Annotated in this window: 58 protein-coding genes and 1 other RNA gene (1 of these 59 only partly in view); 26 read left to right on the plus strand and 33 right to left on the minus strand. The window is 67.5% G+C overall.

Annotated features, from left to right (window positions below; all coding sequences use genetic code 11):
- The first annotated feature begins 114 nt into the window (after nucleotides 1–114).
- Nucleotides 115–762 (plus strand): hypothetical protein, encoded by a 648-nt coding sequence (locus AC06E9_RS03380; protein ID WP_121039430.1) that lies wholly within the window; start codon nucleotides 115–117, stop codon nucleotides 760–762.
- Nucleotides 763–780: 18 nt separating this feature from the next.
- Here AC06E9_RS03380 and AC06E9_RS03385 read toward each other — a convergent pair whose 3' ends face one another.
- Nucleotides 781–1545, minus strand: a complete 765-nt coding sequence (locus AC06E9_RS03385) for an alpha/beta fold hydrolase (RefSeq protein ID WP_478055475.1) — start codon at nucleotides 1543–1545, stop codon at nucleotides 781–783.
- A gap of 96 nt (nucleotides 1546–1641) precedes the next feature.
- Here AC06E9_RS03385 and AC06E9_RS03390 point away from each other — a divergent pair, with 96 nt between their 5' ends.
- Entirely contained in the window at nucleotides 1642–2418 is a 777-nt protein-coding gene (locus AC06E9_RS03390; protein WP_478055476.1) for an AraC family transcriptional regulator, read from the plus strand.
- 62 nt (nucleotides 2419–2480) lie between these two features.
- Here AC06E9_RS03390 and AC06E9_RS03395 read toward each other — a convergent pair whose 3' ends face one another.
- The 10 genes from AC06E9_RS03395 to AC06E9_RS03440 form a co-directional block, all read right to left on the minus strand.
- Entirely contained in the window at nucleotides 2481–2846 is a 366-nt protein-coding gene (locus AC06E9_RS03395) for a NirD/YgiW/YdeI family stress tolerance protein (RefSeq protein ID WP_259259272.1), read from the minus strand.
- Nucleotides 2847–2995: 149 nt separating this feature from the next.
- The gene (locus tag AC06E9_RS03400) at nucleotides 2996–4273 is read right to left on the minus strand and encodes a citrate synthase (RefSeq protein WP_121039442.1); all 1278 of its coding nucleotides are present in this window, start codon (nucleotides 4271–4273) and stop codon (nucleotides 2996–2998) included.
- 316 nt (nucleotides 4274–4589) lie between these two features.
- The gene (locus AC06E9_RS03405; RefSeq protein WP_019183873.1) at nucleotides 4590–4850 is read right to left on the minus strand and encodes a type B 50S ribosomal protein L31; all 261 of its coding nucleotides are present in this window, start codon (nucleotides 4848–4850) and stop codon (nucleotides 4590–4592) included.
- 112 nt (nucleotides 4851–4962) lie between these two features.
- Nucleotides 4963–5898, minus strand: coding sequence for a nucleoside hydrolase (locus AC06E9_RS03410; RefSeq protein ID WP_088432679.1), 936 nt, complete (start codon nucleotides 5896–5898; stop codon nucleotides 4963–4965).
- A 217-nt stretch (nucleotides 5899–6115) separates the two neighbouring features.
- Entirely contained in the window at nucleotides 6116–8227 is a 2112-nt protein-coding gene (gene recG / locus AC06E9_RS03415) for an ATP-dependent DNA helicase RecG (protein WP_478055477.1), read from the minus strand.
- 1 nt (nucleotide 8228) lies between these two features.
- Nucleotides 8229–8621: a RidA family protein gene (locus tag AC06E9_RS03420; protein ID WP_121039448.1), complete on the minus strand. Its 393-nt coding sequence runs from the start codon at nucleotides 8619–8621 to the stop codon at nucleotides 8229–8231.
- 321 nt (nucleotides 8622–8942) lie between these two features.
- Complete coding sequence (locus AC06E9_RS03425; protein ID WP_478055478.1) at nucleotides 8943–11102, minus strand: RelA/SpoT family protein; 2160 nt, start codon at nucleotides 11100–11102, stop codon at nucleotides 8943–8945.
- A 156-nt stretch (nucleotides 11103–11258) separates the two neighbouring features.
- Nucleotides 11259–11558: a DNA-directed RNA polymerase subunit omega gene (gene rpoZ, locus AC06E9_RS03430; protein WP_005410877.1), complete on the minus strand. Its 300-nt coding sequence runs from the start codon at nucleotides 11556–11558 to the stop codon at nucleotides 11259–11261.
- 112 nt (nucleotides 11559–11670) lie between these two features.
- Entirely contained in the window at nucleotides 11671–12336 is a 666-nt protein-coding gene (gene gmk / locus AC06E9_RS03435; protein ID WP_121039454.1) for a guanylate kinase, read from the minus strand.
- Nucleotides 12333–13193 (minus strand): YicC/YloC family endoribonuclease, encoded by an 861-nt coding sequence (locus AC06E9_RS03440; protein WP_121039457.1) that lies wholly within the window; start codon nucleotides 13191–13193, stop codon nucleotides 12333–12335. Before AC06E9_RS03440 ends, gmk begins: the two co-directional genes overlap by 4 nt.
- Nucleotides 13194–13313: 120 nt before the next feature.
- Between AC06E9_RS03440 and rph the strand changes: the two genes are divergently transcribed.
- From rph to pepQ, 7 genes are all read left to right on the plus strand, one after another.
- Entirely contained in the window at nucleotides 13314–14042 is a 729-nt protein-coding gene (rph, locus tag AC06E9_RS03445; RefSeq protein WP_088432674.1) for a ribonuclease PH, read from the plus strand.
- Nucleotides 14039–14428 carry a VOC family protein gene (locus AC06E9_RS03450; protein WP_478055479.1) on the plus strand — a complete coding sequence of 130 codons (390 nt, stop codon included), beginning with the start codon at nucleotides 14039–14041 and terminating at the stop codon, nucleotides 14426–14428. Before rph ends, AC06E9_RS03450 begins: the two co-directional genes overlap by 4 nt.
- A complete protein-coding gene (gene rdgB / locus AC06E9_RS03455; RefSeq protein WP_259259267.1) occupies nucleotides 14425–15018 on the plus strand; it encodes an RdgB/HAM1 family non-canonical purine NTP pyrophosphatase in 594 nt (197 codons plus the stop codon). The genes AC06E9_RS03450 and rdgB overlap by 4 nt, the downstream gene beginning before the upstream one ends.
- Nucleotides 15018–16235 (plus strand): radical SAM family heme chaperone HemW, encoded by a 1218-nt coding sequence (gene hemW, locus AC06E9_RS03460; RefSeq protein ID WP_478055480.1) that lies wholly within the window; start codon nucleotides 15018–15020, stop codon nucleotides 16233–16235. The genes rdgB and hemW overlap by 1 nt, the downstream gene beginning before the upstream one ends.
- 132 nt (nucleotides 16236–16367) lie before the next feature.
- Nucleotides 16368–18845 (plus strand): DUF1631 domain-containing protein, encoded by a 2478-nt coding sequence (locus AC06E9_RS03465; protein ID WP_478055481.1) that lies wholly within the window; start codon nucleotides 16368–16370, stop codon nucleotides 18843–18845.
- On the plus strand, nucleotides 18842–19192 hold the full coding sequence (locus tag AC06E9_RS03470) for a PilZ domain-containing protein (protein WP_121039469.1): 351 nt from the start codon (nucleotides 18842–18844) through the stop codon (nucleotides 19190–19192). The genes AC06E9_RS03465 and AC06E9_RS03470 overlap by 4 nt, the downstream gene beginning before the upstream one ends.
- Before the next feature lie 82 nt (nucleotides 19193–19274).
- Entirely contained in the window at nucleotides 19275–20603 is a 1329-nt protein-coding gene (gene pepQ, locus AC06E9_RS03475; protein ID WP_152152555.1) for a Xaa-Pro dipeptidase, read from the plus strand.
- Nucleotides 20604–20729: 126 nt separating this feature from the next.
- Here pepQ and AC06E9_RS03480 read toward each other — a convergent pair whose 3' ends face one another.
- Together AC06E9_RS03480 and AC06E9_RS03485 are read right to left on the minus strand one after the other, a co-directional pair.
- Nucleotides 20730–22055, minus strand: coding sequence for an aminopeptidase P N-terminal domain-containing protein (locus AC06E9_RS03480; RefSeq protein ID WP_121041208.1), 1326 nt, complete (start codon nucleotides 22053–22055; stop codon nucleotides 20730–20732).
- A gap of 7 nt (nucleotides 22056–22062) precedes the next feature.
- Nucleotides 22063–22611 carry a UPF0149 family protein gene (locus tag AC06E9_RS03485; protein WP_121039475.1) on the minus strand — a complete coding sequence of 183 codons (549 nt, stop codon included), beginning with the start codon at nucleotides 22609–22611 and terminating at the stop codon, nucleotides 22063–22065.
- A 165-nt stretch (nucleotides 22612–22776) separates the two neighbouring features.
- Here AC06E9_RS03485 and AC06E9_RS03490 point away from each other — a divergent pair, with 165 nt between their 5' ends.
- The 8 genes from AC06E9_RS03490 to AC06E9_RS03525 all read left to right on the plus strand — a co-directional run bounded on the left by AC06E9_RS03490 (nucleotide 22777) and on the right by AC06E9_RS03525 (nucleotide 26860).
- Nucleotides 22777–22998, plus strand: coding sequence for a TIGR02449 family protein (locus AC06E9_RS03490; RefSeq protein WP_121041210.1), 222 nt, complete (start codon nucleotides 22777–22779; stop codon nucleotides 22996–22998).
- Nucleotides 22995–23294 (plus strand): cell division protein ZapA, encoded by a 300-nt coding sequence (locus tag AC06E9_RS03495; protein WP_019183856.1) that lies wholly within the window; start codon nucleotides 22995–22997, stop codon nucleotides 23292–23294. The genes AC06E9_RS03490 and AC06E9_RS03495 overlap by 4 nt, the downstream gene beginning before the upstream one ends.
- Before the next feature lie 132 nt (nucleotides 23295–23426).
- Nucleotides 23427–23611: non-coding RNA, 6S RNA (ssrS, locus tag AC06E9_RS03500), on the plus strand.
- Nucleotides 23612–23690: 79 nt separating this feature from the next.
- Nucleotides 23691–24290, plus strand: coding sequence for a 5-formyltetrahydrofolate cyclo-ligase (locus tag AC06E9_RS03505; protein ID WP_282259102.1), 600 nt, complete (start codon nucleotides 23691–23693; stop codon nucleotides 24288–24290).
- Nucleotides 24291–24303: 13 nt separating this feature from the next.
- Nucleotides 24304–24780, plus strand: coding sequence for an EVE domain-containing protein (locus tag AC06E9_RS03510; protein ID WP_121039481.1), 477 nt, complete (start codon nucleotides 24304–24306; stop codon nucleotides 24778–24780).
- Nucleotides 24781–24806: 26 nt separating this feature from the next.
- A complete protein-coding gene (gene rpiA / locus AC06E9_RS03515) occupies nucleotides 24807–25454 on the plus strand; it encodes a ribose-5-phosphate isomerase RpiA (protein WP_121039484.1) in 648 nt (215 codons plus the stop codon).
- 45 nt (nucleotides 25455–25499) lie between these two features.
- Nucleotides 25500–25952, plus strand: coding sequence for a DUF192 domain-containing protein (locus AC06E9_RS03520; RefSeq protein WP_121039487.1), 453 nt, complete (start codon nucleotides 25500–25502; stop codon nucleotides 25950–25952).
- A 62-nt stretch (nucleotides 25953–26014) separates the two neighbouring features.
- Nucleotides 26015–26860 (plus strand): SirB1 family protein, encoded by an 846-nt coding sequence (locus AC06E9_RS03525; protein WP_121039490.1) that lies wholly within the window; start codon nucleotides 26015–26017, stop codon nucleotides 26858–26860.
- A 30-nt stretch (nucleotides 26861–26890) separates the two neighbouring features.
- Here the strand turns inward: AC06E9_RS03525 and AC06E9_RS03530 are convergent, their stop codons facing one another.
- On the minus strand, nucleotides 26891–27082 hold the full coding sequence (locus AC06E9_RS03530; protein WP_121039493.1) for a rubredoxin: 192 nt from the start codon (nucleotides 27080–27082) through the stop codon (nucleotides 26891–26893).
- 72 nt (nucleotides 27083–27154) lie between these two features.
- On the opposite strand from AC06E9_RS03530, the gene thiE reads away from it, so the two are divergent.
- Nucleotides 27155–27799, plus strand: coding sequence for a thiamine phosphate synthase (thiE, locus tag AC06E9_RS03535; RefSeq protein ID WP_478055482.1), 645 nt, complete (start codon nucleotides 27155–27157; stop codon nucleotides 27797–27799).
- The gene (gene hemL, locus AC06E9_RS03540) at nucleotides 27796–29085 is read left to right on the plus strand and encodes a glutamate-1-semialdehyde 2,1-aminomutase (protein WP_152152561.1); all 1290 of its coding nucleotides are present in this window, start codon (nucleotides 27796–27798) and stop codon (nucleotides 29083–29085) included. Before thiE ends, hemL begins: the two co-directional genes overlap by 4 nt.
- 61 nt (nucleotides 29086–29146) lie before the next feature.
- Here the strand turns inward: hemL and azu are convergent, their stop codons facing one another.
- Nucleotides 29147–29605 (minus strand): azurin, encoded by a 459-nt coding sequence (azu, locus tag AC06E9_RS03545; protein ID WP_152152563.1) that lies wholly within the window; start codon nucleotides 29603–29605, stop codon nucleotides 29147–29149.
- A gap of 113 nt (nucleotides 29606–29718) precedes the next feature.
- Here azu and AC06E9_RS03550 point away from each other — a divergent pair, with 113 nt between their 5' ends.
- A complete protein-coding gene (locus AC06E9_RS03550) occupies nucleotides 29719–30330 on the plus strand; it encodes an HAD-IA family hydrolase (RefSeq protein WP_478055483.1) in 612 nt (203 codons plus the stop codon).
- A gap of 9 nt (nucleotides 30331–30339) precedes the next feature.
- Here AC06E9_RS03550 and AC06E9_RS03555 read toward each other — a convergent pair whose 3' ends face one another.
- Complete coding sequence (locus AC06E9_RS03555) at nucleotides 30340–31569, minus strand: acetylornithine transaminase (RefSeq protein WP_121039509.1); 1230 nt, start codon at nucleotides 31567–31569, stop codon at nucleotides 30340–30342.
- Nucleotides 31570–31634: 65 nt separating this feature from the next.
- Between AC06E9_RS03555 and AC06E9_RS03560 the strand changes: the two genes are divergently transcribed.
- Nucleotides 31635–32507, plus strand: a complete 873-nt coding sequence (locus AC06E9_RS03560; protein WP_121039512.1) for an ion transporter — start codon at nucleotides 31635–31637, stop codon at nucleotides 32505–32507.
- Between the two features lie 42 nt (nucleotides 32508–32549).
- On the opposite strand, the gene AC06E9_RS03565 is transcribed toward AC06E9_RS03560, so the two are convergent.
- Nucleotides 32550–33515: a YiiG family protein gene (locus AC06E9_RS03565; RefSeq protein ID WP_152152569.1), complete on the minus strand. Its 966-nt coding sequence runs from the start codon at nucleotides 33513–33515 to the stop codon at nucleotides 32550–32552.
- Between the two features lie 79 nt (nucleotides 33516–33594).
- Nucleotides 33595–34413 carry an SDR family oxidoreductase gene (locus AC06E9_RS03570; RefSeq protein WP_478055484.1) on the minus strand — a complete coding sequence of 273 codons (819 nt, stop codon included), beginning with the start codon at nucleotides 34411–34413 and terminating at the stop codon, nucleotides 33595–33597.
- A 117-nt stretch (nucleotides 34414–34530) separates the two neighbouring features.
- On the opposite strand from AC06E9_RS03570, the gene AC06E9_RS03575 reads away from it, so the two are divergent.
- The gene (locus AC06E9_RS03575) at nucleotides 34531–35202 is read left to right on the plus strand and encodes a hypothetical protein (RefSeq protein WP_478055485.1); all 672 of its coding nucleotides are present in this window, start codon (nucleotides 34531–34533) and stop codon (nucleotides 35200–35202) included.
- Between the two features lie 69 nt (nucleotides 35203–35271).
- Here AC06E9_RS03575 and AC06E9_RS03580 read toward each other — a convergent pair whose 3' ends face one another.
- Nucleotides 35272–35934, minus strand: a complete 663-nt coding sequence (locus AC06E9_RS03580) for a phosphotransferase (protein ID WP_121039524.1) — start codon at nucleotides 35932–35934, stop codon at nucleotides 35272–35274.
- Between the two features lie 102 nt (nucleotides 35935–36036).
- Between AC06E9_RS03580 and AC06E9_RS03585 the strand changes: the two genes are divergently transcribed.
- Nucleotides 36037–38040: a bifunctional DedA family/phosphatase PAP2 family protein gene (locus tag AC06E9_RS03585; RefSeq protein ID WP_478055486.1), complete on the plus strand. Its 2004-nt coding sequence runs from the start codon at nucleotides 36037–36039 to the stop codon at nucleotides 38038–38040.
- A gap of 54 nt (nucleotides 38041–38094) precedes the next feature.
- Here AC06E9_RS03585 and AC06E9_RS03590 read toward each other — a convergent pair whose 3' ends face one another.
- From AC06E9_RS03590 to AC06E9_RS03600, 3 genes are all read right to left on the minus strand, one after another.
- A complete protein-coding gene (locus AC06E9_RS03590) occupies nucleotides 38095–38673 on the minus strand; it encodes an LON peptidase substrate-binding domain-containing protein (RefSeq protein ID WP_152152575.1) in 579 nt (192 codons plus the stop codon).
- A gap of 12 nt (nucleotides 38674–38685) precedes the next feature.
- Nucleotides 38686–40050, minus strand: a complete 1365-nt coding sequence (gene mpl / locus AC06E9_RS03595; protein WP_282263450.1) for a UDP-N-acetylmuramate:L-alanyl-gamma-D-glutamyl-meso-diaminopimelate ligase — start codon at nucleotides 40048–40050, stop codon at nucleotides 38686–38688.
- A gap of 334 nt (nucleotides 40051–40384) precedes the next feature.
- Nucleotides 40385–40948, minus strand: coding sequence for an adenylate kinase (locus AC06E9_RS03600; protein WP_019183836.1), 564 nt, complete (start codon nucleotides 40946–40948; stop codon nucleotides 40385–40387).
- Between the two features lie 141 nt (nucleotides 40949–41089).
- Here AC06E9_RS03600 and AC06E9_RS03605 point away from each other — a divergent pair, with 141 nt between their 5' ends.
- Nucleotides 41090–42346, plus strand: coding sequence for a 6-phosphofructokinase (locus AC06E9_RS03605; RefSeq protein WP_121039536.1), 1257 nt, complete (start codon nucleotides 41090–41092; stop codon nucleotides 42344–42346).
- Nucleotides 42347–42487: 141 nt separating this feature from the next.
- On the opposite strand, the gene AC06E9_RS03610 is transcribed toward AC06E9_RS03605, so the two are convergent.
- Both AC06E9_RS03610 and AC06E9_RS03615 read right to left on the minus strand, forming a co-directional pair.
- Entirely contained in the window at nucleotides 42488–42991 is a 504-nt protein-coding gene (locus AC06E9_RS03610; protein ID WP_478055487.1) for a hypothetical protein, read from the minus strand.
- Between the two features lies 1 nt (nucleotide 42992).
- Nucleotides 42993–43253, minus strand: coding sequence for a hypothetical protein (locus AC06E9_RS03615; protein ID WP_478055488.1), 261 nt, complete (start codon nucleotides 43251–43253; stop codon nucleotides 42993–42995).
- Nucleotides 43254–43329: 76 nt separating this feature from the next.
- On the opposite strand from AC06E9_RS03615, the gene AC06E9_RS03620 reads away from it, so the two are divergent.
- Nucleotides 43330–45357 carry a sodium-translocating pyrophosphatase gene (locus AC06E9_RS03620; RefSeq protein WP_121039542.1) on the plus strand — a complete coding sequence of 676 codons (2028 nt, stop codon included), beginning with the start codon at nucleotides 43330–43332 and terminating at the stop codon, nucleotides 45355–45357.
- Nucleotides 45358–45417: 60 nt separating this feature from the next.
- Here the strand turns inward: AC06E9_RS03620 and AC06E9_RS03625 are convergent, their stop codons facing one another.
- The 5 genes from AC06E9_RS03625 to AC06E9_RS03645 all read right to left on the minus strand — a co-directional run bounded on the left by AC06E9_RS03625 (nucleotide 45418) and on the right by AC06E9_RS03645 (nucleotide 48454).
- Nucleotides 45418–46146, minus strand: a complete 729-nt coding sequence (locus AC06E9_RS03625) for an energy transducer TonB (protein WP_478055489.1) — start codon at nucleotides 46144–46146, stop codon at nucleotides 45418–45420.
- Nucleotides 46143–46568: a TonB system transport protein ExbD gene (gene exbD / locus AC06E9_RS03630; protein WP_121039548.1), complete on the minus strand. Its 426-nt coding sequence runs from the start codon at nucleotides 46566–46568 to the stop codon at nucleotides 46143–46145. The genes AC06E9_RS03625 and exbD overlap by 4 nt, the downstream gene beginning before the upstream one ends.
- Before the next feature lie 9 nt (nucleotides 46569–46577).
- Nucleotides 46578–47309 carry a tonB-system energizer ExbB gene (exbB, locus tag AC06E9_RS03635; protein ID WP_461770237.1) on the minus strand — a complete coding sequence of 244 codons (732 nt, stop codon included), beginning with the start codon at nucleotides 47307–47309 and terminating at the stop codon, nucleotides 46578–46580.
- Between the two features lie 115 nt (nucleotides 47310–47424).
- Nucleotides 47425–47817 carry a YbaN family protein gene (locus tag AC06E9_RS03640; RefSeq protein ID WP_152152609.1) on the minus strand — a complete coding sequence of 131 codons (393 nt, stop codon included), beginning with the start codon at nucleotides 47815–47817 and terminating at the stop codon, nucleotides 47425–47427.
- A 49-nt stretch (nucleotides 47818–47866) separates the two neighbouring features.
- Complete coding sequence (locus tag AC06E9_RS03645) at nucleotides 47867–48454, minus strand: biliverdin-producing heme oxygenase (protein ID WP_478055490.1); 588 nt, start codon at nucleotides 48452–48454, stop codon at nucleotides 47867–47869.
- A 165-nt stretch (nucleotides 48455–48619) separates the two neighbouring features.
- Here AC06E9_RS03645 and AC06E9_RS03650 point away from each other — a divergent pair, with 165 nt between their 5' ends.
- Nucleotides 48620–48877 carry a DUF2789 domain-containing protein gene (locus tag AC06E9_RS03650; RefSeq protein ID WP_121039557.1) on the plus strand — a complete coding sequence of 86 codons (258 nt, stop codon included), beginning with the start codon at nucleotides 48620–48622 and terminating at the stop codon, nucleotides 48875–48877.
- Nucleotides 48878–48970: 93 nt separating this feature from the next.
- Here AC06E9_RS03650 and AC06E9_RS03655 read toward each other — a convergent pair whose 3' ends face one another.
- The 4 genes from AC06E9_RS03655 to AC06E9_RS03670 form a co-directional block, all read right to left on the minus strand.
- A complete protein-coding gene (locus tag AC06E9_RS03655) occupies nucleotides 48971–51886 on the minus strand; it encodes a TonB-dependent receptor (protein ID WP_461770238.1) in 2916 nt (971 codons plus the stop codon).
- Nucleotides 51887–52059: 173 nt separating this feature from the next.
- On the minus strand, nucleotides 52060–53010 hold the full coding sequence (locus AC06E9_RS03660; RefSeq protein ID WP_478055491.1) for a FecR family protein: 951 nt from the start codon (nucleotides 53008–53010) through the stop codon (nucleotides 52060–52062).
- A 134-nt stretch (nucleotides 53011–53144) separates the two neighbouring features.
- Nucleotides 53145–53645, minus strand: coding sequence for an RNA polymerase sigma factor (locus tag AC06E9_RS03665; RefSeq protein ID WP_121039566.1), 501 nt, complete (start codon nucleotides 53643–53645; stop codon nucleotides 53145–53147).
- A 106-nt stretch (nucleotides 53646–53751) separates the two neighbouring features.
- Nucleotides 53752–54028, minus strand: the 3' portion of a protein-coding gene (locus AC06E9_RS03670; RefSeq protein ID WP_121039569.1) for a hypothetical protein. It continues 200 nt past the right edge of the window; the window shows 277 of its 477 coding nt (coding positions 201–477); the start codon falls outside the window, past its right edge — the gene reads right to left on this strand; the stop codon is at nucleotides 53752–53754.

Here is a 54028-nt window from a genome sequence, read left to right on the forward strand (position 1 = left end):
GGCCGCGATGCCCTGGCCGGCGAATGTCCCCCGGCGTCGGCCTGTGGCGCGACTCTACCCGCCTGTCACATCGCCGGTGTACATTGCCGTGCAGGTCGCCAAGGAGTACCGGTCATGCATCGAGCCCGCCAGCATGCAGCCACGCAGACCCGTGAGCGCCGCCACCAGCTGGCGCACGAAGCCGCCCGGCTGATGGCCGAGGGCGGCATCCGCGACTATCACCAAGCCAAGCTCAAGGCGGCCACCCGGCTCGGCATCCATGACGATGCCTCCCTGCCCCGCAACACCGAGATCGAAGACGCCCTGCGCGAGTACCAGCGCCTGTTCGCCGGTGCCGACCATGGCGCGCAGTTGCGCCAGCGCCGCGAGGCCGCCCTGCGTGCGATGGACTTTCTGCAGGGTTTCTCACCCCGCCTGTGTGGCCCCGTACTGGACGGCACCGCCGACGCCAACAGCCCCGTGCAGCTGCAGGTGCACAGCGACGATGCCGATGCCGTGCAGCGCTACCTCGATGAGCACGGCATTCCGGCCGAATCACGGACGCGCCGGTTGCGGCTGGACCGCGAGCGCAGCCTGGACGCCCCGGTCTGGGTGTTCAGCGCCGAAGACCTGACCTTCGACATCGCGGTACTGCCGTATGACGGCCTGCGCCAGCCGCCGCTGTCGGCGATCGATGAGAAGCCGATGCGGCGTGCGTCGGCCGCGCAGGTCCGGGAGCTGCTGGCCGACAGCGAGATCGAGGGCTATCTGGGCAGCCGCTGAGAGTACGCGCGGCCTGCTTCAGGCCTCGGCGAACGGAACCAGAAAGCGCTCGATCGCCGCGACCAGGGCCAGCGGCGTTTCGTTCATCGGGTAGTGACCCGCATTTTCCAGCACCTCCACGGTCGCCTGCCGATAGCGGCGCAGGTAGGTCCTGTCCATCAATGCCGCGTTGAACACAGGATCGTGCTCGCCGACCAGCACCTTCACCGGATGCCGGTCCGCAATCTCCGCGCTGAAATCGGTGTCCGCCCAGGCCGGGAAGTACGCCGCGAATGCCTCCGGCGAGGCGTGCGCCATCGAGTACTGCGCCTTCCAGTCCAGCCACGCGGCGGGCAACCGCCCACCGGTGCTGCGATCGATGATGCCCCGGCGGATGCTCACGCTGCCTGCGGCCGCTTCAAGCAACTGCCGGGTCGGGGAATCGTAGGCAATGCCACCGCACGGCACGGGCGCGACGGCGACCAGCGCGCGCACGCGATCCGGGGCGAGCACCGCGATCCGCTCGATGGCCATGCCGCCCATCGAATGCCCGACCAGGCTGAAGGACTCGATGCCGAGCGTGTCGGCCAAGGTCAGTGCGTCATTGGCGATCTCGTCGATCGTGTAGTCACCGGTCGCCCCGCGCATGCCACCGTAGCCGCGGCAATCCATGAAGATGTAGCTGAAGGCCTCGCCGCACAGCCACGGCTCGATCGGTTCGAAGGCATGGGCGTCGCCAAACCAGCCGTGCAGGACCAGGACAGGATGGGCGCCAGTGCCGACGCGATGAAAGGTAGTGGTCATGGCGGCACCATGGAAACGTGAGGTTGGGCCGCGATGTTAGGGCGGCGGCGCGTGGCCCGCCGTCGATGCCAGGCCGATGACGATAGAATCCGGGCCATGCGCAATACCCTGCTCGATCCCTTTGAAGATCTGCCGCGCGCCGTGGTGGTCACCGCCAACGACTACGCCGCCGGATCCGTCTTCCCCGATCACGCGCATCGGCGCGGTCAGTTCGCATTTGCCTCGCGCGGCACCATCAGCCTCACCACACCCGAAGGACACTGGCTGGTGCCACCACAGCGTGCCTGCTGGGTGCCGGCAGGCGTCGCGCACGCCATGGCGATGCGTGGCCCGGTCACGATGCTCAATGTCTTCGTGGCGGCCGAAGAAGTGGCGGCGGTCCAGTTGCCGGCCCGCTGCGGCGTGCATGCCGTATCGGCGCTGCTGCGGCACCTGATGGACGATGCGGTCGATCTGCCGGCACTGTACGACCTGGAGGGGCGTGCCGGCCGGCTGATGCAGTTGCTGGTCGCGGAGATCGCTGCGATGCCACGGCTGTCACTGCATGCACCGCTGCCCCGCGACCCGCGCCTGGCGCGCGCCTGCCAGCGGCTCTTCGATGCGCCCTCGATCGCCGCCTCGCTCGATGAGGTCGCCGCCGAGGCGGGCGTGAGCCGACGCACGTTCACCCGCCAGTTCCGCGCGGACACCGGGGTGGGGTTTGCCGAATGGCGCCAGCAGGTCTGCCTGCTCGCCGCGATCGAACGCCTGGGTGCCGGGCAGCCGGTCACCCGGATCGCACTGGATCTGGGATACGCCAGCCCAAGTGCGTTCTCGTCCGCGTTCCGTCGCGTGCTGGGGGAACCGCCCAGCCGCTATGTTGAAACACGCTGAGGGCCGCCGGACGATGAACGCAGAACGCCCCGCACTGCGGGGCGTTCGACGGTGCAGGCAGATCAGCGCGTGCCGATGATCCGCACGTGCTCCACATCGATATCGGTGGGTTTGAAGCGATGGGTATCGACTTCTCCCTGCAACTCCACCACGGTCGTCGCGCTGACGGGCTGCCGGTCAGGCAGATCCTTGTCATCGATCTCGACGTCGATCTCGCCGGTGGCATCCTTGAAGCGATAGCGTTCGTGGCCGATCTTGGCGATCAGCGTGCCCTGCAGCACGACGGGCTGGTCATCGCGCTGGTCGCGTGCTTCGGCGACGGTGGTGACCGCGCTGGTCGCGCCAGGGCCGGTGTACTGGGCATGTGCGCCGGCGCTGACCAGGCTCAGCGGTGCGGCGATGAGGACAACGGCGATCAGACGATTCATGAGGGACTCCATGGGCGTGAGGGTGACCGCCAAGGTTGTACCTCGATCGAAGTGAGGCCCATGCAAGAAGTACGAAAAGTGGTGCCCGGCGGCGCCCAAAAAAAACGCCCCGCAGTGCGGGGCGTTCTCATCACAACCTGCCGGGGCGATCAGCCCTGGTAGTCGCGCACGTCGCTGCCGGTGTAGACCTGGCGCGGACGGCCGATCTTCATTTCCGGATCGACCTGCTGTTCCAGCCAATGCGCCACCCAGCCGGAGGTACGGCCGAGAGCGAACATGACGGTGAACATTTCGGTCGGGATCTGCAGCGCCTTGTAGATGATGCCGCTGTAGAAATCGACGTTCGGGTACAGCTTGCGGGCGACGAAGTAGTCATCCTGCAGCGCGGCCTGTTCCAGCTTGACGGCCACGTCCAACAGCGGATCCTGCACACCCAGCTGCTTGAGCACCTTGCCGGTCATCTCACCGATGACCTTGGCGCGCGGGTCGAAGTTCTTGTACACGCGGTGGCCGAAGCCCATCAGGCGGAAGCCGGAGGTCTTGTCCTTGGCCTTGAGCACGGCGGACTCGACGTTGTCGGCCGAACCGATCTCTTCCAGCATCTTCAGCACGGCTTCGTTGGCACCGCCGTGGGCCGGACCCCACAGCGCGGTGACGCCCGCGGCGACAGATGCGTACGGGTTGGCGCCGGTCGAACCGACCAGACGCACGGTCGAGGTCGAGGCGTTCTGCTCATGGTCGGCGTGCAGGATGAACAGCAGATCCAGTGCCTTGACCACGTCCTGGTTCAGCTCGTACTGGCCATCGGCGGACTCGAAGGTCTGCTTCAGGAAGCGGCTGACGTAATCCAGCGAGGTGTCCGGCTTGTTGGCCGGCAGGCCCTTGCCGTGGCGGTAGATCAGGGCCGACAGGGTCGGCACCTTGGCGATCAGGCGCACCGCGGCGTGGCGACGCTGTTCGGCGTCGGACAGGTCCAGCGAGGCGTGGTAGATGCCCGACAGCTGCGCGATGGCGGCGGTCAGGATGGCCATCGGATGGGCATCCTTGGCGAAGCTGCCGATCAGCGTGTTGATCGACGGATCCACATCGGCTTCGGCCGCCAGCTCGTCGGTGAAGGCCTTCAGCTGCTCGGCGCTCGGACGCTCGCCGTTGATCAGCAGGTAGGCCACTTCGACGTAGCTCGACTTTTCCGAGAGCTGCTCGATGGGATAGCCGCGATACAGCAGCACGCCCTTGTCACCGTCGATATAGGTGATGGCGGACTTGCAGCTGGCGGTGGCGGTGAAGCCGGAGTCGTACGTGAAGAGACCGGTTTCCTTGGTCAGCTTCGAAATATCGACGCAATCGTTGCCGAGCGTGGGTTTGATGACTGGCAGAACAACCGACGTGTCGCCGGCGTTGAGCGTGACCTGATCAAGATCGGACACTGTGTGCGCTCCTCGAGGGAAGGCGCCCGCCCAAGCGCATGGGTCAGGCACGTGAAGGAAGTCCACGATCGTTATCGTGGATCCCGCCATTATCGCACAGCAACATTTTTGACGCCCTAGGACGGAAGTCGTAGACGCAGCTTCCAGGCCGCACCGGAGGCGCTGTGCCAGCGCGCGCAAGGGCTCGCGCCAACGCACGGACACAGCGTTCCGTCGGCGGGGCATGCAGGCCTCACCTGGCGTTCAGCAAACCGGGGACAACAAAAAACAACGGCCGCCGAGGCGACCGTTGTTTTCAAGCAGCTGCGTCGACAGATCAGGCCGCGGTCGGCGCCGGCTTGCCGAAACGCTTCTGGAACTTGTCGATACGGCCGCTGGTGTCGATCACCTTGTGCTTGCCCGTGTAGAACGGATGCGAAGCCGAGGAGATTTCAACCTTGACGAGCGGATACTCGTTGCCGTCTTCCCACTTGATCGTGTCCTTGGTGGACATGGTCGAACGGGTCAGGATCTTGAAATCAGAGGTAACGTCGTGGAAAACCACGTCGCGGTAAGCAGGATGAATATCGGCCTTCATGGGCGCGCACCGTAATAAGGGCTGGTGGTCAAGAGCGGCATTATAGTCCCGGCCGCCGCAAAGGGCAAGCCGGGTCCATCAACCGTGCGAAAGGTCCGCCGCAGCGGCGTCATCAGACGCCGAGTGCCGCCCTCACCTGGGCCTCGAAGCGACCCTGGTCGTAGGCCATCAGCAGCTGAGTGTTGTCAGGCTGCCCGGTCTGGCGGTTCCAGTCGACAATGGTAGCACCCCGGCTGTGCACGCCGGCCAGTTCCACGTTCAGCGGACGCGATTCGACCCGCAGCGCGCCTTCCGGCTGCAGCGCCCAGGCCATCGCCAGGGCATCGGCGGCGTACCAGCGCTCGCCACGGCTGTCTTCGGACCACAGGCGGGTCTGGCGCGAGATAAGCTCGTAGAAACGGGCCTTGTCGCTGTCCGCCGCCAGCCACTGCTCGACGTCGGCATGCAGCAGGCCGTGGGCGACGGTGGCCTCCCAATCGGCCACTTCGATGTGCGGGAAGCCGGTGAACACGATGTGCGCCGCCTCCGGATCGAAGGCGATGTTGAACTCGGCGGCCGGGGTGATGTTGCCGTGGCAGGTCACCGCTCCGCCCATGACCAGGAAGCGCTTCACGCGCTGCGGCAGGGTCGGGTCGAGCTTCAGGGCCAGCGCCAGGTTGGTCAGCGGGCCGAGTGCGACCAGGAACAGCTCACCGGCGTATTCGTGCGACAGGCGCAGGATCGCCAGCGCAGCGTGTTCGGCCTCGGCCTGGCGCTTGGCGGCCGGCAGGTTCACATCTCCAAAGCCATCGGCGCCGTGCACATGGGCGGCATCGACAGAGGGGTGCAGCAGCGGGTCGGCGGTACCGGCGTAGACCGGCACATCGTCGCGGCCAGCCACTTCGCACAGTTTCAGGGCATTGCGGACCGTGTGGTCCAGGCCTACGTTGCCGGCGGCGATGGTCAGGCCAACGATATCGTGGCGCTCATCGGCGAAGGCCATCAACAGGGCCAGGGCATCATCGACACCGGGGTCGGTGTCGATCAACAGCGGAATCTTCTTGCTCATCGTTGCCGTCTTGATAATCGGCAAGGGACTTTCGCACCCTGTCATGACAAATACAAGGCGGTGCCCTCCCACGCCTCACGTTGGCCCCAAAGCCGGCTGGCCTTGAATGTGGGTGGCTCCTGCTTCGATTACTCGACCGCAATCGGATGGGCCACTTCGCGGCTCTGATCGTGGAAGGACGCGCGCCGGCCTTCGCCCCCTGCCGACCGCCCGCGCGTTATGCCGACGCGTACCGCACGGCTGCGCCGATCCAGCGCCGCACCACCTGATCGGCCACGTCAGGCGCCTCCGCCAGCAGCCGCTCGGCAAGCGCGTGCACACCTGGCAGCAGATCCGCATCGCGGGCCAGATCGGCCATCCGGAACCCGGCCAGGCCGGTCTGCCGCGTGCCCAGCAATTCGCCCGGGCCACGCAGCTCCAGATCCTTCTCGGCGATCAGGAAGCCATCGTTGGTCTGCCGCATCGTTTCCAGCCGCTCGCGCGCCATGTTCGACAACGGCGCCTGGTACAGCAGCACGCAACGCGATACGGCCGAGCCGCGCCCCACCCGGCCGCGCAGCTGGTGCAGCTGGGCAAGGCCGAGGCGCTCGGCATTCTCGATGATCATCAACGAGGCATTGGGCACGTCCACGCCGACCTCGATCACCGTGGTGGCCACCAGCAGATCGATCTCACCGGCCTTGAAGGCAACCATCGTGGCGAGTTTCTCACTCGCCTTCAGCCGCCCGTGCACCAACCCCACGCGCACGCCCGGCAGCAGCGCCTGCAGCGATTCGAACGTGGCCTGCGCGGGCGTGGCATCGAGCTCTTCGCTTTCCTCGATCAGCGTGCAGACCCAGTACACCTGCTGGCCTTCGCGGCACGCGACGGCGATACGCTCGATCAACTCCGGCCGGCGATCATTGTTGAGCGCAACGGTCTGCACCGGCGTGCGCCCGGGCGGCAGTTCGTCGATCGCCGAGACATCCAGATCAGCGTACTCGGACATCGCCAGGGTGCGCGGAATCGGCGTCGCCGTCATCACCAGCTGGTGCGGCACACTGCGCCCACCCGCCCCCTTGTCGCGCAGCGCCAGCCGCTGGTGCACGCCGAAACGGTGCTGCTCATCGACGATCGCCAGGGCCAGGTCCTTGAACACCACACTGTCCTGCATCAGCGCGTGCGTACCGACCACCACCTGCGCCTGGCCCGAGGCGACCTCGGCCAACACCTTGGTGCGCGCCTTGCCGGTGACCTTGCCAGCCAGCCACGCCGTGCGCACGCCCAGCGGCTCCAGCCAGGCGCGCAGATTGTTCATATGCTGCTCGGCGAGCAGCTCGGTGGGCGCGGCCAATGCGACCTGCTTGCCCCGCTCCACCGCCAGCATCGCCGCCAACGCGGCCACCACGGTCTTGCCCGAGCCGACATCGCCCTGCACCAGCCGCAGCATCGGATGCGCCTTGGCCAGGTCCTTGCGGATCTGCTCGAACACGCGCTGCTGCGCACCGGTCAATTGGAACGGCAGGCTGTCGCGCAGCTGCGCCACCAAGGCACCCTGCCCGCGCAGCGAGGGCGCGTGATGCGCCTGCAACGCCATGCGCTGACGGCGCAGACTCAGGTGGTGCGCCAGCAGTTCTTCGATGGCCAACCGGCGCTGCGCCGGATGCCGGCCCGCGGCCAGTGCCACCAGATCGGCGTCCGGCGGTGGCCGGTGCACGGTCAGCAGCGCACTGCGCAGCGAGGGCAACGCCAACCCGGACAACCACCCGGCCGGCAGCAGTTCCAGCGTGGATTCTTCCGGCAGCCTGTCCAGCGCCAGGCCGATGAATTTACGCATCGTGGCGGGGCCAACCCCCTCGACCGCCGGATAGACCGGATCGAGGCTGTCGCCCAGCTCGTCATCTTCATTGCCGCCCATCACCCGGTAACCGGGGTGGACGATCTCCAGCCCGTGATGGCCAGGCTTGGCGGTGCCGTAGCAGCGGATGCGCGTGCCCACGGCAAACTGCGCGACCTGCTGGGCGCGGAAGTGGAAGAAACGCAGCACCAGCGTGCCGTACGAATCATCCTCGATCGCGACCTTGAGCACCGGCCGATAGCGGAACCCGCGCTCCACCGCGCTCACCCGCCCCTCCACCTGCGCCGCCACCCCCGGCTGCAACTGGGCAATGGTGGTCAGCCGGGTACGGTCTTCATAGCGCAGTGGCAGATGCAGCCACAGATCCTGCAGCGACGACAGGCCACGGGCGGCCAGCTTGATCGCCACCGCCGGCCCGATACCGGAGAGCATCGACAACGATGCCTCCCCGGCTGCGGCCAGCGCCGGTGCAGGAGCCCGTGACCGCGCCACGTCAGGCCTGGTCGAGCACCATCACCGCATCGACTTCGAAGTTGGCCGCCTTCGGCAGACCCGCCACTTCGATGGTCGAACGTGCCGGGAACGGCGCCTTGAAGTAATCCTGCATGACCGCATTGACCTTGGCGAACTCGCCCAGATCGGTCAGGTACAGGCCCAGACGGACGATCTGATCCAGCGAACCACCGGCCTCTTCGGCCACGGCCTTCAGGTTGTCGAACGCACGACGCGCCTGCGCCTCGATATCGCCCACACCCACGATGTCACCGGTGGCCGGATCCAGCGGAATCTGGCCCGAGAAGTACACGGTATTGCCCGCACGCACAGCCTGCGAATACGGACCGATGGCCGCCGGGGCCTTGGCACTGGTAATGATCTGACGGGACATGGAAGCTCCACGATTCAAAAGGGGGAACGCAATTGTAGCGCCCCCAAGGGTAGCGCCACGCCATGCGTGGACGCCCCCCCAACCGCGCAGCACCAATGACCCATCCGTTCGCGGTAGCCACGCCACCTGTCTCCGCACCCCCGCACGCCCTGGCAGGGAGGTGACGGGTGGGCCGGGGCAGGACCGTGTGTTGCCATGGATGGCAACACACGAGCTTACAGGGACGTACTTGCAGCGGGTCCTGCCCCGGCCTGCCCGTCACATCCCCCACGCAGGAAGAAGGCGCACGTGAACCGCCGTTGACGGGTAGCAGCTCGCGCGTTACTGGCGCCTGACCGACTGCACCACCGACAACCGCCGCAGACGCCGCATCACTTCCGCCAGATGGTTGCGATCGCGCACCTGGATATTGAACGCCAGCACCGCCGCATTGAAATCGCGGTCCAGATAATCCACCCGCTCGATGTTCGAATGGCTCTGCGCGATCGCCGCCGCCAACTGCGCCAGCACGCCGGTCCCGTTCTCCACCTCGACGATCAACGAGGTGTCGTAATCCCCGGATACCTTCGTATCCCACCCGATCGGCACCCAGCGCTCCGGCGACTTGCGCAGCTCGGCCAGGTTCGGGCAGTCCAGACGGTGCACCACGATGCCCTTGCCGGCCGTGTGGTAGCCCATGATGTCGTCGCCCGGAATCGGCTGACAACAGTTCGCGAAGCTCACTACCCCGCGCTCGCTGCCATTGATCAGGATCTTTTCCTGCGAATGCTTCGAATGCGCCCCACCGCGCAGCTCCGCATACGCCATCAGCGCCTGCGCGGCCTGGTTCGGCATCCAGTTGCCCAGCGCCACTTCGGCCAGCAGGGCCTCCAGGCGCGGATACCGGTGCTCGGCCAGGAACGCATCCAGGCGCCCCTTCGGCAACCGCTCCAGCGAGCTGTCCATCGCCTCCAGCGCGCGGTCCAGCATCCGATGACCCAGCTGCACCGCGTCCTCGTGCTCCAGCTGCTTGAGCTGGTGACGGATCGCCGTGCGCGCCTTGGAACTGACCACGAACTCCAGCCACTGCGGCTTGGGCGTGGCCGAACGCGCGGTGATCACTTCCACCGTCTGCCCACTGACCAGCTTGGTGCGCAGCGGGACCAGTTTCTTGTCGACCCGCGAGGCCACCGCCATGTTGCCCACATCGGTATGCACCGCATAGGCGAAATCCAGCGCCGTGGAATTGCGCGGCAGCGCCAGGATCTTGCCCTTGGGCGTGAACAGATAGACCTCGTCCGGAAACAGATCCACCTTGACGTTGTCCAGGAATTCCAGCGACGAGCCGGCGGCACGCTGGGAATCGATCAACTCCACGATCCACGCATGCGCACGGCTCTGTGCGCTGTTGGGCGAGTCGCCCCCGAACTTGTAGGTCCAGTGCGCGGCCACGCCGCGCTCGGCGATCAGGTCCATCTCCTCGGTACGGATCTGCACCTCGATCGGCGAGCCATACGGCCCGAACAGCACCGTGTGCAGCGACTGGTAGCCGTTGGCCTTGGGGATCGCGATGAAATCGCGGAAGCGCCCATCCAGCGGCTTGAAGGTGGCATGCACCGCGCCGAGCGCGTGGTAGGCGCTGGGCACGTTGCGCACGACCAGGCGGAAGCCGAACACATCCATGACCTGGTCGAAGGATTTGTTCTCGTCGTGCATCTTGTTGTAGATGCTCCACGGGGTCTTGATGCGGCTGACCAGGCGATGCTCCAGCCCTTCCTTGGCCAGGCGCTGGCTCAACTGCACTTCCACCTGCGCCATCGCCTCGCGGCGCACCACCGGCTGGCTGCGGATGTGTTTTTCCAGGATCGCGTGGCGCCACGGGTACAGCGCCTTGAAGCCCAGGTTCTGCAGCTCGCTCTTGACCAGGCTCATGCCCAGCCGCTGCGCGATCGGGGCGTAGATTTCCAGCGTTTCGCGGGCGATGCGGCCACGTGCCTCGCGGCTCTGCGCACCCAGCGTACGCATGTTGTGCAGGCGGTCGGCCAGCTTGATCATGATCACGCGCAGATCGCGCGACATCGCCAGCAGCATCTTGCGGAAACTCTCCGCCGCCGCTTCCTGGCGATCACGGAACTTCAGCTTGTCCAGCTTGGTCACGCCATCGACCAGCTCGGCCACGGCTTCGCCGAACTCGGCGGCCAGCTCCTCGCGGGTCAGCGGCGTGTCTTCGATGGTGTCGTGCAGGATCGCAGCGATCAGCGCCTCCACGTCCAGGCCGAGCTCGGCCAGCACCTGGGCCACGGCGACCGGATGGGTAATGTAGGGCTCGCCCGACTTGCGGGTCTGGCCGGCATGCGCGGCGGCGCCTACTTCCCAGGCGCGGCGCAGCAGCGGCAGTTGGTCGGGCGGCAGATAGTGCGCTGCGCGCTCAAGCTGGAGGACATAGTCGGGTACGGCCGCGCCGGCGGGCGTGGCGACCTTGGCAGTGGGGCCTGGGTTCATGCTCAAAGACTATGCCAGCGGCGTGATATCGGCAAATCCTGAACAGGGAGTTTCACCTGCAACAACACGCCCTCACCACAGCGACTGGCGGCACAAACGAAACAGCCCGCCAAAAGGCGGGCTGTTCGCAGCAACAACAACGGACGCGCGAGGCGATCAGTCGTCGTTCTTGGACATGTCTTCGTCGGCGACGACTTCGGCAGCGGCCCATTCCAGTGCTTCACGCTCGGCACGCTCGCGCTCGGCCTTCTCGACTTCGTCGATCAGGGCGTTGTCGATCTTGCGGGCGGCAATTTCGCGCAGCGCCAGCACGGTCGGCTTGTCTTCGGTTTCGCTGTTGTCCAGGGTGGCCTGGACGCCATTGGCCAGCTGACGGGCGCGCTTGGACGCCATCATGACCAGTTCGAAACGGTTGTTCACGACTTCCAGACAATCTTCTACGGTGATGCGGGCCATGCGGGCTCCCGGCAGCCGGTGAGGGCTGCTCAATCGAATGAGGGAAAGGGGACGGATTGTACCGGCCAGGGCTGGACAAAATCAAGCCAACCGGCTAGCACCCCGTTGAGAATCAGTCGGTTGTGGCCGGATCCTGGGTCAGCAGTGCCTGGATGAGGCCCGCGTGGCGGACCTTCTGGGCTTCCCGGCGCAGGCGGCTGGCCGTGAAAATGGCACACAGCTCGTCCACCGCGGTCTCGAAGACCTCGTTGACGATCACGTAGTCGAAGTCGTTGAAGTGCAGCATTTCTTCACGCGCGGCGGCCAGGCGCTGGGCGATCACCGCCTCGCTGTCCTGCCCGCGCTTGCGCATCCGGTCCTGCAGCGCCTGCTTGGACGGCGGCAGGATGAACACGGTGACCGTGCCCGGCACCAGCTGGCGGACCTGCTGGGCGCCCTGCCAATCGATCTCCAGCAGCACGTCCTGGCCGGCCGACAGCTGTGGCTCGACCGACTGCCGTGCGGTGCCCTTCCAGTCGCCATGCACCCAGGCATGCTCGAAGAAGTCACCGGCGGCGATCATCCGCTCGAATTCCTCGGCGCTGACGAAGTGGTAGTGCTCGCCATTGATCTCACCCGGGCGCGTGGCGCGCGAGGTGAACGAGATCGACAGGGCGATCTGCGGGTCGCGGGCCAGGGTGGCGTTGACGATGCTGCTCTTGCCGGCCCCGGAGGGCGCGGCCACGATGTACAGGGTGCCGCGCGCAGGCGCGCCGACGGCCGGGATCTGGCTGCTCATTCGATGTTCTGCACCTGTTCGCGGATCTGGTCGATCAGCACCTTCAGCTCGACGGCGGCATTGGAGGTGCGGCTGTCCACCGATTTGGAGCCCAGCGTATTGGCCTCGCGGTTGAACTCCTGCAGCAGGAAGTCCAGGCGGCGGCCGACCGGCTCACGCTGCTTGAAGACGCGGCGGATCTCGGCGATATGGCTGCCCAGGCGGTCCAGTTCCTCATCCACGTCCAGCTTCTGCAGCCACATGACCAGTTCCTGCTCGGCCCGGCCGGGATCGACCGGGTGCGGCAGGTCGGCCAGGCGGGCGGCCAGCTTGGTGCGCTGGCCCTCGCGGATCAGCGGGATCAGGGTGGTGACCTCGGCGGCGATGCGCTCGATGCTGTCCACGCGCTCCTGGATCGCGGTGGCCAGCTTGTCGCCTTCACGCTCACGCGCGGCCACGAAGCCGTCCAGGGCCGTATCCAGCAGTGCCAGGGCCTCGGCATGCAGCGCGGCGGCATCCACGGCCTCGCCCTGCATCACGCCCGGCATCTGCAGCAGTTCGGTGAAGCTCACCTGCAGGCTCGGGAAGCCCGAGGACAACCGGGTCGCCAGCTCGCCGAGCTGGCCCAGCAGCGCATCGTTGACCACCAGTGCACCGGTGACCTCCGGCGCGCGCAGGCGCATGACCAGATCGATCTTGCCGCGGCTGCAGCGGGAAGCGACGCGCTCGCGCAGGTGCGGCTCCAACGCACGCAGTTCTTCGGGCAGGCGGACGCCGACCTCCAGGAACCGGTGGTTGACCGAGCGCAGCTCACAGGCCAGCGTGCCCCAGCGGGTGGCGCGCTCGCCGTTGGCATAGGCGGTCATGCTTCGAATCATGCGGGTTTCCGGTGCTCTCAAAGTGCAAATGGTACCCTAGCGGTCTCCTTAGAGCCTCCTCGCCCGCCGGTCCCCGGCCCGGGCGTGGCCCCGCATCCCTCGTCTTACCGGAACTTGAGCATGACTGATTCCCGTCCCAGTGGCCGCCAGGCCGACCAGCTGCGCGAAGTGCGCATCGAGCGCGCCTTCACCCGCCACGCCGAGGGCTCGGTCCTGGTCAGCTTCGGCGAGACCCGCGTGCTGTGCACGGCCAGCGTGGAAAACCGCGTACCGGGTTTCCTGCGCGGCAAGGGCGAAGGCTGGGTGACGGCCGAGTACGGCATGCTGCCGCGTTCGACCCACACCCGTAACGACCGCGAAGCCGCCCGCGGCAAGCAGGGTGGCCGCACGCTGGAGATCCAGCGCCTGATCGGCCGCACCCTGCGCGCCTGCATCGACCGCGGCGCGCTCGGCGAGCGCACCATCACGCTCGATTGCGATGTGCTGCAGGCCGACGGCGGCACCCGCACCGCGGCGATCACCGGCGCCTACGTGGCCCTGGTGGATGCGGTGAACTTCCTGATCAAGCGCGGCGACATCAAGCGCAACCCGATCTTCGGCGCGGTCGCGGCGGTGTCGGTTGGCGTGTACCGCGGCACCCCGGTGCTGGATCTGGATTACGCCGAAGACAGCGATTGCGATACCGACATGAACGTCGTGATGAACGACGGCGGCGGCTTCATCGAACTGCAGGGCACCGCCGAAGGCCATGCCTTCCGCCGCGATGAACTGGATGCGCTGCTGGTCCTGGCCGAAAAGGGCATCAAGGATCTGTTCGCTGCGCAGCAGGCAGCCCTGGCCCAGGCATGAACCGTCGCATCGCCCTGACCACCCTGGTGGTGGCCGACTACGACGAGGCGATCGCCTGGTACACCGGCGCGCTGGGCTTCAGCCTGCTCCAGGACATCGACCAGGGCGACAAGCGCTGGGTGGTGGTCGGGCCGGGCGATGGCAGCGCGGCGGCCTTGTTGTTGGCGCGTGCCAGCAACGACGAGCAGCGCGCGCGGATCGGCAACCAGACCGGTGGCCGGGTCGGCTTCTTCCTGAACACCGATGATTTCTGGCGTGACCACGCGGCGATGACCGCGCGTGGCGTGGTCTTCCTCGAAACCCCACGCGAGGAGGTCTACGCAACCGTCGCGGTGTTCCGCGATCTGTACGGCAACACGTGGGATCTGCTGGAGCCCAAGCAATGAAACTGGTCCTGGCCAGCGGCAACGCCGGCAAACTGAAGGAACTGCAGGCCATGCTCGGCGGCCTGCCGCTGGAGATCGTGGCGCAGGGCGAACTGGGCGTCAGCGACGTCCCGGAAACCGGCCTGACCTTCGTCGAGAACGCCCTGATCAAAGCGCGCCATGCCTGCCAGAGCACCGGTCTGCCCGCGCTGGCCGACGACTCGGGCCTGATCGTGGATGCCCTCGACGGCGCCCCCGGCCTGTACAGCGCGCGCTATGCCGGCAGCCCGACCAACGATGCCGCCAACAACGCCAAGCTGCTCGAGGCGATGCGCGACGTACCGGCCGATCGCCGCAGCGCCCGCTTCTATGCGGTGATCGTGCTGCTGCGCCATGCCGATGATCCGCAGCCGCTGATCTGCGAAGGCAGCTGGGAGGGCGTGATCCTCGATGAGCTGCGTGGCAGCCACGGCTTCGGCTACAACCCGCTGTTCCTCGACCCGGTGCTGGCGCAGACCGCCGCTGAAATGGCACCGGACCTGAAGAACGCGATGAGCCACCGCGCCAAAGCCCTGCAGCTGCTCAAGCAGAAGCTGCCCGCCCTGCTCTGATGGCACACGACCACTGCTCCCACCAGCCCGGCGAAGCCTGCACGGGCGATCACGACCACGCCCCGCGGCTGGTGACGCCGCCGCTGGCGCTGTATGTGCATCTGCCGTGGTGCGTGCGCAAATGCCCGTACTGCGATTTCAACTCGCATGCGGCCAAGGGCGAGCTGCCGTTCGAGGCTTACATCGACGCGTTGATCCGCGATCTCGATCAGGACCTGCCGTTGGTCTGGGGCCGGGTGGTGAGCAGTGTGTTCTTCGGTGGTGGCACGCCGAGCCTGTTCCCGCCCGAGGCGATCGACCGCTTCCTGCAGGCGGCGTCGGCCCGGCTGCGCTTCGCACCGAACCTGGAGGTGACCCTGGAGACCAACCCGGGCACCGCCGAGCACGGCCGTTTCGACCGATACCGCGCCGCCGGCGTGAACCGGATCAGCTTCGGCATCCAGACCTTCAACGACGAGGCGCTCAAGCGCCTGGGCCGCATCCACGACAGTGGCGAGGCCGAGCGGGCGGTGAAGCTGGCGCAGGACGCCGGCTACGACAACTTCAACATCGATCTGATGTACGCGCTGCCGCAGCAGACGCTGGCCCAGGCCGAGCATGATCTGGAGCGTGCCTTCGCGCTGCAGCCCACGCATATGTCGCATTACCAGCTCACGCTGGAGCCGAACACCGTGTTCTTCGCGCGGCCGCCGCAGGGCATCCCCGACGAAGATTCGGCGTGGGACATCCAGGAACACTGCCAGCAGATGCTGGCCGAGGCCGGCTATGCGCAGTACGAGGTCAGCGCCTACGCAAAACCGGGCCGGCAGAGCCAGCACAACCTCAATTACTGGCGCTTTGGCGACTACCTGGGGATCGGCGCCGGTGCACACGGCAAGATCAGCAGCGGCGCTGAAGAACACGTGCTGCGCCGCTGGAAGCACAAGCATCCGCAGACCTTCATGGACACTGCCGGGACCGCAGCCTCGATCGGCGGCGACGATGTGATCAGCGCCGAGCGGCTGCCGTTCGAGTACATGCTCAACCTGCTGCGGCTGCACGAAGGCTTTGCGCTGAAGGATTTCGAATCGCGTACCGGGCTGGACCGGGCCCGGATCGACGCGCCGCTGCGCATTGCCGTGGCCAAGGGCTGGATGACCGTGACCGGCGATGAGGTCATCCCTACCGAACTGGGCCGGCGCTTCACCAACGACGTGGTCGAGCTGTTCCTGCCCTGAGCAGGCGGCGCCTGCCCGGACGGTAATGCCGGCCGCTGGCCGGCGCCGGGAACCCCGAACCGTGTCGCTTCTGGCAGGGACCGGGCGAAACCGTTAGATTCCGTGTTCTCAGGGGAGCTGGAAGAACATCGGATGTCTGCGCCCGCACCTTCGTCGTCCCAGCCCGACATGACCCGCTTTGCGGACGTGGCCGCGCCGCCGCGCGTGCGCCGCCTGCTGGCCGCGCTGCACGGGCTGGCAGTGCAGACCCTCACCGCGCCGCTCAAGCTGACCATCGTGGAGCTCGAGCGCGAGCTGTTCCGCGATGCCGAGCGCGCGCGCAACAGCCAGATCCAGGCGGACATCTTCGCGCAGGCGCGCCAGCTGCATGAAGTCAACGCGCAGTTCGGCCCCCGCTTCCTGGAGGCGGTGGCGGTGAGCCTGGCCAGCCTGCGCGGCCCCCGCCACACCCAGCGCATCGTCCCGACCGAGGTATCCGTTTCGGCTACCGCACTGACCCTGGTCAACGACACCGACGTGGACCGCGACATCGTGCTGGTGGACATCATCCGCCGCGAAGCCCAGCGCTCGGCCACCGCCCTGCAGTTGCTCGGCCAGCGCTTCGGGGTGCTCGCCGCCGGACCGGCCTTCGATGTCGATGACCTGCCGTTCGGGCCGCAGGCGCTGTGCCGGATCGTGCGCGAACTGGGTGAAGACTTCGCGCTGGGCCTGGAAACACAGCTGGCGCTGTACCGCGTGTTCGACCGTCAATTGCTGGAGCGGCTGGGTGAACTGCTCGAACGCGCCAACATCCTGCTTGCGCACGAAGGCGTGCTTCCAGGGCTGGTGTACACCCCCTATCTCGCCCGCTCGGCAACCACGCGCCGGATCATCACCGGTCCCGAGCGTGGCCTGCCCGGCGCACGCGGCGGCGCGGCGGCGCGGCCCCTGACCGGCTGGAACGGCAGCGCGCCGAGTACCGGCTGGGCAGCGATGACCGAGCAAGCCATGGCACTGGCCACGGCGTCCGCCGCGCCGGACGGCACCGCACCCATCGGTGACGCGGCGGCGGCACCGCCAACGGCATCGCCGTCCGTGTCAGCGCCGAGCGCCCCCACCAGCCCCGCTGCGGCCGACCTCGGTGCACCGGCAATGTCAGCGCTGCACCAGCTGTTGGGCGCTGCCCGGCAGGCACATGCGGCCGGCGCGGTACCTGGCGGCGCAGCGCTGGCCGCGCAAGCCGTCGGCGCCTCGGCCCAGCCCGTTGCCACCCCCACGGAAAACGCCTTCCTGGCGCCCGAGGCGCCTCCCGCGCTGGCGGTACCGGCCGACGCCGTGCACGCCACGCTGGCCAGGCTGCAGAGCCAAGCGGTCGCCCCCGGCGGCGCCCGCCGCAGCATGGCCGATCTGCACAACGCGCTGCTCGCCCAGGTCCGTGCCGAACATGGCGCGCAGGCGTCATTGACGGTCAAGGACAGCGACACTTTCGATCTGCTCGACATGCTCTACGGGCAGATCCAGCGCGAGGTGCGGCCCGAGGCCGCGGCCGCCGACCTGCTGACCCGCCTGCAGGTGCCGGTCGCCCGCGCGGCCCTGTCCGACCCGGCCTTTTTCGTGCGCGACCAGCACCCGGCGCGCGAGCTGCTCAATGCGGTGGCCGAGGCCGGCGCCAACTGGCTGGGCGAGGAAGACGTGGACCCGCAGCTGGTGCAGAAGCTCGGCCACGCCGTCGACCAGGTGGTCAACGAGTACGACGGCGATGTGGCGGTCTTCGACACCGCCAACGAGGAGATCCAGCAGCACTTCCGCACGCTGGCCCACAAGGCCGAACTGGCCGAGCGGCGGCATGTCGAAGCCGCCCGCGGCAAGGAGCGGCTGGAGGCGGCCAAGCAGCAGGCCAGCACCAGCATCGAGCAGTTGTGCGCACAGGCCGCGCCCCCGCGCTTCGTGCAGGCGCTGCTGAAACAGGCGTGGTCGGACGTGCTCACGCTCACCCTGCTGCGCAACGGCGAGACCTCGCCGCAGTGGCAGCAGCGCCAGCAGGAAACTGCCCGGATCGCCGAGGTGACCTGCCTGGCGCCGGGCATGGCCGAGCGTGATGATGTGCTGGGGCAGCAGGTCGAGTCCGCTCTGCTGCAGGTCGGCTACCACCAGGACGAGGCGGCCGCGATCGCGCGGCGCCTGTCCACGCCCGGCGGCGAGGATGACAGCAGTTCACGCACCGAGCTCACCGCCCGCCTGCGCGCCCGCACGCGGCTGGGCGAGCAGGCCGATGCCAGTGATCCGCGCAAGGTCGCCCCGCTCGCGCGCAGCACCGCCGAGGACGACTGCTATCGCCAGCTGCGCACCCTGCCCTTCGGGACCTGGTTCGAGTTCACCACCAACCAGCAGGGCGACGTGCGCCGGCAGCGGTTGTCCTGGTACAGCCTGATCACCGACAACGCGCTGTTCGTCAATCAACGTGGGCAGAAGGTGGGTGAGTACTCGCTGGATGCCCTGTCGCGGTTGATGGCCCATGGCCAGGTGCGGATCGTCACCGAAGACAAGGGCAGGCTGATTGACCGTGCGTGGCAGGCCACCCTGCGCACCCTGCGCTCGCTGGCCGGCACGCCTGCGGAGAGCACCGAATGACCACACCCGATACCCGCCGCGCGCCGCGCCGCCAGGTGACCGAGCTGGTGCCCGTGACCGACCTGATGGCCGAGACCGTGATCGGCCGGCTCGGCAATGTCTCCGAAACCGGCATGCTGATGCTGGCCTCGGTGCCGATGCAGGACGATGCGCTGTACCAGCTGCAGTTCACCATTCCCGGCCCGCAGGGTCAGCCGCTGCTGATCGACGTCGGCGTGCACCTGCTCTGGAGCGAGCAGACCCATGCACCGGGCCAGGCCTGGGTGGGCTTCCGCTTCCTGACCTTGCCCCGCGAATCACGCGAGCAGCTGCGGCAGTGGATCGCCGAGGAAACTTCGGCAGTCTGAGCGCCGGTTCCGGCACAGCGCCCGCTGGCGGATTGCGGCAGAATCTAGGGCTGCATTCCGCACTGCCAGCGAGCTTCATGCCATGAACCAGCCAGACCTCGGCGCCCTGTATTCCCACCATGCCAGCGTGATGCGCCAGCGCGCCGATGAAGCGCTGGCCCGTGGCGGCTTCGATCATCTGGTGATTCCCAGTGGCACCCTGCATTACCAGGCCTTTGATGATCGCGATTACCCGTATGCGGTGAACCCGAACTTCAAGGCCTGGCTGCCGCTGACCAAGCTGCCCAACAGCTGGCTGGTGTACACCCCCGGCAAGCGCCCGACCCTGATCTTCCATCAGCCCTTCGATTACTGGCACGTGGTGCCGGGTGCGCCGAATGGCTGGTGGGTGGAGCATGTCGATATCCAGATCATCCGCACGCCCGACGAGGCGCTGGCGCTGCTGCCCAAGGATGCGGCGCGTTGCGCGATCCTCGGTGAACCGCGCAGTGCACTGGGCGCCTTCGTGCCGAACAATCCCGCACCGGTCATCGATTACCTGGACTGGCAGCGCGGCTACAAAACGCCGTATGAAATCGCCCTGATGCGCGAAGCGCAGCGGCTGGGCGTGCGCGGCCACCGTGCCGCCGAAGCCGCCTTCCGCGCTGGCGCCAGCGAATTCGAGATCCACATGGCGTACTGCCGTGCGGTCGGCCAGGACGCCAATGAGTTGCCCTACGGCAACATCATCGGCCTCAACGAACATGCGGCCGTGCTGCACTACACCGATCTGGGCCGCAGCGCGCCGACCCCACTGCGCAGCTTCCTGATCGACGCCGGTGCCAGTGCCCACGGCTATGCCAGCGACATCACGCGCACCTATGCGGCCAGCGGCCATGACGAATTCCAGGCGCTGATCGATGCCGTGGATGCGGCCCAGCAGCAGATGGGCGCCGCTGTGCGTGCCGGCGTGGACTACAAGCAGCTGCACATCGACGCACACCTGTCGCTCATGGGCATCCTCAAGGACTTCGGCGTGCTCAACGTCTCGCCGGAAGCGGCGTTGGCCACCGGCGTGAGCGCGGCCTTCTTCCCGCACGGCCTGGGCCATCTGATCGGGCTGCAGGTGCATGACGTGGCCGGCTTTGCCGCCAGCGACCGCGGTGGCCGCATCGAGCGCCCGCAGGGTCACCCGTACCTGCGCATGACCCGCGTGCTGGAGCCGGGCATGGTGGTCACGATCGAACCGGGCGTGTACTTCATCGACATGCTGCTGGACGAAGTGAAGCAGGCCGGCAATGGCGCCAGCATCAACTGGGAGCGCGTGGATTTCTTCCGCCCGTATGGCGGTGTGCGGATCGAGGACGAGGTGCTGTGCACCGAGGGCGATGCGGACAACCTGACCCGCCCGGTGTTTGCGGCCGCCAGCTGAGCGGCGATGCGGGTGCCGACCCACGGTCGGTACCTGCACTGCATCGTGTGCCCGCCGCCGGCCGCTGATCGCCGCCCCGGTATCCGCGTAGAGCCACCCCATGGAGTGGCGCTACCCTGGCGCGGATCAGCGCCTGGCCATTTCTTCTTCGATCTCATCGGCACTGCGCGCCAACGCCGCGGTCAGCACCTGATGGCCGTCCTCGGTGATCAGCACGTCGTCTTCGGTGCGAATCCCGATGCCGCGCCAGCGCGCTTCCACGCTGCGGTCGTCCGGTGAGACATACAGGCCGGGCTCGATGGTGAACACCATGCCCGGCTCCAGCATCCGCGAGTCCCCTGCCAAGCGGTAGTCGCCTACGTCATGCACGTCCAGGCCCAGCCAGTGCCCGGTCTTGTGCCGGTAGAAGCGCTGGTAATGCGCTTCGGCGATGTTCTCTTCCAGCGTGCCCTTGAGCAGGCCGAGCCGCAGCAGGCCCTCGGTCAAGGTCTCCACCGCGGCCAGATGGCCAGCCTCGTACGCATTGCCCGGGCGGGCCTGGGCCAGTGCCGCAGCCTGCGCCGCACCGACCAGATCATGCAGCGCGCGCTGCTCGGCGGTGAAGCGGCCATTGACCGGGAAGGTCCGGGTGATATCACTGGCGTAGCCGCGGTACTCGGCGCCGGCATCGATCAGGACCAGATCGCCATCGTGCGCGCGCGCGTTGTTGTCGCGGTAATGCAGGATGCAGCCGTTGGTACCGGCACCGACGATGCTGCTGTAGGCCGCACAGGCATCATTGGCACGGAACACACGCTCCAGATCGGCCTGCAGTTCGTACTCATGGATGCCCGGCCGCGCCACGTGCATGGCCGCACGGTGCGCCTGCACGCTGATGTCGGCAGCGCGCTGCATCACGGCGATTTCCGCGGTCGATTTGAACAGCCGCTGTTCGTGCAGCAGGTGGCCCAGCTCCAGGAATTCATGCGGCGGCTGCGCGCCATGCCGCACCTGCGAGCGCACCCGGTTGACCCAGCCGATCAGCTTGAGATCGAACTCGGCATCGCGGCCGAAGTGGTAGTACACCCGCGAGCGCCCTTCCAGCAGGCCGGGCAGGATGTCGTCCAGATCGTCGATCGGGTACGCATCGTCCATGCCGTACTGCGAAACCGCGCCTTCCTGGCCGGCGCGCGCGCCATCCCAGGCTTCGCGGTCGGCGTCGCGCTCGCGGCAGAACAGGATCACCTCGCCATGGCGACGGCCCGGGATCAGCACCAGCACGGCCTCCGGTTCCGGGAAGCCGCTCAGGTACCAGAAATCCGAGTCCTGGCGGAATGGATAATGCGTATCCAGGCTGCGCACCCGCTCGGATGCGGCCGGCAGCACCAGGATCGCGTCATCGCCGGCCATCTCCATCAACTGCTGGCGGCGGCGGGTGTATTCGGCGGCGGAGATGCCGGTCAGCTGCCGGATATCCATCTCAGTTCAAGCGCTGCCGGTGGCGCGCGGCCATCACACAGTCGCCGTGCAGCAGCAGCACCGCCACGCGGATGAACTCCTCGATCTCGGCCAGCGCGTCTTCATCGTCGTCGTTGCCGCTTTCGAAGTCTTCGCTGGAGGCCTGGGCCAGCTTGGCCAGATCGGTCAGGGCTTCATCGCCCTCTTCGGACAAGGCCGGCCGGTTCTGGCCCGAGCCCAGCCCGAAGCCGCCCAGGAACGCACGCGCCCAGGTGAACAGCGCATCGGCCTGCGCGGCGGTATCGCTGGCATCGCTCAGCAGCAGCTCGAAGGCGAAATCGCGGTCTTCCATCTGCGCTACGCTGGCATCGAGCAGGCGCGCCAGGGCGTCACCTTCGGCCGGGGTCGGCAGGTTGTCATCGGCCAGCACGCGGGCCGGCCATTCACGCACCGGCGCACCGCCGGCGGACAGCCAGCCGCAGAGGCCGCCGTGCAGTTCAGCGGCGCTGGCGCCCAGGCCCAGGGCCTGGCTGGCCTGGTTTACGTCGTCGACACTCGGGAGTTCGGTCATCTTGGGGCTACGGTTTGTGAGCGCCACAGTGTAGCAATCCACCTGTGTCCACCGGGTTGCCATGGCCCGCCCCGGGCCCCGCCCCGGCACCGGCGGGCCGACTGCCAGCAGGCCCCGTCATTATTCGCTTGACCGCCCCGTCCGCCCTTGCCTATGGTGCCGGACATGGAACCCGCCGACGCCATCGCCCAGTTGCAGGCCTTCGCCGCCCGCGTCGAGGCGTTGCTTGAGCGCAACGAACGCCTGGCCGACGAGAACCGCAGCCTGCGCCATCAGCAGGAGCAGCTGGTGGCCGAGCGCTCCCAGCTGCTGGCCAAGAACGAACAGGCCCGCTCCCGGGTCGAAGCGATGATCACCCGCCTCAAGTCCCTGGAGCAGCACACATGAGCCAGACCGAACCGGTCAGTGTCCGCATCCTGGATCGTGAATACACGGTGGGGGTGGGGGCCGAGGAACGCGAGAGCCTGACCGCCGCTGCCCGGCTGCTGGATGCCAAGATGCGCGAGATCCGCGGCAGCAACCGGATGGCCGCGGTCGACCGCGTCGCGGTGCTGGCCGCGCTGAACCTGGCCCACGAGCTGCAGCAGCTGCGTGATGAGCACGCCCGGCAGGCCATTGCTCTGCAGCAGACCCTGAGCGATCTCAATCGCCGCCTGGATCGGGCTTTCGACAGCGCGGGTTGATCCACGCGACCGGTTCCACGCGGTGATTGATTGCACACGTGCATCGCGCGGTCTTCATCGATCTGAATTGATGTGCAATTCGACCGACGAACGGACTGGTCGAATCGCACAAGAGGGCTATAATCCTCGTCGCGTTCTCTGCTGTGAACGACGGCGTGTGCAAACATTCGCCTTGTCCCTTAATTACGACCACGGGTGCGCGACGGCGCCGGGAGTGCAAGTCCGCCTTGTAGCGGGAAGCCCGATGGAACCCCAGCGTACCCACTTGAACCCCGGGTTCAAGGTCGTTTCGCATGCATCGTCACGGCGGAGAATGCAATATTCCAGCAAGAGCGGCGTTCCCTTGGGACGTCGCTCTTGTTTTATCCGCTTCCCCCGCACGCTCCGGACCCAGGCATGACCGACCCGCGCTCCGCACTGCGCCAGCAGCTGCGCCAACGCCGCCGTGATCTCCCCGCCGCCGTGCGCCTGGCCGCCGCCGAACAGTTGGCCGATGGCCTGCTCGCCCTTCCTTTCGCGCCCCCGCAGGGCCATGTCGCCGGCTATTGGGCGATGGATGGCGAGATCGCGCTGCACCGCTGGCAGATGCAGTTGCCCGCCGGCCTGACCTACTGCCTGCCGGTCCTGCACGAGAAGACGCTGCGCTTCGCGCCCTGGCGCCCCGGGCAGGCACTGACCACCAACCGCTTCGGCATCCCCGAACCCGATCTCGCGCTGGACGACACGCTCGCACCGGAGCAGATGGCGCTGGTCGTGGCGCCGCTGGTGGGTTTCGACGCACTGGGTCGCCGGCTGGGCATGGGAGGCGGCTGGTATGATCGCAGCTTCGCATTCCGCCACCAGCGCCCGGCGCCGCCGTGGCTGGTCGGGGTCGGCTTCTCGGTCCAGCAGGTCGATGACCTGCCGGTGCAATCCTGGGACGTCGCGGTGGATGCGATCTGCACCGACGTCTCCACCCTTGTCTGCGTACCGACCAACGGTCGGCACCTACCGTAATCAAAGACTCCGCATGACCGCACGCAAGCGCTACTGGCTGATGAAGTCCGAACCGGACGCCTTTTCCATCGACGATCTGCAGCGCGTGGGCCGTGAGCCCTGGAACGGCGTGCGCAACTACCAGGCGCGCAACTTCATGCGCGATGGGATGAAGGTCGGCGACGGGGTGATGTTCTACCACTCCAACACCAAGGTGCCGGGCATCGTCGGGCTGGCCACGGTGGCCAGCGAGGCCTACCCGGACGACACCCAGTTCGATCCCAAATCCGATTACCACGACCCCAAGGCGACCCGCGAAGAACCGCGCTGGATGCTGGTGGACGTGGCCTTCGAGCGCAAACTGCGCGACACCATTTCGCTGGATGAGATCAAGCTGCACGCCGATGCGCTGGGCGAAGGATTCCCGCTGACCGCACGCGGCAACCGTCTCTCGATCCTCCCGGTGACCGCTGCGCAGTGGAAGCTGCTGCTGTCGCTGGAAAAGCACTGACCCCTTTCCTCCAAGAGTTGCCCGCCATGTCCGAAGCCAAGCGCCTGGCCGCTGAAAAAGCCATTGAATACGTCGAAGACGGCATGATCGTGGGGGTCGGCACCGGCTCCACCGTGGCCTACTTCATCGATGCCCTGGCCAAGATCCAGCACCGCATCAAGGGCGCCGTGTCCAGCTCGGACCAGAGCACCGCGCGCCTGAAGCAGCACGGCATCGAGGTGCTCGAGCTCAACCACACCGGCAACCTGTCGCTATATGTGGATGGGGCCGACGAATGCGACGGCAACAAGAACCTGATCAAGGGCGGCGGTGCCGCGCTGACCCGCGAGAAGATCATCGCCGAGGCCAGCGAGCGCTTCGTGTGCATCATCGACCCGAGCAAACAGGTCAAGGTGCTGGGCAAGTTCCCGCTGCCGGTGGAAGTGATCCCGATGGCCCGCAGCCTGGTCGCCCGCCGCATCATGGACATGACCGGCGGCCAGCCGGCCTGGCGTGAGGGCGTGGTCACCGACAACGGCAACGTGATCCTGGACATCCACCACCTGGAGATCACCGATCCGGTCAAGCTGGAGCGCGAGCTCAACCAGCTGCCGGGCGTGGTCAGCGTCGGCCTGTTCGCGCGCCGCCCGGCCGATGTGGTGATCATCGGCGGTGAGCCGCCGATCGTGATGTGATCCCGTGGCCGGCGCCCGCGCCGGCTGCCCCAACGAGGTACGCCCATGTCCCTGTTGCGCCTGCTGCCCCTGCTCCTGCTGTTCACCCTGGCCGGCTGTGCCAGCACCAACGCCCGTCACTGGGTGGAACTGGACGGCAACCGTTACCACGTTGAACTGGCCACCAACGACGATACCCGCGCCCGCGGGCTGATGTTCCGCGACCAGATGCCCGAGGACCACGGCATGCTGTTCATCCACGAACGCGAAGAACTGCAGGCGTACTGGATGAAGAACACCAAGATCGCGCTGGACATCCTGTACTTCGATGCGCAGCGCCGCCTGGTCAGCCAGCAGCGCGATGTGCCGCCGTGTTCGGCCGGCGATCGTTGCCCGCCCTACCCCAGCAGCGAGCCGGCCCGCTACGTGCTGGAACTCAACGCCGGGCAGGCCGAAAAGATGGCGCTCAAGGACGGCACCGAACTCACCTTCGGCCCCGGCATCGCCGACGGCAAATAAAAGTGCCCTGATAAACGCGCCGCGCCCTTGAATCGCGGCGCGTTTGTCGCCAGTCTTGTCCCATGCAGGGGCAGATCACATTGCCGACGTGGGACTCACTGGCCGAGCTGGATGACGAGGCGCTGCCGCTGTTGCCGACCGCGTTGCTGATCGCCCGGGACGAATACCCGGATCTGGACCCCGCCGTCTACGACGCGGTCCTGCAGAGTCACGCCGACCACCTGCGCACCGAGATCGCCACGATCGACATGTGGCCGCTGAAGATCGCTGCGGTCAACCGCCACCTGTTCGACGAGCTGGGCTACAGCGGCGACCACGGCGAGTACTACGACCCGCGCAACAGCTATCTGAACCAGGTCTTCGAACGCCGCCTGGGCAATCCGATCTCGCTGGCGCTGGTGCAGATGGAAGTCTCGCGCCGGCTCGGCATCCCGCTGGACGGGGTGTCCTTCCCCGGGCACTTCCTGGTGCGTCTGCCGCTCAACGACGGCGTACTGGTGATGGACCCGTTCAACGGCGGCCGCCCGCTGGGTGTGGAAGAACTGCGCGAACGCGCACGCTCACACCTGGGCGGTGAAGTCCCCGACGACGACGTGCTCGCGCAGATCCTGGACCCGGCCCCGGCACGCGCGATCCTGATGAGGATGCTGCGCAACCTGCATGGCGTGTACGTGGAACGCGGCGAATGGGACCGCGCCGCGCGCAGTGCCGACCGCCTGCTGAAGCTGGCACCCGAACAGGACGACGCGCTGCGCGATCGCGGCATGGCCTACCTGCAACTGGATTACGAGGCCGGCGCGCGCAACGACCTGGGGCTGTATCTCAAGCGCAATGCCAAGGCCAGCGATGCCCAGTTCGTCCGCGAGAAGCTGGTCGGCCTCGGTGGCGTGGTGCCGCGCCTGCACTGACGGTGCCGCGACGCGGCGCCTGGCGGTGCCTCAGTCGACTTCGACCATTTCGAAATCATCCTTGGTCACGCCGCAGTCCGGGCACGTCCAGGTATCAGGGATGTCTTCCCAGCGCGTGCCCGGGGCGATGCCCTCGTCCGGCAGCCCGTCTTCTTCCCGGTACAGGAAGCCGCAGACAACGCACATCCAGGTGCGGAAGGTGGTGGCGGTTGCGTCGGTCATCGGATAATCACGGCGGGACAAGAGCTGACAGCGCTCATTGTCCCACTCCCGTTGCGCTACCGGTAGCCATTGATGAATCACGCTTCAGCCCCCACGCCGCCCCGCGGCGTCTACCTCATCACCCCCGACGAGCCCGATACCGCGCGGCTGCTGGCGCGCACCGCGCCGCTGCTGGCGGCCGGCGCCACCTGGCTGCAGTACCGCAACAAGAGCGCCGATGTGGCCCTGCGCCACGCCCAGGCCGCTGCGCTGCAGGGCCTGTGCCAGCTGTACGCAGTGCCGTTGCTCATCAATGACGACGTGGCCCTGGCCCAGGCGGTCGGCGCGGCCGGTGTGCACCTGGGCGAGGACGATGGCGATATCGCCGCCGCCCGTGCCCTGCTCGGCCCGGACGCCCTCATCGGCGCCTCCTGCTATGACACCCTGACGCTGGCCGAGCGCGCGGTCGCCGCTGGCGCCAGCTACGTCGCCTTCGGGGCCTTCTTCCCCAGCACCAGCAAGGCCACCACCCGCCGCGCCCCACCGGACCTGCTGCGGCAAAGCGCCGCACTCGGGGTGCCCCGGGTGGCGATCGGCGGGCTGAGCCCGGACAATGTGGCACCGCTCATCGCTGCCGGCGCCGATCTGGTTGCCGTCATCAGCAGCGTGTACGCCGCGCCCGACCCGGTCGCCACGCTGCACGCCTACCTCGCTTGCTTCCAGGATACGACCGCATGAACCACGACCAGTCCCACGCCCTGTTCACCCGCGCCCAGAAGCTGCTGCCGGGCGGCGTCAACTCGCCGGTGCGCGCGTTCAAATCGGTCGGTGGCGAGCCGTTCTTCGTCAAGCGCGCCGATGGCCCCTACCTGTACGACGTGGACGACAACCGCTACATCGATTATGTCGGCTCCTGGGGCCCGATGATTGTTGGCCACAACCACACCGCCGTGCGCCAGGCGGTCAAGCAGGCGATCGGCAACGGTCTGTCCTTCGGCGCGCCGTGCGAAGCCGAAGTCACCATGGCCGAAACCCTGACCCGGCTGGTGCCGTCCTGCGAGATGGTGCGCATGGTCAACTCGGGCACCGAGGCCACGCTGTCGGCGATCCGGCTGGCACGCGGTGCCACCGGCCGCAGCCGCATCGTCAAGTTCGAAGGCTGCTACCACGGCCACGGCGACTCGTTCCTGGTCAAGGCCGGCAGCGGCATGCTGACCTTGGGCGTGCCGACCTCGCCGGGTGTCCCGGCCGGGCTGAGCGAACTCACCCTGACCCTGCCCTACAACGATGTCGAAGCGGCCACCGCGCTGTTCGCCGAACAGGGCGAGCACATCGCCGGGCTGATCATCGAGCCGGTGGTGGGCAACGCCAACTGCATCCCGCCGCGCGAGGGCTACCTGCAGCACCTGCGCGCACTGTGCACGCAGTACGGCACGGTGCTGATCTTCGATGAAGTGATGACCGGCTTCCGCGTGGCGCTCGGTGGCGCGCAGGCGCATTACGGCGTTACCCCGGACCTGACCACCTTCGGCAAGATCATCGGCGGCGGCATGCCCGTGGGTGCCTACGGTGGTCGTCGGGAGCTGATGTCGCAGATTTCCCCGGCCGGCCCGATCTACCAGGCGGGCACACTGAGCGGCAATCCGGTGGCGATGGCAGCCGGCCTGGCGATGCTGGAACTGGTGCAGGAACCGGGCTTCCATGATCGCCTGAGTGCTTCGGCCGCGCGCCTGTGCGCGGGGCTGGAAGCGGCAGCGGCGGACGCAGGCGTGGCAGTGACCACCACCCAGGTCGGCGCGATGTTCGGCCTGTTCTTCACTGACCAGAAGGTGGAAACCTACGCCCAGGCGACCGCGTGCGACATCACCGCGTTCAACACCTTCTTCCACGCGATGCTGGAGCGCGGCGTGTTCCTCGCCCCCTCGGCGTATGAAGCCGGCTTCCTGTCCAGCGCACACGACGACAGCATCATCGAGGCAACGCTCGAGGCCGCGCGCGAAGCGTTCAAGGTCGTCAAAGGCTGATCAAATAACGGGGACGGGGGTAGTTAATAATTACCCCCGTCCCCGTTAAATATTGATTGCTTCAACCGAACACGAAACGGCCTTTCATCATGGCGAAGTGGCCCGGGAACGAGCAGAAGAAGGTGTAGTCGCCGCCCTTGGTCAGCTTGGCGGTGGAGAAGGTGACGCTGGTGCTTTGTCCACCGCCGATCACCGGGGTATGCGCCAGCACGCGCGCATCGCCCTTGGGCAGGTAGCTGTCGGCCAACGTGGTGCGCATGCCAGCCATTGCCACCGGCTGGTAATCCGCGGCGCGGGTCAGTACCCAGTTGTGGCCCATCGCGGTCGCCGCGAGCTTGCCGGTGTGGCGCAGGGTCAGCTTGACCTGGGTGCAGTCCGCGGCAACCTTGAGTTCCTTCTGGCTGAAGCTCATCTGGTCGGTACTGTCGATGGCGATCGCGCAGACACGCGCATGGGCGGCCGGGGCCAGCATCAGGCCGGCAAGCAACACGGGGGCAAGCAGTTTCAAGGCGATCTCCATCAGGCAGTCCCCGCGATTCTAGTGACCGCCCGTGCAGGCGACGTGCGACGCGATGTCGCAGCGCAGGCCCCGGCTGGGTTACGGTCAGCCCTGGACCTGGACGAGACTTCCCCATGCCGCGTGTGATCGAGTGCCTGCTGCTGGATTTCGATGGCGTGCTGGTGCGCTATGCGCGGCACCTGCGTGTGCGCCATCTGGCCGCCAGCATCGGCTGCAGCGCGGCGCAGGTGCAGACGGCACTGTTCGACAGTGGGCTGGAACGCGCCTACGACAGCGGCATGGCGACCGACGCCTACCTGCAGCAACTGGGCGATGCGCTGCAGGCCACGATCAGCATCGCGCAGTGGCAGGCCGCGCGCATCGCCGCGTGCGCACCGGAAACAGGTGTGGTCGAACGCGTGGCACGGATCGCGCAGGCACTGCCGATCGGAATCCTGACCAACAACGGCGCGCTGATGGCGCAGACGATTCCACAGCTCCTTCCGACCCTGGCCGATGCGCTGCACGGCCGCATCCTGTGCAGCGGTGCGCTGGGCGGGCGCAAGCCGGATCCGGCGATATTCGCCAAGGCGGTGACGCTGCTCGGCGCACGTGGCGAGCGCACGCTGTTCATCGATGACCTGTTCGTCAACGTGCGCGGGGCACGGCTGGCCGGCCTGCAGGCCGAGACCGCACCGGACAGCCGCGCGTTCGGCAAGGTCATGAAGCGATACGCCCTGACGTAGCGCCGTTGGCTAGCGCGACGCGATGAACGACTGCACGGCCGCGCGCAGACGCTTCAGGCCTTCGGCGATTTCTTCATCGGTGATGTTCAGCGACGGCACGAAGCGCAGCACATCCGGCCCGGCCTGCAGGGTCAGCAGGCCGTGTTCGGCGGCGTGATCCAGGAGGGGACCGGCCTGGCCGGCGAAATCCTTGTCCAGCACCGCACCCAGCATCAGGCCGCGACCGCGGACCTGGCTGAACACCTTGAACTCGTCGTTGATCTTGCCCAGGCCATCGCGCAGCGCCTGCGACTGACGGCTCACGTTGTGCGCGATCTCCGGTGAGGACAGCTTGCGCAGCGCCACCCGGGCGACGGCCGCGGCCAGCGGATTGCCACCAAAGGTGGTGCCGTGCGCGCCGAACTGCATTACCTCGGCCACCTTCGGGCCGGCCAGCATCGCGCCGATCGGGAAGCCGCCGCCCAGTGCCTTGGCCAGGGTGACGATGTCTGGTTTGATGTTGTCCTGCCAGTGCGCGAACAGGGTACCGGTGCGGCCCATGCCGGCCTGGATCTCATCCAGCACCACCAGCGCATTGTGCTGGTCGCACAGCTCCCGCACGCGCTGCAGGAAGCCCGGCTTGGCCGGCATCACGCCGCCCTCGCCCTGGATCGGCTCCAGCATCACCGCAGCGACATCGCCGGCGGCCATCGCGGTCTCCAGCTGCACCTCATCGTTGAAATCGACATAGCGGAAGCCACCGGGCAGCGGCTCGTAGCCTTCCTGGTACTTCGGCTGGGCAGTGGCGGTCACCGCCGCCAGCGTGCGGCCGTGGAAGCTGCCGCGGAAGGTCACGATCACCCGCTGGTGCGCCGGGCGGCCCAGCGAAGAGGCCCACTTGCGGACCAGCTTGATCGCCACTTCATTGGCTTCCGCGCCGGAGTTGCACAGGAACACGCGCTCGGCGAAGCGCGAGGCGGTGACCAGTTCTTCGGCCAGGCGCAGCGGCGGCTCGCTGTAGAACACGTTGCTGGTGTGCCAGAGCTTGCCGGCCTGCTCGATCAGCGCGGCGGTGAGGTCCGGATCGTTGTGGCCCAGGCCACACACCGCGATGCCGGCGGCCAGATCAATGAATTCGCGGCCCTGGTTGTCCCAGACGCGCGCGCCCTGGCCACGTTCGAGCACCACCTGGCGCGGTTTGTAGACCGGCAGGTAGTAATGCGACAGGGACAACAGCGGATCGGTGGCAGCGGCAGTCATGGCGGTCAACGGCTCAGGAAAGATCCCATTCTCGCGCTTTGGGCCGGTGGGGCACAATGCGCCCCATGCGACCGTTCACTGCCCCCCAGCTCAACCCCGCCACCGACTCCGGCTGGCGCCGCCAGTGGTTCGACATCATCTACCGCCACGACACCCGGCCCTCGCGCAATTTCGACCTGCTGCTGGTCTACGCGATCATCGCCAGCGTGGTGGTGGTCATGTTCGACAGCGTGCAGCGCTTCCATGCGGCCTATGCCGACTGGCTGTACGTGCTCGAATGGGGGTTCACGATCCTGTTCACCGGCGAATACCTGCTGCGGCTGGTGGTGGTCAAACGCCCGCTGCGCTACGCATTCAGCATCTGGGGCATCATTGATCTGGCCTCGATCCTGCCGACCTACCTGTCGCTGTTCATCCCCGGCGCGCAGAGCCTGCTGGTGGTGCGCGCGCTGCGCATCCTGCGGGTATTCCGGATCCTCAAGCTGACCCGCTACATCGAAGAAAGCGGCGTGCTGATGGAGTCGCTGTGGCGCAGCCGCCGCAAAGTGCTGTTGTTCCTGTTCACGGTCATCACCATCACCATCATCGCCGGCACCATGATGTATGTGATCGAAGGCCCCAACCACGGCTTCACCAGCATCCCCAGCAGCATGTACTGGGCGGTGGTGACCATGGCCACGGTGGGCTTCGGCGACATCGTGCCGCAGACCGTGCTGGGCCGCTTCGTCACCTCGGTACTGATCCTGATCGGCTACAGCATCATCGCGGTGCCGACCGGGATCTACACCGCCGAACTGGCCAACACCATGCGTGATGCCGAGCATGCCGCGCGCCGGGATGCGCGCGGCTGCCCGCACTGCGGGCTGGAAGGGCACGAACCGGATGCCCTGCACTGCCGCCACTGCGGCGACAAGCTGCCCCCGGTCTTCAACGTGTGATCACCGCGGGGCGGGCCGCCTGGCAGCCCGCCGCGCGCCCGCTCAGCGTGCGCCGCTGGACTGCGCCAGGCGGTTGCTCATGTCGACCAGGTCGTTGTAGCTGACCAGCAACGCTTCGGCCGAGCCCTGCGGGTTGTTGATCCGGCCGCCGCTCTGGATCAGCATCTGCTCGCTGCGGGTGTACGGCTTCTTTGACTCGACGCGCTCGATACGGCGACCGGCATCACGGGCCAGCGTATCGGCCGCACGCTCCAGGTGCCCCCACATCGCATCGCCCTTGCCGACCTTGTCATCCTGCGCCTGCTGCAGCAGCGCCTGGAACGCGGTGAGCTGGGTGCGGGCCACGGCCAGGTCCGGCGCCTCGGTGTTGAGCAGTTGGGTCAGCTGCTTGCCATCACCGAGGATCTTGATCTGGTAGTACGCCATGGAGCGGCCTTCAGAGGCTTCAATCTCCTTGAGCTGCTCGGCACGGCGTTCGTCTTCGCGCTTTTCCAGTGCGGCATCCAGCGCGGTGCCTGCATCGAAGAAGGCCATGTAGGCTTTCATCAACGGCGCATGCTGGCTGCGCATCCCGGCATGGTCATCGCGCAGGTAGTCCTCGCGGCTGTAGTAACGGTCAGCCTGCTCGATCAAGGCGTACAGGTCGACGAAGGTCTTCTGGTAATTGCTGGCTGCCGGATCCAGTGCCGGCTCGGCCGGCGTCATCGCCAGCGCGGCCACCATCGGGGCATTGCATGCGTCCACGCGATGCGACAGCACCGTGCCCGGCCCACGCACCTTTTTCTCGTTGCCGGTCGGGCCGGCCTCCGGGTCCTGCATCCAGCCGATGTACTGCTGGAAGCCTTCGTGGATCGGCTGTTCAACGGCATTGAAGCAGGCGATGTAGGCGTTCACCTTCTCCACGCCCTGGGTATCGGCGACGCTGCCCGGGCCCTTGCCGCAGGCGCCGAGCAGGCTGATCAGGGCAATGGCGGCGGCAAGCGGCGCGGTCCGTGTGCGGAATGACATGCGAGTGTCCATACAAATTGGGGCCCGCACCTTAACAGCCCGGTGTGTGCAGCCGCTGTCATCGCACGCCGGGCGCGCGTCACTCCAGGAACAGATCCGGCATCAGCGGGCGCGATGGATCAACGGCGTAGCCGCTCAGATCGGTGATGCCGGCCTGCGCCAACACCTCGTCATCGAGCAGGAACTGTCCGCTGAAACCGACCGCCTCACGGCACAGCACCGCGTGCGCGGCATCGGCCAGAATCGCCGGCGTGCGGCAGCCCCCGATGTCCACGCCGGGAATCATGTTGATCGCATCGGTGGCGATCACCGTGCGCGGCCACAACGCATTGACCGCCACGCCCTGCGGGCCGAACTCGGCCGCCAGGCCGAGGGTGACGAAGCTCATGCCCATCTTGGCCAGCGTGTAACCGGTGTGCGGGGCCCACCACTTCGGGTCCAGGCTCGGCGGTGGTGCCAGCGTGAGAATGTGCGGGTTGGGCGCCTGCAGCAGGTGCGGCAGGCAGGCCTGCGCGCACAGGAAGCTGCCGCGCGAATTGACCTGCTGCATCAGGTCGAAGCGTTTCATCGGCGTGTGCAGCGTGCCACGCAGCCAGATCGCGCTGGCGTTGTTGATCAGGATGTCGATGCCACCGAAGGTATCCACGGTGGCGGCGACGGCCGCGCGCACCTGGTCTTCTTCGCGGATGTCGCACTTCAGTGCCAGCCCCTGCCCGCCTGCGGCGGTCACTGCCTCGGCAGCGCTGTGGATGGTGCCGGGCAGCTTCGGATTGGGCACCGAGGACTTGGCCGCGATCGCGATGTTGGCGCCGTCGCGTGCTGCACGCAGCGCAATGGCCAAGCCGATGCCGCGCGAGGCGCCGGTGATGAACAGGGTCTTGCCTTGCAGACTGGCCATGCGCGGAATTCCTTGGATGCGAGTGCAGTGAATCCGCATTATGCCGCCCCGGCGCACACGCCGGATTCATGCGCCGCGTCGATACTGGGCGTTCACGTTCTGCATGGAATGAGCGACATGACGGCGATCCGCCTTCCCCTGACCGCGTTGGCCCTGGTGCTGGCCCTTGGCGCCTGCCAACCTGCTGGCGATCCTGCCGCCTCGGCGACGCAGGACGCGGCTACCGTCCCGGGCACCGCCGGTGGCACCTCCCCCTTCGGCGAAGCGGCGATCTGGGACGGCGAGGTCGACGCCTGTCGTGGCCAGGCACCGGTCGCCGATGATTGTCTGTCCAAGGCGATGCAGGCGGCCAAGGCCAGCCCGCAGGCGATCGCCGCCGCCCATCAACTGGGTGCGCAGGGCAATCCCGGCTACGTGAGCGCATGGCGGGAACAGGACGGCGTGGGCATCGCCACCATCGAATACCCGTTCCGTGCCAACACCAATGAAGGCACGCTGCTGGTCGACAGCGCCGGGCACACGGTGGATGTGGATGCGGACGTACTGCCGGAAATGTCGCGCGCCGATGCCACCGTCAAACCGTTCCTGGATGCACACCCGGATGCCTCGCCGTTTGCCCCGGCCGAAGCCAGCGGCAGCGAAGCCCGGCCCAACGGCGGCGTGCGCCTGATCTACAGCACGCCGCTGCGCACCTGCCATGCGTGTGCCGAGGATGGGGTGCTGCGGGTCGCCTACGATTTCGATGCGCAACGCCGCTTCGCCGGCAAACAGATCCTCGATCTGCGCTGATCACCCGCGCGTGGTCAACCTCGGCCCGGCGCTGGCCCGGTCATTGCGGCGAGTGCGCGCTGCCTGCGCTCACGGCTTGGGCCCCTGCCCTTCGTTGTCTTCCCAGTGCAGGATTTTCCGCGTGACAAAGCGATAGACCGGCTTGCCGGTACGGAACCAGAGATCGCGCACCCATGAGGTGCGTTTGAGCAGCCGCTTTTCCACCGGGGTCAGCGACTGCCGGCAGTACATGCGCTTGTGCTTGAGCAGATGCCGCAGGTCCTCGCGGGCCAGCAGGCGCATCCAGCGCGAGCGCGGGTTGCCGATCACCGCCAGCTGAAAATCGATCAACGCCGGCGAGCCGTCTTCGCGCACCAGCCAATTGGCCTCCTTGGCCAGGTCGTTGTGCGCGATGCCGTGGCGATGCACCTGCTGCAGCAGCCGTCGCGCCGCGCGGAAGTAGGCCAGATCGCCATGCGGCGGACGCTGGTACATGGCATCACCGGCCATGAAGCTGCGATCCAGCCAGCGCCCGTTCCAGGCCAGCAACCGCGGCGTGGCCGGCATGCCATCCAGATGCGCCAGCGCGCGCGCCTCGCGCCGGGCCAGCCACCACGCAGGTACCCGCAACCACCAGGGCGTGGCCTCCAGGTCACGGCGCACGAAGCGCTGGCCATCCTCCTCCATCAGCAGGATGCGGCCAAAACTGTCAGCTTTGAGGGCGGTCGGCGCGGGATCGGCAGGGCGTGTCATGCCGCCATTCTAGGCGGGTGATCGCGTTCATTCACTGCAGAAGCTGCACATTGCCGGCGTCTGGCGGGCAGTCAGTCACTTTGCCCCCCCTATAATCCCCCGATGGACTCGTCATGGATCGATGCCACGCTTGCGTGGATCTCAGCTCACCCCGTGCTTGCCGGCGCGGTCATTTTCCTCATTGCCTTCTGCGATGCGGTCATCGTGCTGGGCGCGATCGTGCCCGCGTTGCCGCTGTTGTTCGCGGTCGGTGTGTTCATCGGCCTGGGCGAGATCTCCGGGCCGTATGCCGTGGCCTGCGCGGCGTTGGGCGCATTCGCCGGTGACGGCCTCAGCTACTGGGTAGGCTGGCGCTGGGGCGATCGGCTGCGCGGCTTCTGGCCCTTCAGCAAATACCCGCAGCTGCTCGATCGTGGCGAGACGATGTTCCGCCGCAATGCCTTCAAGAGCATCCTGGTGGCGCGCTATGTTGGCGCGATCCGCCCGTTCGTCCCGGCCATCGCCGGCATGATGAAGATGCCGCTGTCGCGCTACATACAGGCCAGCGGCATCGCCAGCCTGTCCTGGGCTGTTCTGTTCCTGGCACCCGGCTGGGTGCTCGGCGAGGCGTATGACGCGGTCGCCGCGGTCGCCGGCCGGCTGGTGATGGTGCTGGCCCTGCTCGGCGTGATCATGGGCCTGGTGTGGGCGATCGTGCTGTATGGCTACCGCTGGTCGGCCTCGCGCATGGACAGCTGGCTGGCCAGCCTGCTGGCCTGGTCGCAGCGTCACCCGACCCTGGGCCGTTACTCTGTCGCCGTGTTCGACCCGCAGCGCCGTGAGTCGGTGCCACTGGCGATGCTGGCGCTGATGTTGCTGCTGCTCGGCTGGGGCTGGTTCGCGCTGTTGATGGCGGTGGTCGCCCACGGCGAGCCGTTGATGGTCGATCTGGCCGTGCACCACGCGATGCTGGCATTGCGCAACCCACTGGCCGATTACCCGATGGCCGCACTGGCGTCGCTGGGGGCCTGGCAGGTCCTGCTGCCGGCCACGGCGGCAGGCATGGGCTACCTGGTCTGGCGCCGGCGCTGGATGGCGGCCGCGCACTGGCTGGCCGCCCTCGCCTTCGGGCTGGCGCTGTGCAAGCTGCTCGGTGCGACGGTGGACGTGGTCCGTCCGCCGGATGCCAGCAGCGGCTTCGGCTTCCCGTCGGTCTCGGTGACGATGGCCACGATCACCTTCGGCTTCTTCGCCGTGCTGATCGCCCGCGAACTGCCCGGGCGCACGCGTGTGTGGCCTTACCTGTTGTCGGGCATCATCGTCAGCCTGATCGGCTTCGCCCGCATCTACCTCGGCGCGCATTGGCTGAGCGATGTGATCGGCGGCATGCTGTTCGGCCTGTTCTGGCTGCTGGTGCTGGGCATCGCCTACCGCCGCCGGTTCAACCGCTCGTTCTGGGTCAAGCCGGTGGCATGGCTGTTCTACGGCACGTTCGCCATCGCCGCGCTCTGGTACGCCCCACGCAACATCCCGGTGAAACTGGCGCGCTTCGAGCCGGCCCAGCCGACCCCGGCGCCGCTGGATGCCCAGGCCTGGTGGACGACCGAGTGGCAGCACCTGCCCTCGCGTCGCAATGAGTTCGATGACGATCAGCGCTGGCCGCTGGATGTGCAGGTGGCCGGTCCACTGGCGCCGCTGCAGCGCCGGCTGGAAAGCCAGGGCTGGCGCGTGCAGCCGCAGGCCGGCTGGGAGCAGGCGTTGTTGATGCTCGACAAATCCTCGGACAAGGACAAGGTACCGGTGCTGCCGGCCACGCTGGATACGCAGGTCGAATCGCTGCTGATGCTGCGGGCGGGCAATGCACCCAATGAGATCTTCGCCCTGCGCCTGTGGCCCGCACCGGCACGCCTGGCAGCGCCGGACAACGAACCGCTGTGGCTGGGCAGTGCACAGACCCTGCACTACCAGCAGCACTTCAAGCTGATCGGGATGTGGCGGCCGATGCGGGGTATCGACCCGTCGCTCAATGCGGTCCGCCAGGCACTGGACGGCCTGCCGCAGCAGGTCGATACCCATCCGGACACCGAGATGCCGGTGCTGCGCGTGCGCATGCCGCCGGCCCAGTGATGCAGCGCCGGGGGCTACCCGGCCGAGGGGCGTAACGCGGGGCGGGGCCGCGCGTTACGGCATCCAGTCCAGCAGCGCCTGCAGGCGCTGGTGCGGGTCATCGTGTTGCAGCAGTTGCAGGCGTTGCGCGTCCTGCAGCGGCAGCAGTTCGGCCAGGCGCCAGCCGACCCAGCTGGCCTGCTCCATCTGCGCCGGGCTGACCGGTGCGAAGGCCGCGCCGGCCTGCTCGATGATGTGCTCCAGCACGGTGGCCATCAGTGCGTGCTCGGGCTGCAGCTCGTCGTCGCTGTCGGCGGCGCACCAGGTCACCTCGGCGATGATCAGCCCGTTGTCGCGCACGCGGGTGTGCTCCACATGGAAGCGGCGCTGGCCACGCAGGCGCAGCACCAGCACGCCATCGGCGCCCACGTCGAAATCTTCGATCCGCGCTTCGACACCGTAGGCCGCCGGCAACGCCGGCGCACCGACCTCCTCACCGTCCAGGATCAGGCACACCCCGAAGGCCGTCCCGGCACGGCTGCATTCGCGCAGCATGTCCAGGTAGCGGCGCTCGAACACCCGCAGGCCGAGCACCGCGCCGGGCAGCAGCACGGTGTGCAGCGGGAACAGGGGCAGTGAAGCGGTGTCGGTCATGGCCCGCGTCCCTCAGGGCTGCTGCAGCTGCGCGAGGAAACGACGCGGGGCCCCGTCGAAACCGCCGTTGGACATGAACACCACATGGTCGCCCGGCGCCGCGATCGCGCCCAGTTGAGCCAGCAGAGCATCCGTATCGGGCACGGCATGGGCCTCCCCCCGCACGGCGGCAATCACGCTGGCCGCATCCCAGGCCAGTTCCGGGCGATGCAGGAACACCACCGCGTCGGCACCGTCCAGCGAAGGCGCCAGCGCCTGTGCGTGTGCCCCCAACCGCATCGAATTGCTGCGCGGCTCCATGGCCACCACGATGCGGGCATCGCCCACCTTGGCACGCAGGCCATCGAGGGTGGTGCGGATCGCGGTGGGGTGATGGGCGAAATCGTCGTAGAGGGTGATGCCGCGCGCCTGGCCGATCACTTCCAGCCGGCGCTTGACGCTGCGGAACGTGGCCAGCGCCGGGATCACCGTGGCCAGCTCGACGCCGACTGCATGCGCGGCAGCCAGCGCGGCCAGCCCGTTGAGGACATTGTGGCGGCCGAGCAGCGACCAGCGCACTTCACCGACCCGCTCGCCGCGATGGTGCACGACGAACACACTGCCGTCGGCCTCCACCAGCTCGGCATGCCATTCCAGCGAGGGATCGAAACCGAAGCGCTCCACCGGGGTCCAGCAGCCCATCGCCAGCACTTCAGCGAGATACGCATCTTCACCGTTGACGATCAGGCGCCCACGCGCGGGTACGGTGCGGATCAGGTGGTGGAACTGGCGCTGGATCGCGGCCACGTCCGGGAAGATATCGGCATGGTCGTATTCGAGGTTGTTGAGGATCGCCACCAGCGGCCGGTAGTGCACGAACTTGCTGCGCTTGTCGAAGAACGCGGTGTCGTACTCATCGGCCTCGACCACGAACTCGCGCCCGCTGCCGACGCGCGCGGAGACGCCGAAATCTTCAGCCACGCCGCCGATCAGGAAGCCAGGTTCACGCCCGGCGCTGTGCAGCAGCCAGGTCAGGATGGTGGTGGTGGTGGTCTTGCCGTGGGTGCCGGCGACGGCCAGCGTGTCACGGCCCGGCAGCACCTGCTCGGACAGCCACTGGGCGCCGGAGATGTAGCGTTGGCCTGCATCCAGCACCGCTTCCACCGCGGGATTGCCGCGCGAGAGTGCATTGCCGATCACCACCGCGTCGCAGTCCGGCGCCACGCTGTCGGCCCGGTACCCGGGATCCAGTGCGATGCCCAGCCGTTCGAGCTGGGTGGACATCGGCGGGTAGATCGCCTGGTCGCTGCCGCGGACCGTATGGCCCTTCTCGCGTGCCAGCGCGGCCACGCCGCCCATGAAAGTGCCTGCAATGCCAAGAATGTGGATCGTGCTCATGCGTGCGATTGTCGCCGATCACCACCGTCGATGGAGATCGCCGTCAGACAACTCCTAGTCGACTATAAGAAAAGCCCAGCGGGGTGTCGGGGAATTCCCGATAGCGCCGTACTGTGAAGACGGACACAATTCTATTGGCCAGCCGCAGTACCCCATTGGTCCTACTCCCCAAGAGGCCATCCCCAGGGGGGCTCATGCTGCGGGGCTCTGAGCAAGCCCGCTCGCTGGCACCTTCAAACCACACGCCTGGTCCCTCCGGGGGCCGGGCGTGTGTGTTTCCAGCGCCTGCAAACGTGCGGCCGGCGCGGTGCCGCCGTAGCGGCACCGACCCGCATCAAGCCTGGATCGCAGCGCGGATGCGCGCTTCCACGTCGTTCAGTTCGCCCACGCCATCGACGCGTGCAAGCGTGCCGCGGCCGGCATAGAAATCCACTACCGGCGCGGTCTGGTCGTTGTAGACCTGCAGGCGCTGGCGCACGGATTCTGGATTGTCATCGGCGCGGCCCTGTTCGGCGGCGCGGCCGGCGATGCGCTCGACCAGCAGTTCGGTCGGCACGTCCAGCTGCACCACGGCATCCAGCGGCTGGCCGATCTTGGCCAGCAGGCTGTCCAGCGCGTTGGCCTGGGCCACGTTGCGCGGGTAACCGTCGAGGATGAAGCCCTTGGCCACATCGTCCTGGCCCAGGCGCGACTCGAGCATGCCCAGCAGGATGTCATCGGACACCAGGTTGCCAGCGTCCATCACGGCCTTGGCCTGCTTGCCCAGCTCGGTGCCGGCGGCGACTTCAGCGCGCAGCAGATCACCGGTGGAAATGTGCGCAATCGAGAGATGTTCCTTCAGGCGCGTCGCCTGCGTCCCCTTGCCCGAACCGGGCGGTCCCAACAGAACCAATCGCATCAACCTGACTCCAACGTGGTAAGAAAATGGAAGGGCGCGCGCCCCGGGATTGTCCACAATCACGCTGCACCGCAATACGCGCACTTTACCCCATACCGGTAATGTCTCTGCAATGTCCTTCCCCCAGACCAAGGTCGCACCATGCCCAACGGTACCCTGCTCTACGCCCAGTCAGGCGGCGTCACCGCCGTCATCAATGCCACCGCCTCGGCGGTCATCAGCACGGCAAGGGCCAAAGGAATCAAGGTCTTGGCCGCGCGCAACGGTATTCTCGGCGCGCTCCGCGAGGACCTGATCGACACCTCGAAGGAGACCGCCGCCGCCATCGCCGGCCTGGCCCATACCCCCGGCGGCGCGTTCGGCTCGTGCCGCTACAAGCTCAAATCGCTGGAGGCCGACCGCGGCAAATACGCGCGCCTGCTCGAGGTGCTGCGTGCCCATGACGTGCGCTGGTTCCTCTACAACGGCGGCAACGATTCGGCTGATACCGCGTGGAAGGTCTCCCAGCTGGCCAAGGCCTTCGACTACGACCTGACCTGCATCGGCGTGCCCAAGACCATCGACAACGATCTGGCGGTGACCGATACCTGCCCGGGCTTCGGCTCGGCCGCCAAGTACACCGCCGTCTCCGTGCGCGAAGCCGCGCTGGATGTGGCCGCGATGGCCGAAACCTCGACCAAGGTATTCGTCTACGAGGCGATGGGCCGCCACGCCGGCTGGCTCGCGGCGGCTGCGGGCCTGGCCGGCCAGGGCGCCGACGACGCCCCGCACATCATCCTGCTGCCCGAGCGCGCGTATGACGAGGCCGCGTTCCTGGCCAAAGTGAAACAGGTCGTCGAGCGGGTGGGCTACTGCGTGGTGGTCGCCTCCGAAGGCATCCAGACCGCCGATGGCCGCTTCGTCGCCGATGCCGGCGGTGGCACCGATTCGTTCGGGCATACCCAGCTCGGTGGCGTGGCCTCGCAGCTGGCCGCGCGGGTCAAGGATGGGCTGGGCTACAAGGTTCACTGGACCCTGCCCGACTACCTGCAGCGCTCGGCGCGCCACCTGGCCTCCAAGACCGATTGGGAGCAGGCACAGGCAGTGGGCAAGGCGGCGGTGCAGTTCGCGCTGAAGGGCCAGAACGCGGTGATGCCGGTGATCGTGCGCACCAGTGACACGCCCTACCGCTGGAAGATCGAGGCAGCCCCGCTGCACAAGGTGGCCAACCACGAGAAGAAGATGCCGGCCGGCTTCATCCGCCGCGATGGCTTCGGCATCACCGCCAAGGCCCGCGCCTATCTCGCCCCGCTGATCAAGGGGGAAGCCCCGTTGCCTTACGGGCCCGATGGGCTGCCGAAGTACGTGACGCTGAAGAACGTGGCGGTGAAGAAGAAACTGCCTGCCTTCGAAGCGTAATCGACCCGGTAGTGCCGGCCGCTGACCGGCATCGCGGTGTCCGGCAGCGTCCTGGGCGCCGGCCAGCGGCCGGTTTCATCGCGCCTCTGACGGTCCGCGTGGAGCCGGCCAGCGGCCGGCACTACCCGCGGTTGCGGGGCGTCAGTTGCAGGCCTTGCCCTCGACCTTCATCTGCGCGGCAAACATCGGCACCTGCGCGATCTTTCCGGCGGCCGCCTGCTTCTTCGCGTCTTCCAGGTAGATGCGCGACTGGCCCTGCCCATCGAGTTCCGGCTTGGTGGTGACCGGCATGCGCCACACGCGCACCACCGCCTGCTGCGCCGGGCAGGCGGCATTCGGCACGCGGATCACATCATTGAGCTTCCAGCCCTTGGCTTCGCTGGGCTGCGCCTTCTCGTAATCGACGAAGCGGGCACGCGGCTGGCACTGCTCGCTGGTGCGGACCACGGCGAATTTGTACGGCTGTGCCGCCTCGCCGGTGAACACGCCTTCCAGCCGTGCGCAGGCTTCGGGAATCTGGCGCAGCGTGTGGGCCGCGCCTACCGCCTGCGGTGTGCCGGCGGCGCGCTGCAGTTCGGGGGTTTCCGCGGCGAAGGCGGACACGGCGGGCAACAGGGCCAGCCACAACAGATGACGGGGGGACATGTCAGGACTCCAACGGCGGGGATGGGCCGAGGCTGCCAGTGGATGGCTGAACGGCGTGGCAAAGGGGGTCCTTCGTCCGGATCTGCGTGGTTGCCGGCCAGCGGCCGGCACTACCTCCGTCGTTGGCGATCCGGGCACGCACGCGCAGTTTGAAATCCTTGCTGGCATGCATCGGGGATTTGCCCGCATACTCGGGCCACCAGGGATTGCTGAACACCGCCACACGCTTGAAGACCGGCACGGTCTGAACGGGTTGGTTCATGGTTGCAGCCTGTTGTGCCCCCGCGTGGAGACGTTCATCCGTTCACTGGATGTCATTCCATCACCCGGGAGGGGACATGCTGGAACGTTACGGGCTTTCTCTGGCGCTGTTGTGCGCCATTCTCGCGATTCTCTACGGCATCGTGTCGGCACGCTGGATCCTCCGGCAACCGGCTGGCAATGCCCGCATGCAGGAAATCGCCGCCGCCATCCAGGAAGGCGCGCGCGCCTATCTCAACCGTCAATACCTGACCATCGCCATCGCCGGTGCCGTGCTGTTCGTGCTGGTCGGCCTCTTCCTCAGCTGGTACACCGCGATCGGTTTCGCGATCGGTGCCGTGCTGTCCGGTGCGGCCGGCTACATCGGCATGAACGTTTCGGTGCGTGCCAATGTGCGCACGGCCGAGGCCGCCCGCAACGGCCTGAGTGCGGCCATGGATGTCGCCTTCCGTGGCGGTGCGATCACCGGCATGCTGGTGGTCGGGCTGGGTCTGCTGGGCGTGGCCGGCTATTACGCGCTGCTGCTGCGGCTCGGGCTGGATGTCGCGCAGACGCTGCACGCCCTGGTCGGGCTGGCGTTCGGCTCGTCGCTGATCTCGATCTTCGCGCGGCTGGGCGGTGGCATCTTCACCAAGGGCGCCGATGTCGGCGCAGACCTGGTCGGCAAGGTCGAAGCCGGCATCCCCGAGGATGACCCGCGCAACCCGGCGGTGATCGCCGACAACGTGGGCGACAACGTGGGCGACTGCGCCGGCATGGCCGCCGACCTGTTTGAAACCTACGCCGTCACCGTGATCGCCACGATGCTGCTCGGCAACCTGATGATCGCCGAGGCCGGTGCGAATGCGGTGCTGTATCCGCTGGTGTTGGGCGGTGTGTCGATAATCGCCTCCATCATCGGCGCGCTGTTCGTCAAGGTGAAGCCCGGTGGCTCGATCATGGGCGCGCTGTACAAGGGCGTGATCGTGTCCGGTGTCCTGGCCGCCATCGCGTTCTATCCGATCACCACCCAGCTGATGCCGGACAACGCGCACGGTGCGCTGAACCTGTATTTCTGCGCCTTGATCGGGCTGGTGCTGACCGGGCTGATCGTGTGGATCACCGAATACTACACCGGCACCCAGTACAAACCGGTGCAGCACGTGGCGCAGGCCTCCACCACCGGGCACGGCACCAACATCATCGCCGGCCTCGGCGTCTCGATGAAGTCCACCGCCCTGCCGGTGATCGCGGTGTGCGTGGCGATCTGGCTGGCGCACTACTTCGGTGGCCTGTACGGCATCGCCATCGCCGCGACCGCGATGCTCTCGATGGCGGGCATGATCGTGGCGCTGGATGCCTACGGCCCGATCACCGACAACGCCGGCGGCATCGCCGAGATGGCCGAACTGCCGCCGGAGATCCGCGACATCACCGATCCGCTGGATGCCGTCGGCAATACCACCAAGGCGGTGACCAAGGGCTACGCGATCGGCTCGGCGGCACTGGCCGCACTGGTGCTGTTCGCCGATTACACGCACAACCTGCAGGCGGCCAATCCCGGCGAGGTCTTCGCCTTCGACCTGTCCAACCATGAGGTGATCATCGGCCTGCTGATCGGCGGCCTGATTCCCTATCTGTTCGGGGCGATGGCGATGGAAGCGGTGGGTCGCGCGGCGGGCGCGGTGGTGGAGGAAGTGCGCCGCCAGTTCCGCGAGATTCCCGGGATCATGGACGGCACCGGCAAGCCGCAGTACGACCGCGCGGTGGACCTGCTGACCCGCTCGGCGATCCGCGAAATGATCATCCCCTCGCTGTTGCCCGTTGCGGTGCCGGTGGTGGTCGGCCTGCTGCTCGGGCCACGCGCGCTCGGCGGCCTGCTGATCGGCACCATCGTCACCGGGCTGTTCGTGGCGATCTCGATGACTACCGGCGGCGGCGCGTGGGACAACGCCAAGAAGTACATCGAGGATGGCCACTTCGGCGGCAAGGGCAGCGAGGCGCACAAAGCCGCGGTGACCGGCGATACGGTCGGTGATCCCTACAAGGACACCGCCGGCCCGGCGATCAACCCGCTGATCAAGATCATCAACATCGTGGCATTGCTGCTGGTGCCACTGCTCTGAAGCAGGAGGGGCGCGCTGGCCTCAGGCCAGCGCGCCCGTGCAGCGCATGTCACACACGGCTCAACGCCGCCGCAGGAAGAACGTCACCGGCACCATCACCTCCACCGGGTCGCCGGTGATCTCTGCTGGCGGCGGCGGCAACGGGCTGCCGCGCCGCACCGTGGCCAACGTTTCCTCATCCAGCAGCGGATGGCCGCTGCTCTGGCCCAGCCGGATGTTGTAGGCGTTACCCTGCCGGTCCACCGAGAAGCGCACATAGGCCACGCCCTGCTGGCGCAGACGCTCGGCCTGGCGCGGATAACGACGGTACTGTTCCAGATGGCCCAGCAGCAGGCCCTGCCAGGTGACGGTCGCGCTGCCCTGGCGGCCAGCCACCGTCTGCGTGGCGGCATAGCGCTCGGACGGGCGTGCGGACACAGCCGGCGGTGCCAGGGTCTGGTCCACGTTGTGCTGGTCGGTCGGCGCTGCTTCGCGGGGTGTCTCGCGACGCAGGACGTCCTGCGTGTCCGGGGTGTCGTCCGGCGGGAGATCCACCTTGGGAACCGGCGTAGGCTCGGGCCGATGCTGTTCCTGTTGCAACGGCCCGGGTGGCATCTCCTTCGGTGGTGCGGACGGCGCCTCCGGTACCGGCGCCAACTCCACCATCACCGCTTCCACCGGCGTGTCACTGACCCGCGCCGGCGCACGCTGCTGCCACCACAGCGCGCCGCCGATCAGCACGGCATGCATAGCCAGCACGAGGGCGAGGCTGCCTGCCCAGCGCAGTGTCGCGGCGGTGTGGCGGCTCATTCGCTGCGCTGCTCCACGCCCACCAGCGCGATCCGGCGATACCCGGCCGCGCGCAGCGCATTCATGGTCTGCATCAGGTCGCCATACGGCACGGCCTGATCGGCACGCAGGTAGATACGCTGTTCGTGGTCGCCAGCGGTCAGCCGCTCCAGCGTGGCATTCAGCCCGTCAGTGCCGACCGGCACATCGTTCACGCTCAGCGACAGATCGGCCTGCACCGAGAGGAACACCGGTTCGGCATCGCGCGGCTGTGGCTGCGCGGTGCTGGCCGGCAGCTCCACCGGCGTATCCACCGTGGCCAGCGGCGCGGCGACCATGAAGATGATCAGCAGCACCAGCATGACGTCGATGAAGGGGGTGACGTTGATTTCGTGGCTTTCTTCCAGCGCGTCGTCGTCGTGCCGGGCGGTCTTGATGGCCATGGCCGGTCCTCAGCGCGCGTCGCGCACAGCCGGCGCATTGCCGAGCCGGTCCAGATCGCGCGAGACCAGCTGCTGCACGCCGGCGGACAGATCACCGAGCAAACCGCGGATGCCGGCCAGCACGCGGGTGAAGTGGTTGTAGATCACCACGGCGGGAATCGCTGCGACCAGGCCGAGCGCAGTGGCCAGCAGCGCCTCGGCGATGCCCGGTGCGACCACAGCCAGGTTGGTAGTGTTGGCGTGGGCGATGCCGATGAAACTGTTCATGATCCCCCACACCGTGCCGAACAAGCCGACGAACGGCGCGATCGCGCCGATGCTGGCGAGCAGCCCCACCCCGGTGCGCAGCTGCCGCGCATGCGCCAGCTCGATGCGTTCCAGGCGCGAGGCGACCCGTTCCTTGATCCCGACCGGATCCTGCGCATCCTGCGAGAGGCGCAGCTCGGTGCGGGCCGCGTCGATCAGGTCGTGTGCCGCGCCGTCGTCCAGCAACGCATGGGTCTGCGGCACCGGCAGGTGCGCGGCCTGCAGCAGCAGCGCGCGTGCCTGGCGCAGCCGCGTCCGTTGCCGGCCCAGTTCCCAGGTCTTGGCAACCAGCACCGTCCAGGTGGCGATCGAGGCGAGCGCCAGCCCGATCATCACGGTCTGCACCACGCCATCGGCGGCCTGGTACATGCCCCACGGCGTCAGGTCATGCGGCAGTGCCGCCACGGCGGCGGGAAGAGCGATCGGCAGGGTCATCAGCGGGGTCGTCGGTCAAGGGCATCGCGGCGCGTGACAGGGCCGGACGCAGGAAAAGGGCGAACAAGTATCGGGGGACGAGGCGGTGGAAATCAGTGCGGGGCGGACAGCAGGTTCAGCGCTCCGACGGGCGATCGGGCGTGACCGACGGCCTTGGCGCGGGCCGCGACAGCACGTAGCCAGCGCTGGCCACAAAGAACAGGCCGACGCCAACCAGCAGCGGCCAGGACGGATGCGCCCCCCAGCAGAACATGGCGAACCCGAACGCCATGCCGGCGCCGGCGAAGGCCTTGCCCTTGCGGCTGATCGCGCCCTGTTCGCGCCACAGCCGCAGCGATGGACCGTAACGGGGGTGCTCGAGCAGCCGGCGTTCGAACGTCGGCGAGCTGCGCGCGAAGCAGCCGACCGCCAGGATCAGGAAGATCGTGGTCGGCATCACCGGCAGCAGGGCGCCGATGACGCCCAGCGCCACCATGATCCAGCCCAGGCCGAACCAGAGCCAGCGCATCATGGGCGGCGGTGGTGGTCCGGCACGGCGGGCGTGCAGCAAGCGGCGGTCATGCGAATTCTTCCTCGACATGCCCGTGCACGCTGCGGAAGGCCGCGTCGGCCGCATCGATCACCTGCTGCTCCTGCGCCTCGGTCAGCGCGAGACCATCGAGCGCGGCGGTGAACTCGCGCCAGTGGCGGGCCGCGCCATCGGGATGCGCGGCCAGATGGCGCGCGCCAAAACCGCTGTCCAGACCGAGCCTGGCGGCCATCTTGTACAGCACGGTGCCGCCCAGGTTGGAGCCTTCGGCCACGTACAGCCATCCCAGCGCGGCCGGCAGCGTCAGATCGCCATCCAGGCGCGTCGACGCCGGCAGCGGCAGCGTCTGTTCGAGGTCGGCCAGGTCGCGGGCGATCAGGGGCAGCCGGCGGCGCTCGTCCAGATCGGGCAGCAGCGCGTCCAGCGCGGGGTTGCCGTAGAGCGCATCGATATCGCGGTGGAAGCGGTACTGCACGCGCAGGAATTTTGCGAACAGGTCGCGGCTGGCGAAGATGTCGCCGGCCATGATGCGCTTGTCCAGCGCGCCGTGGCTGTCACGGGTGGCCGCCTTGAGGCGTTGGCTGCGGGTGGCTTGGGGAGTATCGATGACGATCATGGCACTGCTTGGATGGGGAAGTGGGGCACGGTTCTCTGTTGAAGACGTCTGGCACGGGGGTAACCCCAAGCCCATTGTCGCGCGGTCAGCGGTGCGACCGTCACATGCCACCGTCACGGCCTTGCCCCGATAATACGGACCACGCCCTGCCACTGGAATGACACGATGATCACCACCGAACCGCGCATGACCAATCTGTTCCTGCAGCTCGGCCTGGACGCCAGCGAGGCGGCGATTGCCGCCTTCATCCGCGATCACCAGCTGTCCAACGAGATCCGCCTGATCGAAGCACCCTACTGGAACGAGGGGCAGCGCCAGTTCCTGACCGAGCAGCTGCGCTCGGATGCCGAGTGGGCGATCGTGGTCGATGAGCTCAGCGAAGCCCTGCACGCCGATGCGACCGTACAGGCCAACGCGGGCTGAGCGATCGCGGGATGCCGATACCGGCCGCGCACCCTGTGTGCCGGCCGGATGCACGCAGGGGCCGGCAATGCCGGCCCCTGTCGTGTCCGGGCATCAGTAGCGGTAGGTCAGCGCCAGCCGCACGGTCCGGCCCGGTGCGGGCATCACGCCCAGCGCCAGCGGATCGAGGTAGTAACGATCGGTCAGGTTGTCCACGTTGAGGTCCACCGCGAACTGCTCGCTGGCCTGCCAGCTGGCGAACAGATCCACGATGGTCGCCGGGCGGTACAGCTGCTGGATCGCCGACAGACCGACGTTCCATTCCTTGTCCAGCTTGCTGATCGGGCCGGCGTTGTGGATCACCCGGGTACCGACGCTGAGGCGCTGGTCGAACAGGCGCGAGCCCAGGGTCAGGTTGACGTTGTAGCGTGGCGGGTTCTGGGTGTTGCTGTAGGAGCCTTCAAAGCCACCATCCACGCAGTCCGGGGTGTTCTTCAGCTCCTCGATCCTGCGCTGGATCCCGTAGGCGCGGCGCTCGGCGGCGATATCCGGCGCGCAGGTCTTGGCCTGGAGGTAGTAGTGCGCGGACAGATCGGCGAACACCGTGCCGCTGTCATAGCTGGACTGCAACTCCACGCCGGAGACCTTGAAACGGTCCACGTTGCGGATCAGACCGGCCGACAGGGTGCGGTAGTCGCGGGTGATCAGATCATCGATGCGTGTGTTGAAGTAGGCCAGCTTGAAGCCCGCCTGGTCGCCCTCGGTGAACAGATTGTGGCGTACCGTGCTCGCGCCGATTTCCCAGGTCCCTGCCCGCTCCGGCTTGAGCTCACCGGTGGGCTTGGCCGCGGTGAACAGGCCCAGCGTGGTTTCGAACAGGCTCGGCAGCTTCACGCCTTCGGCGTACTTCACATACACCATCGTGTCTTCGTCGAAGCGGTAGGCAACGCTGGCGCTGGGCATGAAGGCACTGTCGCGGCGACGGATCGGCTGCGACCAGGTCCAGCTGACCGGCACGCTCAGGTCTTCGGCGTCATCGGCGTCATAAAAGTTCCAACCGGTGATGTCACCGACCGTGCCCTTCTCATACGGCGAAGCCAGCAGCGAGGCCTCGGTGAACTGGCCATTGGCATCCGGATACCAGTTCAGCATGGCGATGCGCTTGGCGCGCCATGCCGGCAGGTTCGGGTTGCCATCCAGCAGCTGCGTGTAGCGGTACTGACCGATCACGCCGTAGGCGTCCGGCGTGGCCAGGCGGTTGCGGTCATGCACGTTGACGCGGTTGTAGCGGCCACCGACCACCACTTCCCAATGCTCGTCCGGCTGCCATTTGACCGACGCCACCGCGCTGTATTCCTTGCGCTCGGCATTGCGCAGGAAGCGGTTGTTGACCAGGTCGTCGTGCATGACCGGCGAGTGCGGGCCGGGGCCGACGTCCTCATCGCTGAAGGACAGACCGTAGTCCAGCGTGAACAGCCCGGCGCCGGTATCCAGATGCGTGGTGTTGCCCACATCGAAGCCGAGCCGCGTCTGCGTCAACTCATTGCGGTAGGCATCCTTGTAGCCCGGATCGGTATTGAACGACGGGCCGTCGTACCACTCGGTGCGGCGATCGAAGTACCACGGCGTGATGCCGGTCAGGCCGTTGTACATCAGGCTGTCGGCGTCGGTGTACCAGAGGTTGGCCTTCAGATCGATCAGCTCGTTGTCCGGGTTGAAGCGGTAGCGCAGGTTGTAGGCATCCATGTCGACATGGCCCGGATCCCACTGCGGTACGCGGTCACGGTCCACACGGATGATCTGCGAGGCCATGATTTCGCCGGCGGTGCCTTCATAGCGGCGGTAGCCGGCTTCCAGCGTCTGGTTGTCGTCGATGCGCCAAGTGCCCTTGAGCAGGAACGACTTCGAGCGCGAGGAGGTGTTGAACACCTCGGTATCCGGCGGATTCAACGGCGCCAAGGTGCGCCGGGTCTGCGGGAAATCGTCGTAGCCATGCTTGCCCGAGAAATAGTTGCCGTTCTCGCGCCATGCGTACGCCGCGACCAGGTCGAAACGATCCCAATGCTTGGCGGTGGCGATGTTGAAGAACTGGCTGCCCAGCGCGCTGCGGTCGGTACGCGGTGCGGCGTCATAGGCGGGCACGTTGTTGGCGCTGGCATTGGCCATGCCGGTGCGCACGCGCAGCCCGGCATCGCGGCCGTCGCGCAGCACGTCTTCGATCTTCAGCGTTTCCATCTCCACCACGCCGCCGATGCCACCGGAGGCGTTGACACCCAGGCTCGGGCCCTTGGTGATGGTGATGTTGGAGATCAGGTCCGGATCCAGATAGGTGCGCTGCGACTGGCCTGCGTAACCACGGTAGGTATCCATGGTGGACTGACCGCCGTCGATGATCACCGGGATGCGGCTCTGGCCCTGGATGCCGCGGATGTTCACGTCCAGCGCGTTGGCGGTACGCGGATCGCCCGCGGTGACGCCGGCCACGCCCTTGACGATGTCCGCGGTGGAGGTGCCGCGGAAGCGCTCGATGGTGGCGCGCGCGATGTAGGCACTGGAACCAGCCGTGCGGTACACCTCCAGCGCACGCTCGGCATCGCCGCCGCCCTCGATGCGGTCACCGGCCACGCTCAGCGCGTCGGTGACGATCAGGCCATCGTCGTTGGCTGCCACGGCAGCGCGCTCCAGCGTGACCGCGTCCGGCCCGACCTGGCGCAGGCTCAGCCCGCTGCCCTGCAGCAGGCGCAGCAAGGCAGACTGCGCATCCATCTGCCCGGCCACCGCCGTGGAGGTCACGCCTTCGGCCAGCGCGGCCGGATAGGCGACCTGCACCCCGGACTGGCGCATGTACGTGCGCAGCGCATCGGACAGCGGCTGGGCGGGAATGTCGAACCGCAGCGTCGCCGCAGCGGGTACCGCGCTGGATTGGGCGAATGCCGGCAGGCCGGGCGCGGCCGCCAGGCCAGCAGTGAGCAAAGCGATGCAGAGACGTGACGGGCGCGGACGATGGCCCGCGCGGGTGGAGATGCGCATGGAAAACCCTGTCAGAAGATCAGTGCCGCAGAGGCGGGTCACCCGCACGCGGGTGCGGATGCAGCGTACGTACGTGGCGGCGGCGGGTACGTTATGCCGGGTAAGACGAACGAACCGTGCGCAGCCCCAAGACCCGTGCGTGTACGTGATGCCACGACCACGGGCTCGCCGCGCTACTCCGCCGTGATGTTGGCCGGTGCCACGATCGCCACCCCCATCGGCAGCCGGGTGACGCGCAAGCCAGCGCTCACCGCCAGCGCGTCCAGTGCCTGCTCCGGCCGGTCGATGCGAAAGGCAGCGTTGACGGTCGGCAATGCGGACAGATCGCCGCGCACGAAGGTGGCGCCGGCGCGATAGCGCGCGATGCGCCGCACCGCATCCTCGACCCCGGTCGCCTCGAGCAGCAGTTCGCCCTCGCGCCATGCGGCGATGCGGTCAAGGGCGACGTCCTGCTCCCGCACGACCCGCCCGCCCGGTGCAAAGCGCGCGCGCTGGCCCGCGTCGAGATATGTCCAGCCCGCCCGATCGGCCGCTGCGACCCGGACCCGTCCCTGCTCGACCCTCGTTTCCACGTGATCGTCTTCTCTGGCGACCGCGAACGCCGTGGAGATGTCTTCGATCACACCGCCCTGCGCCTCCACCTGGAACGGACGCGCCGGATCGGGCGTCACCTGGAACCAGGCGTGCCCGCGCAACAGCGCGATGCGGCGCACCTGCCCGTCGTACCGGACCGCGATGGCACTGTCGGCATCGAGCACGGCGCGGCTACCATCGGGCAGCGCCACGGCCTGGATGCCCGTCCCGCTGCGGTGATCGGCCTGCAGCCGCAGCCACGCCTCCGGTGCCACCCACGCAAGCGCGAGCAGCGCCGCGCTGGCCACCCCGACCAGCGGCCACCGCGGCCGGCGCCGTGACCGTGTTGCCGCCGCGGCGGGCGCCGGTCGCGGCCCGAGGCTGCGCCACAACTGGCGCTCGTATTCGAACGTGCGGCGATTGTCAGGCTCGGCCAGCCACTGCTCGAAAGCCTGCATCTGCACCGGCTCGACCGCGCCGGACGCCAGCCAGGCAATCCAGGCACGGGCCTGGACGGCAGCAGGGTCGGACGGCGGCAAGGGTCGGGACATCGGCGGTTGTTCGTGCGGGCTCATGGCTGGCGGTGGATCGCGCGATCACGCGCGGACGAAGAAGATGCCGGAAGGGACGGCATTATGATCAAGACGGATGGGAAACGGGCTTCCCCAAGCCCAGGCGGTGCCGCTCAGCGCCCGTTGCGCGCCCAGGCCAATCGCTGCAGTGCACTGCGCACGTGGTTTTCCACGGTCGTCACGGACACGCCCTGACGTTTGGCGACCTCCACCTGGGTCATGCCCTGCAGGCGGTTGAGGCGGAAGATCGTGCGGGTCGGCTCGGGCAGGTGCTCCGCTGCGTCCAGCACGCGCTGCAGTTCGTCCTGCGCCATCGCCTGCTCTTCGGTTGAGAGCGCCTCCTCCGGGCCCCACAGGTAGTGCTCGGCCAACAGGCGCGTGCGGCGCGTGCGCTCACGCCCATGATCGGTCGCCAGGTTGGCAGCCAGCCGGTACAGATAGGCGCGCGGGTTGCTGATCGGTTGCCCGCTGTCCACGCCCCGGGCCTTGAACCAGATGGACTGGATCACATCCTCAGCGCCGCTGTCGCTGCCCAGAATGCGCTGCACCAGACGCAGCAGCGCCGGGCGTTCGCGGATCAACAGCTCGGTCAGGGTAGTGGCGTTGGTGGACATGGGCCGATGCACGAAGCGGGGCCGCAGGGACACGACAACCCGTAAGGCGCGGCATGTTACTCCGCAAATGAGAATCAGTCACGTTTGCAGATCGAGCGGGTGGGCCTCACAGGCACTCGGTCAGCCCGTCGTACATGCTGTCGGGCGTGCCCGGCAACGGGGCGTGCAGTGCCTGCCCCTGCTCCAGGGTCTGCAGCAACACAGGCAACTGCGTATTGGCCGCCAACGGCGCCCGGCAGGCCCAGGTCCGCGCATCGACCACGATCGCCCCGCTGGCGGCGTCGACGCGGGCGGTACTGCCGGTGAAGGTCCACACGCATTCCTCCACCCGCCCGCTGGCCGCCTCCACCGAGCAGCGGAAGCGCAGCGCCTGCAGGTTGTGG

The organism is Stenotrophomonas sp. Steno-Z10-BAI (genome assembly GCF_056393115.1).

Coding starts and splice junctions, on each gene's coding strand:
- exbD (WP_121039548.1), bottom strand. CDS start 46,568: ATGGCCATCAAGACCGCCCGGCACGACGACGACGCGCTGGAAGAAAGC.
- AC06E9_RS03390 (WP_478055476.1), top strand. CDS start 1,642: ATGCGCAATACCCTGCTCGATCCCTTTGAAGATCTGCCGCGCGCCGTG.
- AC06E9_RS03620 (WP_121039542.1), top strand. CDS start 43,330: ATGCTGGAACGTTACGGGCTTTCTCTGGCGCTGTTGTGCGCCATTCTC.
- AC06E9_RS03410 (WP_088432679.1), bottom strand. CDS start 5,898: ATGAGCAAGAAGATTCCGCTGTTGATCGACACCGACCCCGGTGTCGAT.
- AC06E9_RS03525 (WP_121039490.1), top strand. CDS start 26,015: ATGCAGGGGCAGATCACATTGCCGACGTGGGACTCACTGGCCGAGCTG.
- AC06E9_RS03580 (WP_121039524.1), bottom strand. CDS start 35,934: ATGACACGCCCTGCCGATCCCGCGCCGACCGCCCTCAAAGCTGACAGT.
- AC06E9_RS03425 (WP_478055478.1), bottom strand. CDS start 11,102: ATGAACCCAGGCCCCACTGCCAAGGTCGCCACGCCCGCCGGCGCGGCC.
- AC06E9_RS03505 (WP_282259102.1), top strand. CDS start 23,691: ATGACCGACCCGCGCTCCGCACTGCGCCAGCAGCTGCGCCAACGCCGC.
- AC06E9_RS03485 (WP_121039475.1), bottom strand. CDS start 22,611: ATGACCGAACTCCCGAGTGTCGACGACGTAAACCAGGCCAGCCAGGCC.
- rpiA (WP_121039484.1), top strand. CDS start 24,807: ATGTCCGAAGCCAAGCGCCTGGCCGCTGAAAAAGCCATTGAATACGTC.
- AC06E9_RS03405 (WP_019183873.1), bottom strand. CDS start 4,850: ATGAAGGCCGATATTCATCCTGCTTACCGCGACGTGGTTTTCCACGAC.
- AC06E9_RS03575 (WP_478055485.1), top strand. CDS start 34,531: ATGACGGCGATCCGCCTTCCCCTGACCGCGTTGGCCCTGGTGCTGGCC.
- AC06E9_RS03395 (WP_259259272.1), bottom strand. CDS start 2,846: ATGAATCGTCTGATCGCCGTTGTCCTCATCGCCGCACCGCTGAGCCTG.
- AC06E9_RS03615 (WP_478055488.1), bottom strand. CDS start 43,253: ATGAACCAACCCGTTCAGACCGTGCCGGTCTTCAAGCGTGTGGCGGTG.
- AC06E9_RS03450 (WP_478055479.1), top strand. CDS start 14,039: ATGAACCGTCGCATCGCCCTGACCACCCTGGTGGTGGCCGACTACGAC.
- AC06E9_RS03550 (WP_478055483.1), top strand. CDS start 29,719: ATGCCGCGTGTGATCGAGTGCCTGCTGCTGGATTTCGATGGCGTGCTG.
- AC06E9_RS03610 (WP_478055487.1), bottom strand. CDS start 42,991: ATGTCCCCCCGTCATCTGTTGTGGCTGGCCCTGTTGCCCGCCGTGTCC.
- rph (WP_088432674.1), top strand. CDS start 13,314: ATGACTGATTCCCGTCCCAGTGGCCGCCAGGCCGACCAGCTGCGCGAA.
- AC06E9_RS03490 (WP_121041210.1), top strand. CDS start 22,777: ATGGAACCCGCCGACGCCATCGCCCAGTTGCAGGCCTTCGCCGCCCGC.
- AC06E9_RS03555 (WP_121039509.1), bottom strand. CDS start 31,569: ATGACTGCCGCTGCCACCGATCCGCTGTTGTCCCTGTCGCATTACTAC.
- AC06E9_RS03380 (WP_121039430.1), top strand. CDS start 115: ATGCATCGAGCCCGCCAGCATGCAGCCACGCAGACCCGTGAGCGCCGC.
- hemW (WP_478055480.1), top strand. CDS start 15,018: ATGGCACACGACCACTGCTCCCACCAGCCCGGCGAAGCCTGCACGGGC.
- AC06E9_RS03560 (WP_121039512.1), top strand. CDS start 31,635: ATGCGACCGTTCACTGCCCCCCAGCTCAACCCCGCCACCGACTCCGGC.
- azu (WP_152152563.1), bottom strand. CDS start 29,605: ATGGAGATCGCCTTGAAACTGCTTGCCCCCGTGTTGCTTGCCGGCCTG.
- AC06E9_RS03465 (WP_478055481.1), top strand. CDS start 16,368: ATGTCTGCGCCCGCACCTTCGTCGTCCCAGCCCGACATGACCCGCTTT.
- AC06E9_RS03565 (WP_152152569.1), bottom strand. CDS start 33,515: ATGTCATTCCGCACACGGACCGCGCCGCTTGCCGCCGCCATTGCCCTG.
- AC06E9_RS03600 (WP_019183836.1), bottom strand. CDS start 40,948: ATGCGATTGGTTCTGTTGGGACCGCCCGGTTCGGGCAAGGGGACGCAG.
- AC06E9_RS03605 (WP_121039536.1), top strand. CDS start 41,090: ATGCCCAACGGTACCCTGCTCTACGCCCAGTCAGGCGGCGTCACCGCC.
- AC06E9_RS03530 (WP_121039493.1), bottom strand. CDS start 27,082: ATGACCGACGCAACCGCCACCACCTTCCGCACCTGGATGTGCGTTGTC.
- AC06E9_RS03585 (WP_478055486.1), top strand. CDS start 36,037: ATGGACTCGTCATGGATCGATGCCACGCTTGCGTGGATCTCAGCTCAC.
- AC06E9_RS03645 (WP_478055490.1), bottom strand. CDS start 48,454: ATGATCGTCATCGATACTCCCCAAGCCACCCGCAGCCAACGCCTCAAG.
- AC06E9_RS03570 (WP_478055484.1), bottom strand. CDS start 34,413: ATGGCCAGTCTGCAAGGCAAGACCCTGTTCATCACCGGCGCCTCGCGC.
- pepQ (WP_152152555.1), top strand. CDS start 19,275: ATGAACCAGCCAGACCTCGGCGCCCTGTATTCCCACCATGCCAGCGTG.
- AC06E9_RS03510 (WP_121039481.1), top strand. CDS start 24,304: ATGACCGCACGCAAGCGCTACTGGCTGATGAAGTCCGAACCGGACGCC.
- exbB (WP_461770237.1), bottom strand. CDS start 47,309: ATGACCCTGCCGATCGCTCTTCCCGCCGCCGTGGCGGCACTGCCGCAT.
- AC06E9_RS03650 (WP_121039557.1), top strand. CDS start 48,620: ATGATCACCACCGAACCGCGCATGACCAATCTGTTCCTGCAGCTCGGC.
- AC06E9_RS03665 (WP_121039566.1), bottom strand. CDS start 53,645: ATGTCCACCAACGCCACTACCCTGACCGAGCTGTTGATCCGCGAACGC.
- mpl (WP_282263450.1), bottom strand. CDS start 40,050: ATGAGCACGATCCACATTCTTGGCATTGCAGGCACTTTCATGGGCGGC.
- AC06E9_RS03640 (WP_152152609.1), bottom strand. CDS start 47,817: ATGCGCTGGCTCTGGTTCGGCCTGGGCTGGATCATGGTGGCGCTGGGC.
- AC06E9_RS03520 (WP_121039487.1), top strand. CDS start 25,500: ATGTCCCTGTTGCGCCTGCTGCCCCTGCTCCTGCTGTTCACCCTGGCC.
- AC06E9_RS03420 (WP_121039448.1), bottom strand. CDS start 8,621: ATGTCCCGTCAGATCATTACCAGTGCCAAGGCCCCGGCGGCCATCGGT.
- hemL (WP_152152561.1), top strand. CDS start 27,796: ATGAACCACGACCAGTCCCACGCCCTGTTCACCCGCGCCCAGAAGCTG.
- AC06E9_RS03660 (WP_478055491.1), bottom strand. CDS start 53,010: ATGTCCCGACCCTTGCCGCCGTCCGACCCTGCTGCCGTCCAGGCCCGT.
- AC06E9_RS03385 (WP_478055475.1), bottom strand. CDS start 1,545: ATGACCACTACCTTTCATCGCGTCGGCACTGGCGCCCATCCTGTCCTG.
- rpoZ (WP_005410877.1), bottom strand. CDS start 11,558: ATGGCCCGCATCACCGTAGAAGATTGTCTGGAAGTCGTGAACAACCGT.
- AC06E9_RS03655 (WP_461770238.1), bottom strand. CDS start 51,886: ATGCGCATCTCCACCCGCGCGGGCCATCGTCCGCGCCCGTCACGTCTC.
- AC06E9_RS03470 (WP_121039469.1), top strand. CDS start 18,842: ATGACCACACCCGATACCCGCCGCGCGCCGCGCCGCCAGGTGACCGAG.
- gmk (WP_121039454.1), bottom strand. CDS start 12,336: ATGAGCAGCCAGATCCCGGCCGTCGGCGCGCCTGCGCGCGGCACCCTG.
- rdgB (WP_259259267.1), top strand. CDS start 14,425: ATGAAACTGGTCCTGGCCAGCGGCAACGCCGGCAAACTGAAGGAACTG.
- AC06E9_RS03590 (WP_152152575.1), bottom strand. CDS start 38,673: ATGACCGACACCGCTTCACTGCCCCTGTTCCCGCTGCACACCGTGCTG.
- AC06E9_RS03440 (WP_121039457.1), bottom strand. CDS start 13,193: ATGATTCGAAGCATGACCGCCTATGCCAACGGCGAGCGCGCCACCCGC.
- AC06E9_RS03495 (WP_019183856.1), top strand. CDS start 22,995: ATGAGCCAGACCGAACCGGTCAGTGTCCGCATCCTGGATCGTGAATAC.
- AC06E9_RS03625 (WP_478055489.1), bottom strand. CDS start 46,146: ATGAGCCGCCACACCGCCGCGACACTGCGCTGGGCAGGCAGCCTCGCC.
- thiE (WP_478055482.1), top strand. CDS start 27,155: ATGAATCACGCTTCAGCCCCCACGCCGCCCCGCGGCGTCTACCTCATC.